Origin of the sequence: Streptomyces sp. NPDC002138 (assembly GCF_040296485.1) — a bacterium.
GTDB lineage: Bacteria > Actinomycetota > Actinomycetes > Streptomycetales > Streptomycetaceae > Streptomyces.
This window is the reverse complement of the sequence record NZ_JBEOXE010000017.1, coordinates 55664-111367: the sequence shown is the minus strand read 5'-3', so window position 1 is coordinate 111367 and position 55704 is coordinate 55664. Positions and strand designations below refer to the sequence as shown.

The window sequence follows — 55704 nt, the reverse complement described above, 5'->3', positions numbered from 1 at the left end:
GCCGGTTGCCGACGCGCCGCAGGCGGGCACGGCGGGCGGTGCGTCCGCATCGGAGGCGGAGGGGTTCGGCGGTCGTCGTACGGGCCGGGCGGACCGGTCCAGCGCTCAGCCCTTCGCCGCCGCCGCGGCGGCGAACGATCGCGGACCGAGGTGGTCGGCGGGGTCGTACGAGGAGGATCACGGCTTCGCCGGGGAGGTGGACGGCCCGCCCCCGGGGCGGGGCGTGGAGCAGTCCGCTTCACGGACCGGGGGGCACGCCTTCGCGGGTGAGCCCGGGGCCGTCGGCGGCGTACCCGCGCCGGAGGCGGACGGTCCCGTACAGGCGGGCGAGGCCGACAGCCGGGTCTCCGCGTCGGAGACGGACGGTCGCGTGGCCGCGGGTGACCCGGGGCGCGACCGGGCCGAGGCGATCACGGCCGTGGCGGCCGGGGGCGCGGCCCGGGGCGAGGTGCCTGCCGCGCGCGGCGGGACCGGTACCGAATCCGGGACGGAATACGAGGCGGGGTGCGAGGGCGGGTGCGAGGCGGGAAGCAACGCGTCCCCCGCGATGCGCGCGGCCGGTACGGACATGGCCTCGGCGATGGCCGGAGCCGGAGCCGGAGCCGGAGCCGGAGCCGGAGTTGGGCTCGACGCGTCTCCAGCGCGGCTGGATGCGGCGGCGGACCCGGGTCACGGGAGGTTCGGCGGCGGGGTGGACGCGGGCCGGACACGGCTCGGCCCCCGTGCCGACGCGGCGGCACCGACGCGGGCCGGAGCGGGGCTCGGTGCCGGGGATGACCCCGCGCCCCCACGGGCCGGGAGCGGAGGTGCCGCGAACCTCCTGGGCCGGGACGGCGCCGAGCTGTGGCCGCCCGCTCCCGGTCGCGGGGTGCCCGGGCCCGGGGTCGCGCATGTGGTCGCGCAGGCCGTCGCCCGGGGCATCGAGGACGACACCATGGACCTGCCCCGGGTGACCCTCCCGGCACCCGGGCCGGGATCCTCGGCGACCGAGGTGCCGACGCTGCCCTTCCCCGGACCGGGGCCGGCAGCCACCGAAACGACCACCGGGCTGCCCTCCCAGAGCGAGGGCCACACGGCCACCGACGGACTGCCGGAGCCGGCCTTCTCGGCCCCGGCGTCCGCGGCCGACATGCCGACGGGTTCGCCCACCCAGGGCCAGCGGCCCGCGCCCGCCGCGCCGTCCTCCGAGGGCGAAGGGTCCGAAGGCACCGGCAGGTCGGCGGGTCCGGTCACCCGTGGCCCGTGGCCCGCCTCCGCCGATGCGCCCGCCGCCCTGGACCCCTCCCGGGGTGAGGGGGGCGAAGCCCCCGGGATGTCCGCGGGTTCGCCCGCCCGGGACCTCTGGCCCGACGCCGCCGACGCACACGCCGTCCCGCCCGCCCAGGGCCCCTGGCCCGAGGCGGCCGACGGACCCGCCGCCCAGGGCCCCTGGCCCGGGGCCGCCGACGCGCCCGACGGGCTGCGCTCCCGGGGCCCGTGGCCCGCCTCCGCCGACGCGGCCACCGCCCTGGACCCCTCCCGCGACCCGTGGCACGCGGCCGCCCACCTGCCCGCCGGACCGCCGTCCCAGGCCGGCCGGGCCGCGGCCGCGGGCCCGGGGTTCGCCGGACCGCCCTCCCAGGCCAACCGGGACACCGCCCAGGGCCCGGCCCCCGTCACCCCCCGCTGGGCCAACGGGGCCACCGCCCAGGGCCCGGCCCCCGCCGCCCCGCGCTCCCGGGGCAACCAGGCCGCGCCCCATCGCCCCGGGTCCGCCGGCCCCCGCCCCCAGGCCGGCCAGGCCACCCACCGCCCCCGTGGCACGAAGGCCGGGCCGGGGGCTGGGCCCGGGCGGCGGGTGCCCCGGGGGGACGAGCGGTTGCGGGAGCGGCGCGGGCCCGTGCTGCCCGGGTCCGTCGGGCTGCTCGTCGGCGGGCTCGCCCTCGCCGGGTGCGCGGCCGTGCTCTGGCGGGCCGGGGCGCTGCCCGCCGCACTGGTGGAGGGTTTCGGCGCGACGCCCCGCGCGTACCAGGGGCTGCGCGCCTACCAGTGGCCCCCGCTCGCCTTCCTCGGCGTCGTCGCCCTGTTCGCGCTCGGCGGCCTCGGCCGGGGCCGGGCCGGGCACGCCTGGGTGCTGACCCTGTTCGGCCGCTATCGCGGGACCGTCCGCCGGACCGGTCTGCTCTGGGTCAGCCCGCTGCTCCTGCGCCGCCGGGTCGACGTACGCCTGCGGCACTGGCGCAGCGAACCGCTGCCCGCCGTCGACTCGGGCGGTCTCGCCCTCCAGGTCGTCGTGCAGGTGGTCTGGCAGATCAAGGACACCGCCCGGGCCGCGCTGGCCGTCGAGGACCACATCGACTACCTCGCCGAGCAGGTCGAGGCCGCCATGGCCCGGGTGCTCTCGCAGCTCCCGGCCGACGCCTTCCACGAGGACGCCCCGACCCTGCGGGACGCGGAGGCGGTCGGGGACGCGCTGACCCGGATGCTGGCGGCCGAGACCGAGGCCGTGGGCATCGAGGTGTACTCGGCCCAGCCGACCCGGATCGAGTACGCCCCGGAGGTCGCCGCCGCGATGCGCCGCCGCCGGGTCGCGGCGATCGACGCGAAGCACCGGGACAGCGTGCTGACGTCGGTGGTGGACGCGGTCGACGACACCGTCAACCGGCTGACCTCGCGCGGGCTCGTCGAGCTGGACGACTACGAGCGCAAGGCGCTCGTGAAGGACCTGACGGTGGCCTTCTACACGGGCCGCCCGGAGTAGCGCCGGGGAGTGGCGCCGGGTCTCACCCAGACCCCGAAGGGGCGGCCGGAACCACCGGCCGCCCCTTCCGCACGCCCGCCCCTTCCCCACGCCCGCCCCTTCCCCACGCCCGCCCCTTTCCCCACGCCCGCCCACGGCACCCGCCCACCACGCCGCCCACATTGCGGGACGCTCGTTCGCCGATTGGTCTGGACATGGCCAACTCCCGTCAATAATCTGGAACTTGGTCTAGACCTGAATTCCGGTACCGCAGTCCCCACCGCGTGCGCACGCTCACCGAACTCCCCCCACGTTCAAGGAGCATCATGCGTAAGACCCGCATGCCCGTCCGCATGCCCAGACGGGCCGGCGCCGCCGCGCTCGGCCTCGGCGTGATCCTCGGAGTCTCCGTCCTCAGCGCCCCCACCGCGAGCAGCCACGGGTACACCGACACCCCGATCAGCCGGCAGAAACTCTGCGCCAACAAGACCGTCGCCGACTGCGGACCCATCCAGTGGGAGCCGCAGAGCGTCGAGGGCCTCAAGGGCTTCCCGGCGGCCGGTCCCGCCGACGGCCGGATATGTTCCGGCAACCACACCGAGTTCGCGCAGCTCGACGACCCGCGCGGCGGCACCTGGCCGACCACCAAGATCACCAGCGGCGCGCCCTACGACTTCCGGTGGCAGTTCACGGCGAACCACTCCACCACGGACTTCCGCTACTACGTCACCAAGAACGGATGGGACCCGACCAAGCCCCTCACCCGGGCCTCGCTCGACCCGCAGCCCTTCCTCACGGTCACCTACAACGGCGCCCGGCCCGACATGACCACCATCCACCACGGCACGCTGCCGAGCGGCAAGACCGGGCGGCACATGATCCTGGCGGTGTGGACCGTCAACGACACCGCCAACGCCTTCTACTCCTGCTCCGACGTTCAGTTCTGACGTAGCGTCAGCTATTCTCCGGCGGCATGCGGACGACGACACCCGAGACCGTGGCGCAGCTCATCACCCGCCAATGGGGCGATCACCGGCCCGGGCTGAGGTACGGCGGGACCGTCCTCAGCCACCACCGGACCGCCCGGGAGAGTGCCGCGCGCGCCGCGCTGCTCGTCGATCTGCTGCCCCCGGGGGCGCCGCCGCACGTGGGGGTGCTCCTCGACAACACCCCCGAGTTCCCGTTCTGGCTCGGCGCGGCGGCCCTGGCCGGGGCCGCCGTCGCCGGGATCAACCCGACCCGGCGCGGCCCCGAGCTGGCCCGCGACATCCTGCACACCGACTGCCGGGTCCTGGTCACCGAACGCGCCCACCTGCCGCTCCTCGACGGCCTCGACCTGCCCGGCGTACGGATCCTGGTGACCGACGACGACGGCGCGTACGCCGACCTGCTCGCCCCCTACGCGGGCGCGAAGCCGGGCGAGGCCGCGCTGCGGCCCGCCGGTCCCGGTCCCGGCGACCGGCTGCTCCTCTACTTCACCTCCGGCTCCACCGGCGCCCCCAAGGCCGCCATCTGCACCCAGGGGCGGCTCGCGGCCGCCGGAGCGGCCCTCGCGCGGCAGTTCTCGGTCACCGGGGACGACGTCCACTACATCTGCATGCCGATGTTCCACGGCAACGCCGTCATCGCCGACTGGCTCCCGGCGCTGGCCGGGGGCGCCTCGGTGGCGCTGCGCCGGCGCTTCTCGGCCTCCGCGTTCCTGGACGACGTACGGGCGTACGGGGCGACCTACTTCACCTACGTCGGGAGGGCCGTCCAGTACCTCCTGGCCACCGAGCCGCGCCCCGACGACCGGGACCATCCGCTGCGGCTCGGCTTCGGCACCGAGGCCGGGGCGGTGGACGCGGCCCGCTTCGCCGAGCGCTTCGGGGTCCGGCTCGTCGAGGGGTACGGCGCCACCGAGGGCGGCGCCTCCGTGCAGCGCACCCCGGACACCCCGCCGGGCGCCCTGGGCCGGGCGGGCTCGGGGGACGACCTGGCGGTCGTCGACCCGGAGACGGGCGCGCCGTGCCCGCCCGCCGCCTTCGACGCCGGGGGCCGCCTGACGAACGGCGACGAGGCCATCGGGGAGCTGGTCAACCGGGGCCGCAGCCTCTTCGAGGGGTACTGGCGCAATCCGGACGCGGAGGCGGCCCGCACCCGCGACGGCTGGTACTGGACGGGTGACCTCTTCTTCCGCGACGCCGAGGGCTTCCTCTACTTCGCGGGGCGCGGCGACGACCGGCTGCGGGTCGACAGCGAGAACCTGGCCGCCGCGATGATCGAGAACATCCTGGCCCGCTGGGAGCCGGCGGCCGCGGTCGCCGTGTACGCCGTGCCGGACGAGGTCGCCGGGGACCAGGTGATGGCGGCCCTCGCCCTGCGGCCGGGGGCGGTCTTCGATCCGGAGGCGTTCGAGGCGTTCCTCGCCGCGCAGCCGGATCTGGGCACGAAGATGGCGCCGCGCTACGTGCGGCTGGTTCCGGCCATGCCCGTGACGGCGACGAACAAGGTCCACAGGGTGGGCCTGCGGCGCGCCGGGTTCCGCACGACGGACCCGGTCTGGTGGCGTCCGGCGTCCGCCGCGGCCTACCGGCCGCTGGCTCCGGGGGACCTGGCCGCCCTCCTGGCGGCGTACGCGGCCCAGTCCCGCGCGGACCTGCTGGACCGCTGACCGGGCTCCGCCGGACCCGGGAAGAAGGTGGTCGCGAGCACCCCCGGGGACCGGGTAATATTTTCTCCTGTGAGGCGCCGCTAGCTCAGTTGGTTAGAGCAGCTGACTCTTAATCAGCGGGTCCGGGGTTCGAGTCCCTGGCGGCGCACCTCTGCTTCGGGCGGTTTCCGGTTCACCGGGAACCGCCCGAAGTGCTTTCCGGCCCGCGACCGCGCCCGTACCCCCGCCCGTACCCCCGCCCGCGGCCGCGCCCCCGGCTCACAGCGTGAGCGACAGCAGGAGCGGCGCGGCCTTCCGGTTCAGCGCGTCCGCCGCGGCCCGCAGCCGGTGCGCGTGTTCCACCGGCATCGACAGCGCCAGGCATCCCACGGCCGATCCCGCGGTGATCGGGACCGCCGCGCACACCGTGCCCACGGCGTATTCCTGCAGGTCCAGCATGGGAACGGTGGCCGGCTGGCTGTCCAGCTTCGAGAACAGGATCCGCTCGTTCGTGATCGTCTTCGACGTCAGCCGGGCGATCTTGTGGCGCGACAGGTGGTCGCGCCGGCCGTTCTGGTCGAGCTGCGTGAGCAGGCACTTGCCGACCGCGCTGGCGTGCGCGGCGGAGCGGAAGTCGACCCACTCGTGCACCTTCGGCGTGCGGGGACTGTCCGCGAACTGCGTGATCCTGACTTCCCCGTCCACGTACCGGCTGATGTAGACCGCCGCCCCCACCGAGTCGCGCAGGCGGTCCAGGGTCTCCTGGAGCTTGTCCTGCAACGCCTGCTGCCGGTCGATGCCGGAGCCCAGGAGGACGAGCGAGTCGCCTATCGCGTAGGCGCCGTCGGACACCTGCAGTACGTACCCCTCGCGGCGGAGCATGAGGAGCATCGGGGTGAGATGGGCCGCGGGCAGCCCCGTCTCACGGGCGATCTGGACGTCGGTCACACCACCGGTGTGCCGTGCGATCGTTTCGAGTACGCGGAGTGCGTACTGCACCGAGTGGAACGGCGCGGTCGGCTCGGGCTTCAGCGCCACGGTTTCCCCCTAGCAGGTTGTTACCGCTTGCTCTCACACGATAGCCATCAAGAGGCCCACGCGGACCGCCTGTTGAAGAGATTGATGGCTCAATTATGCCCTTCGGCCAGTGGCTACTCCGATGGCATATGCCAAGGTCATGACCCGTGTCCCGGTGTGCCGGGAATGCCCCGGGCCCGGCCGCTGTTCGATCCCTTCGTACGGCCACATCACGGACGGATCACGACAGAGGAGCGAAGATGGCTGACACGGGGGACGCGGTGGGCGCGGCGGACGCGATCCACGGAACCGTCCACGGCTCGGCGCCGGTACCGCTGTCCGTACTGGATCTGGTCACCGTCGGCGCGGGCAGCACGGCCCACGCCTCGCTGCGGACCAGCGTGGACATCGCCAGACTCGCCGAAGCGCGCGGCTACCACCGCCACTGGGTGGCCGAGCACCACTCGATGCCCGGGGTCGCCAGCTCCTCCCCGGCCGTGATCCTGGCGCATCTGGCGGCCCACACCTCCCGGATCCGGCTCGGCTCCGGCGGGGTCATGCTCCCCAACCACGCCCCGCTCGCGATCGCCGAGCAGTTCGGCACCCTGGAGGCGCTCGCGCCCGGGCGGATCGACCTGGGCCTCGGCCGCGCGCCCGGCACCGACGGGCGCACCGCCACGGCGCTGCGCGGCGGGGGCAGGCTCGACGAGGGCGCCGAGGACTTCCCGCGCCAGCTCGCGGAGCTGACCCGCTTCCTCGACGACGACTTCCCCGACGGGCACCCCTACGCCCGGGTGCACGCCGTACCCGGGCCGGTGCAGGGTCCGGCCGCGCGGCCGCCGCTGTGGCTGCTCGGCTCCTCCGGTTTCAGCGCGAGCCTCGCAGGCCAGCTGGGTCTGCCCTTCGCCTACGCCCACCACTTCTCGGCGGCGGGCACGCTGCCCGCGCTCGAGCTGTACCGGCGCAGCTTCCGGCCCTCGGCGGTGCTGGCCGAGCCCTACGCCCTGATCGGGGTGTCCGCGCTGGCCGCCGACACCGACGAGGCCGCCCGGGCGCAGGTGCTCACCGGGGCGCTGTCGATGCTGCGGCTGCGCAGCGGGCGCCCGGGGCTGGTGCCGACGCCGGAGGAGGCGGCGGCGTACTCCTTCAGCTCCCTGGAGCGGGAGTTCGTCGACAACTGGCTCGCGAACGTCGTGTACGGCACCCCCGACGCGGTGCGGGACGGGCTGGACGCCCTGGTGAAACTGACGGGCGCGGACGAGCTGATGCTGACCGCGACCGGGCACAGCGGCGCCGCCCGGCTGCGCTCGTACGGGCTCGTCGCAGATGCGTACGGGATGCCCGCGGAGGACGTCCGACCTGCCTGAGTGCGCACGGACGGGGTTTGGTTGGTTTGTTGCCAAAACCTTGCAGGGACATGGCCTAAGGGGGCCTTAAACCGCTCGTCACCGGGGTGACGGGCGGTTTCTGTTGTGCGGTCAGGTCTCTGACGAGGGCGTTTGTCGTCCAAGTGGTCTAGTCCTTGTTTGGTCCAAACCATTGACGCGGCGCTGGCGTGATCGCTATCACTTCTCTCACCCGCAACGTTCTGCCCTCCCACCCGCCCCCGGAGGCCCCCCATGCACATCCGTAAACCGCTCATAGCCGCGGCCACCACGGCCGCCCTCGCCGCCGGGGTGCTCGCCACCTTCGCCGGCCTCGGCACCGCGCAGGCCGCGGACGCCACCACCGCCGCCGCCGCGGCCGGTGGTGGCGTCAAGATCGCCTACTACGACCAGTGGAGCGTGTACGGGAACGCCTTCTACCCGAAGCAGCTCGACACCCGGGGGATCGCGAGCAAGCTGGACGTCCTCAACTACTCGTTCGGCAACATCCACCCCACCAACCTCACCTGCTTCGAGGCCAACAAGGCGGCGGGCGACGACAACAACGCCAGTGCCGGTGACGGCGCGGGGGACTCCTACGCCGATTACCAGAAGTCCTTCAGCGCGGCCGACAGCGTCAGCGGCGTCGCGGACAAGTGGGACCAGCCCATCGTGGGCGTGATGAACCAGTTCAAGCAGCTGAAGGCGAAGTACCCGCACCTCAAGATCAATATCTCGATCGGCGGCTGGACCTACTCCAAGTACTTCCACGACGCGGCGCTCACCGACGCCAGCCGGAAGAAGTTCGTCTCCTCCTGCATCGACCAGTACATCAAGGGCAACCTGCCGGTCGACGGGGGCTACGGCGGCGCGGGCAGCGCGGCCGGGATCTTCGACGGCATCGACATCGACTGGGAGTACCCCGGCTCCACCGGCGGCCACCTGGGCAACCACACCGGCCCCGAGGACAAGGCCAACTACACGCTCCTGCTCAAGGAGTTCCGCGCGCAGCTCGACGCCTACGGCGCGGCCAACGGCGGCAAGAAGTACCTGCTGACCTCGGCCCTCCCGGCCGGCCAGGACAAGATCAAGTACATCGAGACGGACAAGATCGGCGCGTACCTCGACTACGCGAACATCATGACCTACGACATGCACGGCGCCTGGGACGCCGACGGCCCGACCTACCACCAGTCCCCGCTGCTGAACTCGGCCGCCGACCCGACCGACCCGATCGCGCCGGGCACCCAGAAGTACGGCATCAAGAACGCCATCGACTCCTGGCTCGACGGCAACGCGGCCTACGGCATCGCGGGCGGCTTCCCGGCCAACAAGCTGACCCTGGGCTACGAGTTCTACTACCGCGGCTGGAAGGGCGTCCCGGCCGGCACCACCAACGGCCTCGCCCAGAGCGCGACCGGCCCCTCGGCCGCCCGGCCCACCAGCCAGCAGGCGGGCATCGCCAACTACAAGGAGCTGGGCGGGATCGTCGACAACCCGGCCACCACCTTCTGGGACGACCAGGCCAAGGCCTCGTACTTCTACAAGGACGGCGAGTTCTTCACCGGCCTGAACCAGAAGTCCATCCAGGCCCGGGTCGACTACGGCAAGCAGCGCGGCCTGGCCGGCGCGATGATGTACTCCCTGCTCGGCCTGGACGACAAGACCACCCTGCTGAACCAGATCTCGGACGCCCTCGGCGGCACCACGCAGCCGCCGACCACCCCGCCGACGACGCCTCCCACGACCCCGCCGACCACGCCCCCGACCACCCCGCCGACCACGCCTCCCACCACCCCGCCCGCGGGCTGCGCAGGAGTCGCGGCCTACGTCGGCGGCACCGTCTACACGGGCGGCAGCCAGGTCTCCTACGGCGGCCACAAGTGGCAGGCTCAGTGGTGGACGCAGAACGAGGTGCCCGGCACCACCGGCGAGTGGGGTGTCTGGAAGGACCTCGGCGCCTGCTGATCCCCCCACCCCGCGCCGAGCGAGCGCCGCCCCCGCCCTCTCCAGGGGCGGGGGCGGCGGTGTTCAGCGGGCGAGGTTCTCCGGGCGGGCGCTGATCATCTCGGCGATCCGCTCGGGGGCCACCGCGCGGGAGTACAGCCAGCCCTGGCCGGTGTCACACCCCACCCGGCGCAGCCGGGCCGCCTGGCCCGCGGTCTCCACGCACTCGGCGGTCACCGTCAGGCCCAGCCGGTGCGCGAGCTGCACCAGGGCCTCCACGATGGTCTCGTCGGCCGGGTTCGGGTGCGAGCCCTCCTCGTAACGGAAGCCGCGCACGAAGGAGCCGTCCAGCTTGAGCACCGAGACCGGTAGCCGGGACAGGTAGGCCAGGTTCGAATAGCCGGTGCCGAAGTCGTCGATGGCGATCCGCACCCCCATGTCGCTGAGCGCCTGCAGGGCCTGGAGCGGCCGCCCCGCCGAGCCCATCACCGCCGACTCCGTCAGCTCCAGCTGGAGCAGCTGCGGCGCGAGCCCGGTCTCCGCCAGGATCTCCGCCACGTCGCCGACGAGGTCGGAGTCCCACACCTGGCGCACCGCGACGTTCACCGACACGAAGACCGGTGCGTCACTGGGGTGTTCGATCTGCCAGCGGCGCGCCTGGCGGCAGGCGGTCCGCAGCACCCACTGCCCCAACTGGACGATGGAGCCGTCCTCTTCGGCGATCCCGATGAACCGATTCGGCGTGAGCGTCCCGAACTGCGGGTGGTTCCAGCGCACCAGGGCCTCCACGCCCCGCACCACCCCGCTCTCCAGGTCCACCAGCGGCTGGTACTCCAGCATGAACTCGTCGCGCTCGACCGCCGGACGCAGCGTCGAGGACAGGGCCTGGCGGGTCATCCGGTGGGCGTTGCGCTCCGGGTCGAAGAGGGTCCAGCGGGCCTTGCCGTCCTCCTTCGCCCAGTACAGCGTGGTGTCGGCGGCCTGCATGAGGGCCGTCGCCGAGGTCCCGGCCGTCACCCGCTCCACCACGCCGATGGACGCCGACACCGACAGCCGCTGTCCGGCCAGGTCGAACGGCTCCTGTACGGCGGCCAGCACCGAGCGGGCCAGGTCCGCGAGCTGCTCGGTCCCGGTGGAGTCCTCGACGAGCAGGGCGAATTCGTCGCCCCCGAGCCGCGCGACCAGGTGGCCGCCGGTACGCCCGTAACCGGACTGGTCCGCGCACTGGGTGAGCCGGGCCGCGACGGCGGTCAGCAGCCGGTCGCCCACCCGGTGGCCCAGGGTGTCGTTGACCGCCTTGAACCCGTCGAGGTCGAGGTAGCACAGGCCGATCCGGCCCGTCCCGCCCTTCTCGTAGGACGGGGTCTCCAGGGCGGCCGACAACCGCTCGAAGAACAGGGCCCGGTTGGGCAGCCGGGTCACCGGGTCGTGCATCTGCAGGTGGCGCAGCCGGGCCTGGAGGTCGCGCCGGTCGCTGATGTCGGCGACCGACAGCAGGACGTCACCGGTCCCGGGCACCGGCCCCAGCGTGACCTCGGTCCAGAGCGAGTGCCCGTCCGGGTGCTTGAGCCGGCGAGTGCAGCGCAGCCGGGCCTGACGCCCGCGCAGCACCTCGCGGTAGGCCTGCCAGGTGCGGGGCTCGGCCGCCAGGTCGACCAGGTCGGCGGCGCTCTGCCCGTCGAGGGCGTGCGGCTCACTGCCGAGCAGCCCGGCGAGGGCCGCGTTGGCGGCGACGACGAAGCCGTCGCGGTCGACGACGGCCATCGCGAGGTGGGCCGCGTTGAACGCGGCCCGGAAGTCGCGCCGTTCGGCCTCGGCCGTCGGGCGTCCCGTCGGCCGGTCCGGCGCCGCCGGGACCGTCGTGGCCCGTTCCGCCGTGGCCTGAACCGTCGTGGTCCGGGCCGTCGCGGACCGGACCGCCGTGGTCCGGCCGGAGGGGCCCGAGGGCGCGGCCGACGCCGCCGGAACGGCCGGGTGACGCTCCGTAGTGGCCGGGCGGATGCTGTCGGCCGCCGAACCGGTTCCTTCTGAGGTTCCGCTCACCGTTCGCTCCCGCAGTGCTCGTGGTGTCCGTGCAGGAAAGTGTGCCGATCATAGAGGCTGCCGGGAGGCCCTATCCAGCGGCGTCGCCGTGCGGAGGCCATGGGTTCACCGAGCTGACGGTTCGTTGGCCATTCCTCGCCCGACCGTTTCTGCGCGGCTGTGAGCACGCGACGTCCGTGCGTGATCTCAGGTGATCGCTCGTGACGATCCGTAGGCACAGCTGGATATGCCCGTACAGCCCCAGGGTCACCAGGATGCCGGATCCCTCACTCGTGTGGGGCACCGGAACAGGACATTAGTAAGACAATCGCCGCAAGGTGAGTGGGATGTTACGAAATCCACCACCGGAGGTCGATGTGCCGCGACAGCAGACACCCGGGGGAGTGGAGCGCTACCGCGTGCGCAGCGCCGCGGCCGCCCTCACCTCCCTCGCGGCCATCGCCGCCATCTCGCTCGTCGCGGGTCCGGCGGTGGCCGATCCGGGGGCCGGGCCGTGCGCGCTGACCCGCACTCAGGCGCACCACTCGCTGGGCCTGGACACCTGGAACGGCGCCTACCCCAAGCCGGAACGTTCCCTCAACGCCCTGATGGTCTTCCTGTCCTTCCCGGACTCCCGGCCGCTCACCACCCCCGAGCAGCTGACCGGCGACTACTTCCCCGCCACCAGCGACTTCTTCGAGCGGGCCTCGTACGGCCGCTTCCGGCTGGTCCCGCATCCCCAGCGGCAGTGGATGCGGATGCCGAAGCCGTCCACCGCCTACGGGATACGGCGTGACTGGGCCCCCGAGGCGCGGGCGGCCTATCTGCGTGACGCGGTCGCCACCGCGGACCCCGAGGTCGACTTCAGCCGGTACGACATCGTGTACTTCGTCGCCGACCCGGACGCGCCCGGGGTGGACTCCGACGCCACCAAGGTCGTCAACTTCGACCGTCCCATCCGGGCCGACGGCACCGATCTGCGGCGGATCGTCACCGTCTTCGAGAAGCACCCGCCGGACCGCAACGTGCTGGCGCACGAGACCGGGCACGTCTTCGACCTGCCCGACCTCTACCACCGGCCCACCGACGGCAAGGGGGACTGGGACACCTACGTCGGGGACTGGGACGTGATGGGCAGCCAGTTCGGGATGGCCCCGGACCTGTTCGCCTGGCACAAGTGGAAGCTGGGCTGGATCGGCCCCGGCCAGGTGGACTGCGTGCGCGGCGGCACCTCCCTGCACACCCTCCAGCCGCTGGGCCAGGCCCCGCAGCGCGGCGGCTCGGTCGGGACCCGGCTCGCGGTCGTCCGTACGGGCCCCGGCAGCGCGATCGCCATCGAGGCCCGGGGTTCGGCGGGCAACGACGGGGACACCTGCACCGAGGGCGTCCTGGTCTACCGGGTGCGCAACGAGCCCGCGTCCGGCGGCGGTCCGATCGAGGTGCTGGACGGACACCCGGACACCGAGGCCTGCTGGGGGCGCTCGGTCTACCCGCCGCTCGCGGACGCGCCGCTGGAGGTCGGGGAGACCTTCACCGTGCCGGGGGAGCGGATCACCATCGAGGTGGCCGACCGCACCCAGTCCGGCGCGTACACGGTGAAGATCACCAGCTAGAGACTCCGTGCGGCGGCGCACGAAAAAGGCCCCCACTCGCGTGGGGGCCTTTCCCCGTCTGTGCGCCGCCAGGGACTCGAACCCCGGACCCGCTGATTAAGAGTCAGCTGCTCTAACCAACTGAGCTAGCGGCGCCTGCTGACGTCGTAGACATTAGCATCCGGATCCGCCGAAGGAAAAATCGATATCCGCAGGTCCGCGGGAGCGGGAGCGGGGGCGGGAGCGGGGGCGGGGGCGGTGTCGGGCGAGGCGGCGCCGCGGGCCGCCCGGACGCAGGCCCACAGCAGGGCCTCCGGCCCCGGGAGCCACGGCAGCCGGGTGTCCGGCGCCACCAGCCAGCGGGAATGCCCGGGCGCGGCGCCGGGGGCGGGGGTGAGCGCCGGCACGGTCACGGCGTCGCCCCGGCCGTGGCAGAGCGGGGCGGGCAGCGGCCCCGAGGCCGCGCCGTGGGCCTCGCCCCACTCCTCCCAGGCGAGCAGCGCGGGCAGCCGCTGGGCGGTGCCGGGGGCGGTGAACAGCAGCATCCGGCCGCGGTGCACGGCCACCGGGCCGGAGCCCGGCCCCTCGGCCCACAGCAGGTCCAGCATCCGGCGCCCGAGGACCACGGGGACGTTGACCACGTCGAAGGCCGTACCGCACGGCAGCACCGCGGGGGCGGTGGGCCGGCTCCGCCACAGCGTGAGGGTGCTGTGCGGGTAGGGCGAGGAGGAGGCGAGCCACGCGGCGCCCTGCGGGGTGACGTGGGTGGCGGGTCCGTGGGAGGCGGGGTAGCCGGTAGCCGTCGTCATGGTGGTCATGGGGCAGGTCTACCGGCCGTAGCGAGCTGATTCCCCGGAGTTACGGGAAACCCGGACAGCGTGGTGCGTGCTGGGGTATCTTGCGCTGCGCATATGCCAGAACGGGTGTACGGGCGACCGCTTCAGCGGTCCTCGGCGCTGCCCCGCAGCAGCCCCTCGCCGAAGTCGATCATCTTCTCGGCGTAGTCCTCGGACCACTGCGCCCGCGCGCCGATCGCCGCCGCCGTCAGCCGGTCGAAGCGGCGCGGGTCCGCAAGCTGGGCGGCCGCCATGGCCTGGAACTCGACCGCCCGGTCCTGCGCCGCCCGGAAGGCGAGCGCGAGTTCGGTGGCGCGGGCCAGCAGTTCGCGCGGGTCCTCGATGGATTCGAGATCGAAGAAGTGCTCCGGATCCGTGGCGGCTTCCGAGGGCTCGAAGAGCAGCGGCGCGGGCCGCAGCCTCCGCTCGGTGCGCTCGGGCTCTGCCATGCGTGTCCTCCTGCTTCGCGGACGAATTCCTTCCGGGCCACCGTCCATTGTCCAGCGCCGCGCAAGCCCACCCCAAGGGGGCCCGTCGGCGCGGGAACGCGCGTACGGCCGGGCTACGGCTTCCAGCTCACCCGGTGTTCCTCGAGGTGGGCCAGGACCGAGTGGTTCGCCTCCCAGCCGTCCGGGAACTTCATCGTCACGCCCAGCTGGACCGGTTCCGTCGAGGGATGGTCGTCCAGGAGGCGCGCTATCCCCGCCCGGGCCACCACCACGCAGGCGTGGCGGTGGCGGGAGGCCAGGACGCACAGGCGGCCCGTCTCCAGGTGGAAGGCCGTCGTGTCGGGGCGCCCGGACAGCGGGTGCAGGACCACCGTGAGGTCGTACTCGCGGCCCTGGAGCCGGTTCGCGGTGTCGACGGTCACCCCCGTGACCCCCTGCGCGGCCAGGGCGGCGCGGACCGCCGAGGCCTGGTCGCGGTGGGCCGTACCGACCGCGATCCGGTCCGCGGTCAGCGGCGCGGGCGCAGGGCTCCGCTCGTCGGAGGTCACCGCGCCCCGGTCCAGCGCCCGCCGGACCACCAGGGCCACCGCGCCCACCGCCTCCGGGTCGGTGCGCGGGGTGTGCCGGGCGGGCAGCTCCAGCAGGCCCCACCCGGCCTCGGCCGCCTCGTCCAGGACCCGGTCCGGGCCCGAGCCGTCCGAGGGCACGCCGTACGCGAGCCGCCGCTCGCCCGGGCCCGTACCGCTGCGGAACCGGGCATACGGATAGAACGCCCGCGAGACCAGCGGCGCGGCCGAGGCCGGGAGCCGCCAGGACACCGGGAGCCGGTGCTGCGGCAGCTGCGGATTGTGCGCCAGCAGCGTGGAGACCGCCGAGGCGGACGGGTCGTAGGACAGCCCGGCCCACTGCTCGGCGCCGACCACGCTGAACGGGTCCAGCTGGCCCGGATCGCCCACGAACAGGGCCCGCTCGAACAGGCCCGCCACGGCCAGCAGCGCGTCGGAGCGCATCTGGTACGCCTCGTCCACGATGGCGTGCTCCCACGCCTCCACGCCCTGCGTGTGCGCCCACTTCGCCGCCGTCGAGATGACGACCGGGAGTTCGGCGAGGTCGGCCGCCTTCGCGGACAGCGTCACCGAGGGCAGCTCCAGCAGCGCCTTGTCGTAGGCATCGCCGTCACTGCTGTGCAGCCGCCCCACCCGCAGCTCCGGGTCCTTCTCCGCGAGCCGCAGCACCAGGTCGTCGACCTGCGCGTTGGTCTGCGCCACGATCATCATCCGGCGCCCGGCGGCGGCCAGTTCCCGCGCCGCCCGCACCACCAGCGTGGACTTCCCGGCCCCGGGCGGGGAGTCGACGACCACGCCCCGCTCGGTGCCGTGCAGGGTGTCGCGCAGGATCGCCTCGGTGGCCCGCGCGGCGGCGGCGCCCGGGTCGGACCCGGACTCGGGCGCGGACAGGGTCGCGGTCACAGGATGTCCTCGTCGGTCACGGCGTCGGGCGACGGCACGGCGGCGGGGGCCGCGGATCCGGGCGGGCCGCCGTGCGTCCACGGCGTGTGCTCGGGGTCGGGCAGCTTCGGCCCGCCCCGCGCGTCGTGTTCGAAGAGCGTCCAGCACACCCGGTCGCCCTTGCCCGGCACCGAGCCCGCGTCCGGCTCCTTGCCGCGGCCCATCTTGTCCAGCAGCCGCAGCACCAGCAGCCCGTCCCGCGGGGGACCGGCGTAGCCGACGAACTCGGCCGACTGCGGGCGCCCGTCCAGCGCGCGGTACACCTTCACCCGGCCGCCGTCCTCGGGCAGCTGCGGCCGGTCCTCCGTCGCCACCGTCACCAGGGGGCGGGGGCTGGGCCGCTTGGACTGCGTCCACTCCATGACCACCTCGGTGACCTCGCCCGCGAAGGCCTCGCCCGCGAGCCGCCGGCCCGCCATCACCAGCGGGTCGTCCAGGGCCTCCTGGGCCTCCACCCGGACCTGCTCGGTCTCACGGGTGGCCAGCTTCTGCGCCGCCGTCACCGCGTCGTCACGGCGCGGCTGCGGCGGCTCGCCCGCCCGGACGCGGTCCCGGTGTCCGGTGTACGACCAGCGGTCCCGGGTCCAGCGCTGCTCGACGTACGCCCCTTCGGGCAGCGCGCGCATCAGGTCCAGGGCCCGCCACACCGCGTCCCAGGTCGGCCGCAGCTGCGACTCGGCCAGCCGCCGCACCTCGCCCGCGGCCCGCTCCACCGCCGCCTCCACGCGGGGGTCGGCGCCGCGGGCCGCGTCGTAACGGGCCATCGCCGGGGCCAGCAGCCGGTTGTCGAAGGCCGGGTCGGTGGCCGGACCGGCCGGCGGGACGAGCAGCTGCCCGTCCCGGTCCCGGCCCAGCTCCGCGCGCAGCGCCGCCTCCGCGCCCGACTCGCCCTCCGGCGGGTCCAGCCAGGCCAGCAGCGCGCCCAGGTGCTGGTCCTCCAGATTGCTCTGCCCACTCGCCCAGTGCCGGGCCAGCAGCTCCGTCGCCGACAGCAGCATCGAGGAGCCGGGCACCCGGGAACGCTCACCGAGATGGGTGAACCAGCGGCCCAGCAGCGGCACCCGCGGGGGCGCCGGGTAGGGGGTGTCCGGGTCCTCCTCGGCCGTCCGCCGGAACCGCATCGACCGCCCGAGCAGCCGGACGTACTCGACGCCCGCGCGGCTCGGCACGATCAGCTGCGGCGCGTCGGCGCACAGCTCCGTGACCACCTTGACCTTCTTGCCGCTCTCCGGATCCGTCTCGGTCCGCTCGGCGGCCTCGACCTCCTCCGCGTACCCGTCGAGGTACGGCAGCACCTCGTCCGCCAGCGCCGCCAGGAACGCCCAGCGCAGGTCCCGGTCGCGCGGCTGGGTGACGACCAGCAGCCGCGGCTCCGCGCGGTCCGTGCCCACCAGCGCGCCGAGCGGGGCCCCCGCCTCACCGGCCGTGGTCAGCGGGACGAACACCAGCGGACGCTCGCCCAGGTGCCGGTGCCGGACGGTCGCCAGCGGCTGCGCCCGCCCCGCGCGGACGGCCTGCAGCCGGGCCAGGGTGTTCAGCAGGGGCATGCGAGGTCCTCCGGAAGCGGGTCCGCGCGGACGGCGGAGAATTCCAGGGCTTCGGCGCGCAGCCGGGCCGCCCGGTGCAGGGCCGCGGAGGTCGGGTCGTCCGGATCGCCCGCCCCGGCGGCGGCCTCCAGCGCCGCGCCGACGGTGGTCAGCGCGCCCAGTTCGCCCCGGACGGAGCGGCCGAGCGCGGTCACCGCATCGGCGGCCCGGGACCGCTCCCGGCAGTGGAACGCCAGCTCGCAGGAGGCCAGGCACTCCGGCGCGTAGGCCGCGTCGACCGCCTCCACCGCCTCGGTCAGCTCCCCGGCGGGCCGGGCCGGATCGAAGCTCAGCCCCTCGGGCAGCGCGGCGGCCAGCTCCTCGACCCGGGTGAGCCGGGCCAGCTGGCGCGCGGTCACCGAGCGCTGCTTGCGGATGTCGACGACGGCCGCGGTGGGCAGGTTGGAGAAGTCCTTGGGGCAGACCAGGAGGGCCGAATGCCCGACGGTGGCGCCCGCCAGCACGGCGGCGATCCGCTCCAGGGCCAGGACGTAGACGGCGGACTGGCGGGCCGCGGCGCCCGCCTTCGCGGCGTCCGCGGTCCCGTCGATCACGGGGAAGGACTTGATCTCGACGACCGTCCAGCGGCCGTCGGGATGCACCACGACGGCGTCCGGCTCCAAGTACGCCGGGGAGCCGGCGACCTCCAGCGCGAGCATCGGATGGTCGAGCAGGGTCCAGGTGGCGGCCGCCGTCGCCTCGCGCAGGGCCAGCGCGGTCCGGGCGGCGCGGCCCTCGGGGCCGGCGGCGGTCAGGTCGGGGACGAGGGCCCGCCGGGTCGGCGGCTCCGCCCCGGCGCCGAGGTGCTCGTACACCAGGCGCAGCAGCTCGGCGCCGCCGTCGCCCTTGACCTTCGCCTCGAAGGAATTGCCGCGGATCATCGCGAACTGCGACTGCCCGAAGGCGGCCGGGGAGCCCAGCGCCGAGGCCAGCTCCTTCTTGTCCACTCCGGCGCCGTCCAGCAGGGCCCGTCTGCCGCAGCCGGGGTTGGCGGCGAGGGCCGCCAGCGCCCGGGCGTCGAGCGGGCGGGGCGGCACGGCGGGGCCGCGCAGATCAGCGAGCCGTTGCCGGAGCGTCGTCGTCTGCGGGGGGCCGCTGGGCGGGAAGGAGCTCACCCGCGGAAGTCTCCCATCCGCCACTGACAATCGTGGACTTACGGCGGAAACCGGCGCTCGACGCAGCGGTGGAGGTGGCGGCGGGGGCGGAAGGGACGCCGGCCCGGCGCGCGGCGAGCCGCTCCAGCCCCAGCGCGATCAGGAAACCGGCGCCCATGACGGCCGCCCCGGCGGCGGCGTCCAGGAAGTAGTGGTTGGCGGTGCCCATCACCACGAGGGTGGTGACGAGCGGGTACAGCGCGCCCAGCGCCCGCAGCAGCGGGTGGCGCCCGTACCTCCACAGCAGCACCCCGCACCACAGCGCCCAGCCGACGTGCAGGCTCGGCATCGCGGCGTACTGGTTGGTGAAGGAGCCGAGCCCGCGCGGCGCGCTGGCCTCGGCGCCCCACCAGCCGTACGAGCTGTACTGGGCCATGGTGTCGTTGAACCCGTGGGCCAGGTGGAGCAGCCGCGGCGGGCAGGTCGGCAGCAGGGCGAAGCCGATGAGGCCGAGGAGGGTGGAGGAGACCAGCCAGGTCCGGGCGGTGCGGTAGCGCTCGGGGCGCCGGTGGTAGATCCAGATCAGCACGGCCGGTGTGATCAGGTAGTGCAGGGAGGCGTAGACGAAATCGGCGGGTATGCCGAGCCAGGCGTGCCGGGTGAAGAGCCGGTTGAGCGGGCTCTCGAAGTCGATGGCCAGGATCCGCTCGAACCGCAGGATCGCGAGACCGTGGTCGACGGCGAGCTGCACGTCCCCGCGGGCCAGGAGCCGGCCACCCGAATAGGCGCCGTAGACGAGGCCCAGGAGCAGCAGTTCGGCCCACCATCGGGTGGGCCGTCGCCAATTAGTCATACGGTGTAAGACGCAGATGAGCGCCAGGAGGTTGCCTGGAGTTCGTGTGATGGATGATGAGCTGACGACAGAACCATATGATCCGCAGCATAGGCATCACAATGCTGGTGAACTCTGATGGACCGGGAGATACAGACATGGCCCCCCGCATCCTGCTGGCCCGTCACGGACAGACCGCGTGGTCGCTGTCCGGCAAGCACACGGGACGTACGGACATCCCGCTGCTGGAAGAGGGGAAGCGGGGCGCGAGGCTGCTCGGCGAGCGCCTGGCCCGCGACCCGTGGGCGGGCCTGCCGGGGATCGAGGTCCGCACCAGCCCGCTGATCCGCGCGAGCGAGAGCTGTGACCTGGCTGGCTTCGGCCTTCAGGCGCAGCCCTGGGACACGCTCATGGAGTGGGACTACGGCGACTACGAGGGCATGACCCCGGCCGAGATCCACGCGATCCAGCCCGGCTGGCTCATCTGGCGCGACGGGGCGCGCGGCGGCGAGACGCTCGCCGACGTCTCGGCGCGGGCGGACGAGGTGGTCACCTGGGCCCGCTCGTCCGAGCGCGACGTGCTGATCTTCGCCCACGGCCACATCCTGCGCGCCCTCGCCGCCCGCTGGCTCGGGCTGGAGATCGGCTTCGGGGCCCGGATCAAGCTGGACCCCACCTCCCTGTCGGTCCTCGGCTGGTCCTACGGCGCCCCGGCGCTGGAGCGCTGGAACGACACCGGGCACCTGGACACGTAGGTCCTGTCGTCACGGTGGGGTCAGGCCGAGGCGTGGCGGTTCAGGCCGAGGCGTGGCGGCTCAGGAATTCGCCGACGCGCGGCGAGCGCTGGTGCGGGACCAGCGCCCGCGCCGTGCCCGACAGCCTCGACTCGACCCGGGTGGACTGCACCTCGGCCAGCAGGTCCAGGACCCGGTGGCCCGCCCAGGCCGCCTCGTCCGGGGCGCCCGCGCGGGCCAGGTCGTCGGCCAGCTCCGAGGTGTAGAGGGCGACGTTCCGGGCGAAGTGCGGGTCCTGGAGGTCGGCGGCCCGCCGGGCGTGCCGGGCGGCGCGGGAGTACTCGCCCAGCGCCGCCCAGCAGCGGGCCTCCAGGAACTCCAGCTCGGCCTCGCCGAAGAACGACATCCACTCCGGGTCGGCCGCGGCCGGGCCGCGGGAGAAGTGGGTGTGGGCGCGGGTCAGCGCGTCCTCGCAGGACGTGCGGTCCGCCATCCCGGCCCAGCCGCCCGCCTCGCGCAGCGCCAGCAGGGACAGCAGCCGGGGGGAGCCCAGGTTGCGGGCCGCCCGGGCGCCGGCCTGGGCCGCGCGGACGGACTCGCGGGGGCGCCCGCAGTCCCCGGCGAGGAAGGCCGTGTTGCTGAAGGCGTGCGCCTCCAGGCCCGGATCCCCCGAGACCCTGGCGGTGGCCAGGGCCTCCGCGTAGTGCGAGCGGGCGTCCTCGAACCGGCCCGAGTCGTGGGCCAGCCAGCCCACCGAGATGGCCAGTTCGCCCGCGCCCGCCTGCAGCCGGTCCTCGGTGGACTGGCGGGTGGCCCCGGCGTCGAGCAGCGCGTAGGCGGTGCGCAGCGGTCCGGCGGCCTTGCGGTAGAGGGCGTCCGCGCCGTGCCGGTCGTCCAGCAGCCGGATCTGGCGCACGGCGTCCTCGACGGCCTCCGCCTCGGACTCACCGGCGCGGGCGGGGATCCGGCGGTTGTCGCCGAGCAGGGCCAGGTTCAGCGTCGCGGCCGCAGCAACGGTCGCGGAGCCGCCCGCCATGAATGCGCGACGCAACACGTCGCTCTCCTTGGAGAAATTCGTGAAACCCGAGAACAGGGACAGGGGTGGGGAGGGGAGCCGGGGCGTGGGGATCCGGTGCGCGGACCGGCCGCGTACCGCCTCGCGGGGGGAGAAACCGAGATCGGTGAGCGTGTGCCCGGGGAACATGTGCAGAAACACGCGCTCGTAGGCGTAGTTGGGACAGCGGATCTCCCCCGACTCGACCCGGCCGACGTAGCGGGCGTCGCAGGAAACCGTTTCTCCGATCTCTTTCGCCGCCCGGCGCACCATGCCCGCGAACTCGGCGGGGGAACGCTGCCCGCGGAGGCGTCGGAACGATGAGTTGGGTGAGTGGGGGGACGCCGCCATGGACGTGGCCTCTCTGGCGAGGGACGCTGCCGGTGATCTGGAGGCCCGGCGCGCATGAACGTACCGCCAGGGAGGGTGGGTTCACACGGTGTTTGCCTACAAAACGGATATCTCACCCGCGATCCGCCATGAACTGCCATCCTTTGCGGCGTCCTGTCGCCGCACCCGTTGACGACTCCGTGCGTTGAACCATGCGGACCGGGAGGAGACTCCCGGCCGGCACGCGCATCGAGGAGGGGTTCCCTTGTTGGAGGGCGGCATGGAGAGCAGTGGAACGAGCACCGCGCCCGAGCCGGGTGCGGCCCCGGCCGGAGCCCCGGCGGACACCCCGGCCCCGGACCTGGTGACCGTGCCGACGCGGCAGGGGCTGGAGGCCGTGGACATCATCCGCCGCGCCGCCGCCCGGGACGCCGGAGTGGGCCCGGTGCTGCACGACGGGTCCGGCGCCACCCTCGGATTTCTGGTACCGCCCGGCACCGCCGACGCCTGGGACATGCCCGGCAGCGCGTGTACGCAGACGAACGGGCGCGGCATCCGGCTCTTCGGCGAGTCCCCCACGGCGGGCGGCACCGGCTGGCTGCTGCCCCCGGACTCCACCGGACCGGTCACCGACCCCGCGGTGCTGCGCGCCGCCCTCGGCGAGGCGGCCCGGCTGATCGAGGCCGCCGACAACTGCCGCTGAGGGGGCGCCGAGGCCTCGGGGCGGGCCCGTGAGCTGGGACGACGTCATACTGGGGGCATGGCTAAGGGCAGGCAGCGCGGCGAACGGGGCAGCGGCGGCGGACGGTCGGCGGCTGCCGAGCCCGTCGTCGGGCAGGTCGACGGCGGCACGGCGGAGCTGGAGCCGGACCGCGAGCGCGGCAACGCCTGGACCCTCCTGCTCGACGGCGCCCCGCAGTCCCATGTCGACCTGGACGATCCGGGGTACCTGGACTTCTCCTACCAGCGCCGGATCGGGCACCTCATCGACCTGGCCGCCCCCGCCCGCCAGCCGCTCAACGTGCTGCACCTGGGCGGCGGGGCCTTCACCCTGGCCCGCTACACGGCGGCCACCCGCCCCCGCTCCAGCCAGCAGATCGTGGAGATCGACGCGGGCCTGGTGTCCTTCGTACGGACCCACCTCCCGCTGGACCCGCAGGCGCGGGTCCGGGTCCGGGCCACCGACGCGCGGGCCGGGCTCGGCAAGCTCCCGGACGGCTGGGCGGACCTGGTGATCGCCGACGTGTTCAGCGGCGCGCGCACCCCCGCGCACCTGACCAGCGCCGAGTTCCTGGACGACGTACGCCGGGTGCTGAACCCCGCCGGGTGGTACGTCGCCAACCTCGCGGACGGTCCGCCGCTGGCGCACCTGCGCGGGCAGATCGCCACCGCCGCCTCCCGGTTCGGGCAGCTGGCGATGGCCGCGGACCCGGTGGTGTGGCGGGGAAAACGATTCGGCAACGCGGTGCTCGTCGCGGCGGACCGCGAGCTCCCGCTGGCCGAGTTCACCCGGCGCGTCGCGAGCGACCCGCACCCGGGGCGGGTCGAGCACGGCCGGGAACTGGCCGCCTTCGCGGGCGGCGCGGCCCCGGTGGCCGACGCCTCGGCGGTCGCCTCCCCGGCCCCGCCGCCGTCGGTGTTCCGCTGAGGGGCGCGCCGGCCCACCCCCTAAGCCGTCCGGCCGGGCCCTTGGCGTGGGCCGCGGCCGAGGGCGCGGCGCAGGACGCGGACGCGGAGCGACCAGCGGGCCGGGTGGGGCAGCCGGCCGGTCGTCGCGCGCTGGACGTTGTCGAACGCGTCGTGGAGCAGGGCCTCGTGCAGCCAGCGGATCACCAGCGGCCACATCAGACGCATCCTGCCCTCCATGCGCCCTTCCGCGGTGTGGGTGATCCGGCAGCGCTCCGGTCCGTCGGGGGTGATCAGGAACTCGTGGTACCCGTGCATGCCGAGCCCGGGAGCGAAGGCGAACCGTACGCGCCGGCCCGGTTCGTACGCCGTCACCGCGTAGCCGATCCGGCCGTGCCCGCCGCGCGAGCCGACCGCGAGGCCCGCGTCGAGGACCAGCCGCGGCCAGTCCTGAGCGGGCCAGACCCGGTCCCGCGGGCCGCCCAGGAGGTCGAGGAGGGCGCCCACCTCGGTGGCGGAGGCATCGATGGTGCGCTCTTGGATGTTGTGCACGTCGTCTCCCTGCAGGTCCCTGCCCACGTCTCCATACGGAGGCGTATGGAGGCGACCGTACGGTAGCGTATGGACGTGGAACAAGGGCGACGACGGCTTACCGCGGACGACTGGGCGGCAGCGGCGCTCGACGCGATCGGCGAGCGCGGGCTCGCCGGGGTCGCCGTCGAGCCGCTCGCGACGCGGCTGGGCACGACCAAGGGCAGCTTCTACTGGCACTTCACCCACCGCGACGCCCTCATCGAGGCGGCCCTCGCGCTGTGGGAGCGCCGGTTCACCGAGGCGACCATCGCGGACCTGGCAGCCGAGACCGATCCGCGCGCACGGCTGAGGCTCCTGCTCACCCAGGTCGCCGACCACGCGGGACGGCGCGGCGCGGCGGCCGCCAATCTGCTGGCTTCGGCCGACCACGAGCTGGTGGCGCCCGTCGTGCGCCGGGTGGTGCGGAGGCGGCTCGACTACATGATCGAGCTGTTCCAGGAGATCGGCTTCCCGCCGGAGACCGCCGAGCGGCGCGCCCTGCTGGGCTACGCCGCGTACGTCGGCCACGACGAGCTGGAGACCAGACTGCCGGGCGTGCTCGCGCTGGGCGGCGACACCGGCCGTGACGACGGGCGGCTGGCCGCCTACGTCGACTCGGTCCTCGAACTCCTGCTGCACGGCGCCCCGGCGCGCCCCTAGCGGGCTGTGGGCCCGCAGCGCGGCTCGTCGGCCCTGCCTCGTGCCGCCGCCACGCCGGTCGGGCCGTCGCCCACGGTCACCGTGTTCGTCGCGCGGGCCGTCGAGGTGTCGATGACCGACAGGGTGTCCGACTCGAAGTTGCTGACGTAGACCCGGGAGCCGTCCGGGCCGACAGCGAGGCCGTTGGGGCCGTCTCCCACGGCGACGGTGTCGGTGACGGCACGGACGCGGGTGCTGATCACGGACACGCTGTCGGACCCGATGTCGGCGACGTAGACCTGGCGGCCGTCCGGTCGCACCCCGATCCCCGCGGGCTGGTCCCCGACCGGGATGCGGTCCGATTCCGCGCCCTCGTGAACGTCGACCACCGACACGTCGTCGGAGGTCAGGTTGGACACGTACAGGTGCCGGCCGTCGGGGGTGAGCACCAGGGCGGTCGGTCCGCTGCCGACGGGGATGGTGCCGGTGACCGTTCCGGTGGCGGTCCGGACCACCGAGACGGTGCCGGACGCGGCGTTGGCGACGTACAGGGTGCATCCGTCGGGCGTCACCGCCACGCCCAGCGGGGCACGGCCCACCGCGATGGTGTCCGTCACGGCGCGGGTGCGGGCGCTGATCACCGACACGTTGTCCGACCCGACGTTGGCGACGTAGACCCTCTGGTTGTCAGGGGAGACGGTCACCCTGCTCGGTTCGTCCCCGACGGCGATGGTGGCGATGACCGTCCGGGTGCGGGTGTCGATCACCGACACGGTGTCCGACGCGGAATTGGTGACGTAGGCGCGGGCGCCGTCCGGGCTGACGCTCACGGCGTCCGGTCCGTGCCCGACGGGAACGCCGGCCACGACCGCGCCGGTGCCGGTGTCGACGACCGACACCGTGTCGGAGTGCAGGTCGGCGACGTAGACGAGGGCATCGGGCCGCGGGGCCGGCCCGGCTCCCGGCGTCCAGGCGGCCGCGCCGGCCGGGCTTGCCGGTCCCACCAGCGCCGCTGCCGCACAGAGCGCCACGGCCGCTCGCCGCCCCATGTCCTGATTCCTCGTCATGGGGTCACGCTAGGGCTCCGGAACGGAAAGGCGCGGGAGGCTCACGCCCGGCCGCCCGAAGGGGCGATCTAGGGGGTGTCTGACGGATGTCCGCGGCGTCGCGGCGCCCGGCACGCGCTCTCGCCGCACCGACCGAAAACCCGAGTACGTCCAGTACACGGGCCTCCGGTCGGCGCACCGAGAGCACGCACCGGACACCCCTCCTTCCCCACGCACATCCGTCAGACACCCCCTAGCCGTCGACGACCTCGACCACGGGGGGATGGCCGTTCCAGGTGCAGAAGACGGACACCACGCGGTTGTCCCGGGTGAAGTTCACCCGGATCCACTCCGTCTGCTTCCACACCTGCATCCGCCAGCCGGCGTCCGGGGTCGCCGAGACCAGCTGGGCCGAGGAGCCGCCGAGGTCGAAGACCACCCGGCCGCCCGAGGCCGCGTAGCTCTTGACGTTCCCGGTGTCCCCGCCGGAAGGCCGCCGGTAGGACTGCTCCGGCGGGGCCGACGAGGACGGCCCGGCGGCCGGGGAGGAGGACGCGGGGGACGGGGGAGCGCTGGGCGACGGCGTCGTGGACGCCGTCGCGGAGGCGGAGCCGGAGGGCGCGGGGGCGGGCGGCGACGCGTCGTGCGTCGAGGAGGACCGCGGCAGCGCCGTCAGCGGCACGGCGCGCGGGGGATCGTAGGCCGTACCGGACATGACGGTGTGCACGCCCCACCAGGAGAGCGTCACCGCGGCCCCGGTAGCCAGCGTCCAGGCCAGTGCGTGGACAAGTCCTCGTTGCATCAGAGGACATCCTGCACCACCCGTTCGAGTGGTGGCCCGCGGCCTCCGGGGTCCCCCGAATGGCGTACGGTGCCGCTCATGGCAAGTGTGCTCGTGGTCGAGGACGACCAGTTCGTACGTTCCGCCCTCATCCGGCACCTGACCGAGGCCGCCCACACCGTGCGGAGCGTCGGCACGGCCCTGGAGGCGCTGCGCGAGGTCGCGCACCACCCCTTCGACGTGGTCATCCTGGACCTCGGCCTGCCCGACCTGGACGGCTCGGAGGCGCTCAAGATGCTGCGCGGGCTCACCGACGTACCGGTGATCATCGCGACCGCGCGCGACGACGAGGCGGAGATCGTCCGGCTGCTCAACGACGGGGCCGACGACTACCTCGTCAAGCCGTTCTCCGTGGAGCACCTGTCCGCCCGGATGGCCGCCGTGCTGCGCCGTTCGCGCGCCACCGTCGGGGGCGAACCGCCCTCGCGGGTGCTGCGCGTGGGCGGACTGGCCATCGATCCGCTGCGGCGGCAGGCCGAGCTGGACGGGACGGTGCTGGACCTGACCCGGCGCGAGTTCGACCTGCTGACCTTCCTGGCCGGGCGGCCCGGCGTGGTCGTGGCGCGGCGCGAGCTGCTGGCCGAGGTGTGGCAGCAGTCGTACGGCGACGACCAGACGATCGACGTCCACCTGTCCTGGCTGCGCCGCAAGCTCGGCGAGACCGCCGCCAGCCCGCGCTACCTGCACACGCTGCGGGGTGTGGGCGTCAAGCTGGAGCCGCCCCTGTGAGCGGCGCGCGCACCTGCGGCGGGCGGTACGGAGCGGGCGGCCGGCGATGAGGTGGGCGCTGGTCAAGGTGTGCCTCGCGGTCACCGTCATGGTCGTCGCGGCCTTCGCCATTCCGCTCGGGCTGGTCGTCCGGGAGATGGCCAGCGACCGGGCGTTCTCCAATGCCGAGCGGCAGGCGGCCACGATCGGTCCGACCCTCTCCATCACCACCGACCCGCTCCAGCTGCGCAAGGCCGTCGAGTCCACGCAGATGGGCGCGGCCCGGCGGATGGCCGTGCACGTCCCGGCCGTCGGCGGGAGCGCGGCCGTGGACATCGGCGGACCGGGAGAGAGCGGCGCGGGCTGGGCGGGAGCGCGGGCGGTCGCCGAAACCCGGAGCTACGGGCGGGGGATGACCACGTCGGTGGCGGGCGGGGGGTCGGCGCTGCTCCAGCCCACCGCCCTCGGCTCCGGCGACATCGCGGTGATCGAGATCTACGTGCCCGAGAGCGAGGTCAGCAATGGGGTCACCACCGCCTGGCTGATCCTCGCGGGCGTCGCCCTCGCGCTGATCGTGGGCTCGGTGGCGGTCGCGGACCGGCTCGGCGCCCGCCTGGTGCGCCCGGCCGAGCGACTCGCGGACGCCGCCCACCGGCTGGGCGAGGGGAAACTGGGCGCGCGGGTGCCGGAGGACGGGCCCAAGGAACTCCGCTCGGCCGCCGTCGCGTTCAACTCCATGGCGGACCAGGTCGTCGAACTCCTCGCCAGCGAGCGGGAGCTGGCCGCCGACCTCTCGCACCGGCTGCGGACGCCGCTGACGGTGCTGCGGCTCAACGCGGCCTCGCTCGGGGACGGTCCGGCGGCCGAGCAGACCCGCGCCGCCGTCGAGCAGCTGGAGCGCGAGGTGGACACGATCATCCGGACCGCGCGCGAGCAGCGGCCGACCGCCGCGCAGGGGTTCTCGGGCGCCGGGTGCGACGCCTCGGAGGTGATCCGGGAGCGGATGGACTTCTGGTCGGCGCTGGCGGAGGACGAGGGCCGCGAGGTGCGGCTGGCGGGCGTGGACCGGGTGGTACGGATCCCCGTGGCCCGGCCGGAGCTGGCTGCGGCGCTGGACGCGATGCTCGGCAACGTCTTCCGGCACACCCCCGAGGGCACCCCCTTCGCGGTGGACGTGCACGACGCGGGGGACGCGGTGATCGTGCTGGTCTCGGACGCGGGGCCGGGGATCGCCGACCCGGACGCGGCGCTGCGGCGCGGGAACGACGGGGGCCGGGACGGGTCGACGGGGCTGGGCCTGGACATCGTGCGCCGCGTCGCGGAGTCGACGGGGGGCGACGTACGGCTGGGGCGGTCGGTGCTCGGCGGGACCGAGGTACGGGTGTGGATCGCGCTGGACGGGCGGACCCGCGGCGACGTGGTCGGGGCGCGCGGGCGCCGCGGCCGGCGCAAGCGGGGCAAGTGACGTAACCGCAGGCGGGCGGGGGCGCGCCTCGTGGGGGGGTGCGGCGGCCGGTCGGTACGGTCCGGCGCATGGACACCCTTATCTTCGGCGGTCTCCTCGCCACCATGATCGCGATGTACCGGGACGCGTCCCGGGCGCTCGTGCTCGCGGCCTGGTGGATCATGCTGCTCGCCGTGATCCTGCTGATGGCGCACCACATCACCAGCGGCCTCGCCCTGAAGCTGAGTTACTGACCGTGGCCGCGATGCGCAGCATCATGTCCGAGGCGCCGCTCGCGGGCGGTCTGCTGGGGCGGGTCCAGTACTGGTTCGCCTGCGTCTTCGCCATCGGCTGGACGGGCGTCGTCTGCGGGGGTCTCTTCTTCCAGTTCGGGCTCTGGGAGTACCCGTGCCCGCTCTGCATCGTGCAGCGGATGTTCATGCTGCTGGCCGCGCTCGGGGCGGCGTACATCATCCGTACGGGGCTCACCACGGGGGCGGTGACCGGCCGCGACTACATGATGGGCTGGGGGCTGGCCCTGGTCGCGGTGGTCGCCGGGTCCTTCGCCTCGTGGCGGCAGACGATGCTGCACGTCCTGCCGGGTGACAAGGGGTTCGGGAGCGAGGTCCTCGGCCTGCACCTGTACGTGTGGGCGTGGGTGCTCTTCCAGGCCTCCGTGGTCGCGATCGGGATCGTGCTGGCCTTCGCGCACTCCACGGCGGACCGCGCGGTGCCGGAGGACGGGCCGTACCGGTCGGTGGGGCTCTTCGCGCTGTGGTTCCTCGGCGCGGTGATCGCGGTGAACGTGGTGGCCGTCTTCTTCGAGGAGGGGTTCCACTGGTTCCTCCCGGACGACCCGACGCAGTACCGGCTGCCGTACGACATCGGCCTCCTCGACTGACGGACGCGGGCATCCTTGCTGGTGCCGTGGCCCGGCGAACCCTTACGGTCAGCGGCACAAGGGCCACAACTCGCCTTCCACGAAGGGAAGTCCGCAATGCGCTACGCAGTCCTCGGTACCGGGATCGTCGGCCGCACGCTCGCGGGGAAGCTCGTCTCCGTCGGCCACGACGTGGTGATCGGCACCCGGGACCCGGTCGCCACGCTCGCGCACACGAGCGACGACCCCGCCGCCCCGTCCTACGCCGACTGGCAGGCGGGCAACCCCGAGGTGGGGCTGGCCGCCTTCGCGCAGGCCGCGGAAGGGGCAGACGTGCTCGTCAACGCGACGGGCGGCCGGGCCAGCCTGTCGGCGCTGGCCACGGTGGACCCCGCCCACCTGGACGGGAAGGTGCTGATCGACATCGCCAACCCGCTCGACTTCTCCCGGGGGTTCCCGCCCGGGCTCGACCCGGTCGACAGCGACAGCCTCGGCGAGCAGATCCAGCGCGCGCACCCGGCGCTGCGCGTGGTCAAGACCCTCAACACCATGCAGTGCGCGGTGATGGTGGACCCGGCCCGGGTCGCCGGGGAGCACCACGTCTTCCTGTCCGGGGACGACGGGGACGCGAAGAAGGAGGTGCGCGAGCTGCTGCACTCCTTCGGCTGGCCGGAGGCGAGCGTGCTCGACCTCGGCGGGATCGAGACCGCGCGCGGCACCGAGATGCTGCTGCCGATCTGGCTGCGGCTGATGGGGTCGCTCGGGCACGCCGACTTCAACTTCCACATCCAGGGGGCGGGGCCGGTCGGCTCCGGGCGCCCCTGACGGATGCGCGATGGCACCGTGGCGATCCGGCGATCCGGCGATCCGGCGAAGGGGCTGGAGGGGCTGGAGGCGCTGAAGGCGGCGGCCGGCTGAGTGGACGGTGGCCGGGCGGCGGCGGTCAGTCCGTTGGTTCGGCGGCCGGGCCCGCGGCCAGGCGGCGGGCTTGCGCGCGGCCGACTTCGGCGGCGCGGTGCAGGTAGTCGGCGATGACGGCGAGCTCGGCGTCCGAATAGCCCGCCAGTACTTCTCCGAAGGCGCGGCCCGGGGTCTCCCAGGCCGCGCCGATCCGCGCGCGGGCCTCGGGAGCGAGGGCGACGAGGGAGCGGCGGCGGTCATGGGGGTCGACCTGCCGCTCGACGATGCCCGCCTTGACCATGCGGTCCACGAGGCGGGTGGCCGAGCCCGAGGTCAGGCCGGTGAGCCGGGCGATGTCGCCGGTACTGACGGGGCCGGGCTCGATGTCGAGGAGCGCGATGCACTGCAGGTCCGTGGGGTGCAGGCCGATGTGGTCGGCCAGGGCCTGGCTGAAGAGTGAGTAATCGGCGTAGTGCCGCTGGCTCTCGCTGACGACCCGCGCGAGCAGCTCGGCCCGGCTCCAGGGCTGGGAATCACCCGAAGGAAGTGAATCGGTTGACATCGGCTTCTCCATGCTCCAAATTTATCTGTGTGACGCAGAGGATGTGTCGCACAGAATCTGCGCCATGTAGTTCATCTTAGCCGGGCGCACCACGGAACACGAAGGGACCCACTGACATGACGATCCTCGTCACCGGCGGTCGCGGAGCCATCGCCCGGGGCCTCGCGGCCCTCCTCGCCGAGCGCGACATCCCGTTCCGGCTCGCCTCCCGCGAGCCCGGGACCCCGGACGCGGCTCCGGGCGCCGTCCACTGCGACCTGACCGACCCCGCGACCTTCCCGGCCGCCCTGGCCGGCGTGCGTGCCGTCTTCCTGTACGCCGCCGCCGAGGGCATCGACGACTTCGTCAAGGAAGCCGTCCGCGCCGGAGTGGAGCACATCGTGCTCCTGTCCTCCTCCAGCGTTCTGGACCCCGATGCCCGCGAGAGCGCCCTGGCCGCGTCCCATCTCGCCGTGGAGGAGGCCCTGCTGGCCGCTCCGCTGCGGACCACCCTGCTGCGCCCCGGATCCTTCGCGAGCAATGCGGGCCAGTGGGCCTGGTCCATACGCTCCGGTGAGCCGGTGCGGCTGCCTTACCCCGGCGCGCACAGTGACCCGGTCCATGAGGCGGACCTCGCCGAGGCGGCCTTCGCCGTCCTCACGGACCCGGGCCTGGGCGGCCGGGCCTACACCCTCACGGGGCCCCGGTCGCTGACCTTCGCCGAGCAGCTGGAGGTGCTCTCCCGGGTGCTGGACCGGCCGGTCGCCTTCGAGACGCTCACCCCGCAGGCGTGGAAGGACTCCGTCGCCGCGTATGTGCCCGGTCCCTACGCCGATGCCCTGCTGGCCTACTGGGCCGCGGGGGTCGGGGTCCCGGTGGAGATAACCGGCTCCGTCGAGCTCCTCACCGGGCACCCGGCCCGCTCCTTCGCCGACTGGGCCGAGGACCACGCCGCGGAGTTCGCGGGGTAGGCCGCGACCGTCTCCTTCCAGGCGCGAACCGTCCGGGAAACGCGAAGGGCCCCGGTCCGCTCGCGCGAACCGGGGCCCTCCATCAGGGTGAGTGACGGGACTTGAACCCGCGGCCACCTGGACCACAACCAGGTGCTCTACCAACTGAGCTACACCCACCATGCCCGGCGGGAATCCCGACCGGCCGATTAAAAGGGTACAGGGTCCGAGAGGGTGCTCGCTCCCACCTTTTTCCCGGCCCGCAGGGGCCCCTCCGGCAGGCCGCTACTCGGCGGGGACGACGTACTTCGCGGCGATGGTCCGCGCGGTGTCCGAGTCCGGGCCGGGCTGCGGGACGAAGACCGCTTCCCGGTAGTAGCGCAGCTCGGCGATGGACTCCTTGATGTCCGCGAGCGCCCGGTGGTTCCCGCTCTTGGGCGGACTGTTGAAGTAGGCCCGCGGGTACCAGCGGCGCGCCAGCTCCTTGACCGAGGACACGTCCACGATCCGATAGTGCATGTAGGCCTCGAGCGTGCCCATGTCGCGCAGCAGGAAGCCGCGGTCGGTGCCGACCGAGTTCCCGCACAGCGGGGCCTTGCCCGGTTCCTTGACGTGTTCCCGTACGTAGGCCAGGACCTGGGCCTCGGCGTCCGCGAGGGTGGTCCCGCCGGCCAGTTCGTCGAGCAGGCCGGATGAGGTGTGCATCTCGCGCACCACGTCGGGCATGGTCACCAGGGCGGCGTCCGGCGGGCGGATCACGATGTCCACGCCTTCGCCGAGCACGTTGAGCTCCGAGTCGGTGACCAGTGCGGCCACCTCGATAAGTGCGTCGTCCGCCAACGAGAGCCCGGTCATCTCGCAGTCGATCCACACCATGCGATCGTTCATGCGTCCCACCTTATGCGGAGCTTCCGTTTCTACGAGCCTCCCGGCGGGCCCGGGGTGTGGGCCTCCCGGTACGCGCAGGTCCCCCCGGCCCCGATGAAGGGCCGGAGGGACCTGCCGTGCGGCGGTGTCCGCCCGGGGCGGGGACTACGCGTGTTCGCGCAGGACCCGGCCGGGGGAGTACAGCTCGGTCACCGACGGTCCGGTGGCCGCCAGCGCGGCCGCGGCCCGCTGGGGCTGCGGAGTGCGCTGGTGCGGAACCGGCCCGTCCAGCTGTGCCACCTGCGATACGTCGGCCTGCGGCCGGCGCGCCCGGTAGGCGGAGCGGTAGGCGGCGGGGGAGGACCCCAGCTGCCGCCGGAAGTGCCCGCGCAGCGCGACCGGCGAGCGGAACCCGCAACGCCCGGCGACCTCGTCGACCGAATAGTCGGAGGTCTCCAGCAGCCGCTGTGCCTGGAGCACCCGCTGGGTGATCAGCCACTGCAGCGGCGCGCTGCCGGTCAGCGAGCGGAACCGCCGGTCGAAGGTGCGCCTGCTCATGTAGGCGCGGGCCGCCAGCGTCTCCACGTCGAACTGCTCGTGGAGGTGTTCCAGCGCCCAGGCGACGACCTCGGCCAGCGGGTCGGCGCCGATCTCCTCCGGCAGCGACCGGTCGAGATAGCGCTCCTGGCCCCCGGTGCGGCGCGGCGGCACGACGAGCCGGCGGGCCAGTGCCCCGGCCGCCTCGCTGCCGTGGTCCGTGCGCACGATGTGGAGGCACAGGTCGATTCCGGCCGCGGTGCCCGCGGACGTCAGTACGTCGCCGTCGTCCACGAACAGTTCGCGCGGATCGACATGGACGGACGGGTACCGCTTGGCCAGCGTCGGCGCGTACATCCAGTGCGTCGTCGCGGGCCGCCCGTCGAGCAGACCGGCGGCGGCGAGCACGAAGGCTCCCGTGCACAGTCCGACGATCCGGGCCCCCTCCTCGTGCGCCAGACGCAGTGCGTCGAGCGCCTCCGGAGGCGGTGGCGAAGTGATGGAGCGCCAAGCGGGCACGACGACCGTGCCTGCCCGGGCGATCGCCTCCAACCCGTATGGCGCGGTCAGTTCGAGTCCGCCGGTGGTCCGCAGCGGACCGTCCTCCCCGGCGCACACGAGCAGTCGATAGCGTGGAACTCCCGCGTCCTGCCGGTCAATGCCGAACACGGAGAGTGGAATGGAACTCTCGAAGATCGGACCGCCGCTGAAGAGCAGCACCGCAACAATTTCCCTGCGGCGGCGCCCTGCGAGCTTCCGGCCGGCGTCCGCGACGACGGCGGTGGAATCCTGGCTCATGGCGCTAAGCCCCCCTTGGGTGTCGCGACTCCTTGGTCTGGTCGCACCTGCACGTTTCCCCTCGGCCTTGCACGTGATCCCCCGCCGTAAATACATGATCGAATCTACTGCGTCCCGTGGTGTCGGCGTGACAAGTTCAGCACGCAGCGCTATGTCGACTTGGCAACTTGGCGAAAAGCATTCGATCAGGAACCCTTCCACTCCGCCAGGCGGGTGGGAAGCGCGCCGTTGGCCGCTGGCCAGTACGCATAGGGTCAGAGCCTTCCTCCGGCTCCGTCGTCCCTGGTGGTGGGGGGGTTGGGCAGGCCTTCCGGCAAGGGTGGAGTCCGGAAGGGAAGTTGGCTGAAAACATGCGGGCGCGGGTGTACGAATCAGTCATTCGTGGGTGGAGATCCCGCCGCCGGAGCCCTGGCAGCCACGATGGGTTCCGGCCCCCGGACGGGAGTGCCGGCCGCGGGGTGCGGCCCCCGGGGGGAGCGCCACCGGGACCCGGACGGCGGCCCGCTGGGTCTTCTCCGAGTGGCGCAGCATCACCCGGCACGCCGCCGTGACCGTCATCAGGCCCAGGGTCGCGACCGCGGCCCCGCCGAAGGAGGTCCCGTAGACGACGAGGACCACGGGGACGAGCAGGCAGCTGAAGGCGGCCCAGCGGACCACGTCACCCGCCGGATCGTCGCCGGGGTGCCGAGCGGAGCGCACGGACGGGTGAACGGACGGGTGAACGGACGCGTGGTGGGCGCGCGGGCGCGGTGGGGCGGACTGTGCCGGCGGAGCTGGCTGGACGGGGTGGACCGGATGACCGGGCACGGCGTACTCCCTGCGGGCTCTTCCTGGACGGTCGGACCCTTGTCCAACGCCGCGCGGCAGGGCTCGGTCACTGCGCGCACGGGTGGCTCGTCACTGCCTGTAGGGGGCAGCGGCCATTGCCAAGGCGGCCGCGCTCCGGCATGCTCCCTTCGACGCTCTCCAAGGGCGGCAAGCCCTGTGCACGACAGGAGTGTCGCCGTACCCTGGGGGTAAGGGCTTGGGAAGATGGTTTCCCGGACAGACCCCCGTCACCCTGAGTCGCCGATTCCGCGCGACCCTTATCCCGAGGACCTTTCGCCGAGACGCCCATGGCCGGTCACGAATTCTCCGAACCCGCGGACCGCAAGCGCAAACCCCTCGCCGACTCCGTGTCGGCCGACCTGCGCGCGGTGGAACAGACACGTCTCGCCTGCGACCCGGCCTTCCGGCACGGGGTCGTGGTGGGATTCGACGGCTCGACGTCCAGCGAGCGCGCGCTCGCGTACGCGATCGGGATGGCCCGTCGCTCCGGCTCCGGTCTGATCATCGTCCATGTGGCCAACCGGCTGCCCACCACGGTGTGGGCCGGCTGCGAGCCGCCCGTCTTCGTGGACGTCCCGGACCACCGCACCGAGGTGCTCGGGCTGGAGCTGGCCTGCGCCGACTATCTGACCGAGGTCCCGTGGATCCTGGTCGAGCGGGGCGGGGACATCTGCCACGAGCTGGAGGAGGTCGGCCGCGAGTATGCGGCCGACGCCATCGTGGTCGGCTCCACCCAGGGCTTCGTGGGGCGGCTCTTCGGCTCGGTGGCCGGGCGCCTCGCCAAGCGGGCCCAGCGGCCGGTTGTCGTCATCCCGTAACCGGGCGACTCCGTCCCGTGACCCACCCGTGACCCACGGTCTGGTGGATTGCTCCCTTGTGAAGGGTAGATAAAAGTCGCTGGGACACAGCACAAAACTGCAGATCGAAGGGAGCCCGCCGTGGACAACGACGTCTCTGCGGGAAGCACGGCCACGACTTCGACCCTGGGGCACCTGGCCCTGGGTCTGACCCTTCTCGCGTTCGGAATCGGCCACACCGGCATCATCAGCGGGGTGTCGGCGGCGGATTCCGTCTCGCTCGCCATGTACATCGGCGGTCTCGCCCTGTTCGTCCTCGGGGTCCTCGAATTCCGCGGCGGCAACGGCTTCAACGGTACGGCGTTCGCCGGGCTCGGCGCCTTCTGGTTCACCTGGGCCAGTGGGGCGGGCGACAAGGTGTCCGCCCACGCAGGCGGAACGTTTCTCGTGCTCTTCGCCCTGCTGGCACTGACCCTCACGGTCGGCGCCGCGAGCGGGCTGTTCGGCCAGGTCATGTACGGCCTGCTGTTCCTCTCCCTGGTGCTGCTCGCCATATCCGCCTTCGCGGACAGCGGCTCGCTGGCCAAGGCGGCGGGCTGGGTCGCGGCGGTCTCCGGACTGCTGGGCTGGTACGGAGCCACGGCGGCGCTCGCCAAGTGGCCGATGGCGGTCGGCGGGAGCTCCCGCGGGGCCGTCGCCGCGAGCTGAACCGGGAGCGGAACAGCGAACTGCCCCCCGTGCGCGAGGCACGGGGGGCAGTTCGTCGTCCGTCGCCGGCCGCCGGCCGACGGGCGGAGCGACTATTCGACGGTGACCGACTTGGCCAGGTTGCGCGGCTTGTCGATGTCCCGGCCCAGGGACAGGGCCGTGTGGTACGCCAGCAGCTGGAGCGGGATCCCCATCAGGATCGGGTCCAGCTCGTCCTCGTTCTTCGGCACCACAATGGTGTGGTCGGCCTTTTCCTGCTCGCGGTGGGCCACCGCGAGGATCCGGCCGCTGCGGGCCTTGATCTCCTCGAGCGCCGCGCGGTTCTTCTCCAGCAGGTCGTCGTCCGGCACGATCGCGACGGTGGGCATCGCGGGCTCGATCAGGGCGAGCGGGCCGTGCTTCAGCTCGGAGGCCGGGTAGGCCTCGGCGTGGATGTAGGAGATCTCCTTGAGCTTGAGCGAGGCCTCCAGCGCCACCGGGTAACCGCGCACCCGGCCGATGAACATCATCGACTTGGCCTCGGCGTACTCGGCGGCCAGCTTCTTGATGTCCTCCTCGCCCTCCAGGATCTCCTGGATCTGGGCGGGCAGCTTGCGCAGGCCCTCGATGATCCGCTTGCCGTCGGTGACGGACAGGTCGCGGATGCGGCCGAGGTGGACGGCGAGCAGCGCGAAGGCGACCACCGTGTTGGTGAAGCACTTGGTGGAGACGACGCAGACCTCGGGGCCCGCGTGCACGTACACGCCGCCGTCGGCCTCGCGGGCGATGGCCGAACCGACCACGTTGACCACGCCGAGGACGCGGGCGCCCTTGCGCTTGAGCTCCTGCACCGCCGCGAGCACGTCGTACGTTTCACCGGACTGCGACACCGCGATGTAGAGGGTGTCGGGGTCCACCACCGGGTTGCGGTAGCGGAATTCGGACGCCGGCTCGGCGTCGGCGGGGATCCGCGCGAGGCTCTCGATGAGGCCCGCGCCGATGAGGCCCGCGTGGTAGGAGGTGCCGCAGCCCAGGATCTTGACGCGGCGGATGCCGCGCGCCTCGCGCGGGTCCAGGTTCAGGCCGCCGAGGTGCACGGTGGAGAACCGGTCGTCGATCCGGCCGCGCAGCGCGCGGTCGACCGCGTCGGGCTGCTCGGAGATCTCCTTGTGCATGTAGGTGTCGTGGCCGCCCATGTCGTAGGAGGCGGCCTCCCACTCCACGGTCTCGGGGGTGGCGGTGGTCGTCGTCCCGCTCGTCGTGTAGGTGCGGAAGTCGTCGGCCTTGAGGGTGGCCATCTCGCCGTCGTTGAGGGTCACGACCTGGCGGGTGTGGGCGATGAGCGCGGCGACGTCGGAGGCGACGAGCATCTCCTTCTCGCCGATGCCGAGGATGACGGGCGAGCCGTTGCGGGCGACGACGATGCGGTCGGCGAAGTCGGCGTGCATCACGGCGATGCCGTAGGTGCCCTCGATGACCTTGAGCGCCTCGCGGACCTTCTCCTCCAGGGTGTTCGCCTGGGCGCGGGCGATCAGGTGGACGATCACCTCGGTGTCGGTCTCGGAGGCGAAGACGACCCCGTCGGCCTCGAGCTTGGCGCGCAGCTCGGAGGCGTTGTCGACGATGCCGTTGTGGACGACGGCGACCTTGTTCTCGGGGTCCAGGTGCGGGTGGGAGTTGTGGTCGCTCGGGGCGCCGTGGGTGGCCCAGCGGGTGTGGGCGATGCCGGTGGTGCCGGTGAAGCGCTTGGGGACCTTCGCCTCCAGGTCGCGGACTCGGCCCTTGGCCTTGACCATCTTCAGCGCGGGGGACTTCGGGGTGTTGACGACCATGCCGGCCGAGTCGTAACCGCGGTACTCCAGTCGCGCGAGTCCCTCCAGCAGCAGCGGTGCCACGTCACGCTTGCCGATGTAACCCACAATTCCGCACATACGGTGATGCCCCTCCTGAAGTTCGATACATGTGCCCGGCGGCGGCCCGGTGGCCGCGCGGCCGGTTCAGCCGTAGACGATGCGGCGCAGCTGCCGCAGCGAGAGCTCCGGCGGCGCCACGGCGCGGTGCGGCAGCTCGGCCGCGATGCGCTCGAAGATGTCCGCGTTCACCGCGCCGCCGGACTGCAGCTCGCGGTGGCGGCGCCGGACGAATTCCTCGGTCGTCTCGTCGAAGTACGCGAGGACGTCGAGCACGACCCGGGCGGCCTCACCGCGCTGGAGCGCGGTGCTGCGGACCAGGTGGTCGACGAGGTCGTCATGCGACGCGAGGCGATCGGGCACCCGTAGATACTGACCGCCGATCGCCCGGAACGCAAAAATCCTGCCCGGAATCGGGCAGGATTAAGCTGGTACGGACCAACGGAAGAGAATAATCCGGTCCGGGTCGGTCAGAAACGACGCAAAACGGCCTGCTTCGCCACCGAGAATTCCTCCGCCGTGAGCACCCCGCCCTGGTGCAGCTCGGCCAGCTCGCGCAGCCGCCGCAGCAGCACGTCGTGATCCTCCGCCGGGGCCTCCCCGGCGGGCGTGGCCGCGGCGGGCAGCTCCTTCTTCGCCCACCCCGCCGCAACGGCGTCCCGGGGAGCGGCCGGATGCGGCATCCGCGCCAGCACCGCCGCCGCGACCAAAGCCATCAGCGGGTCCTTCCTGAAGCCGAACAGCTCCACCGCGTACGGGTCGTACTTCGGAGCGGGCGCGGGCGGCGCGCCCCTCAGGGCGAAACGGAGGTAGCCGTTCTCGATCCCCGCCGCCGGGAACCACTCCACCGACCGCAGGTCACCCGCACGGAAATCCCGGGGTCCGGCGGACCGCTTCGACTCCTCCGTCTTCCAGTTCCACTCCAGCGCGACCCGGTCCCCGTCGAAGGACACCGTCCCGTCCCCCGCGCCCACCGTGATCGGCACCACGGGTCCCGGGAGCAGGTACGCGTCCACCGGGCCCGGATCCACCCGCTCCAGCAGCAGGGCGCGGCGCACCTCGTCCACGAAGTACTCCGCGACGCCCGCGCGGTCCGCGTGCACCGTCAGCACGTACGGATCGGACGCCTCCGGCAGCTGCCCGCCCGTCACCTGGAGCAGCGAATCGGCCCCGTCCCGCAGGCGCAGCCGCAACCGGCCCGCCCTGCGCCCCGGTTCGAAGGAGATCCCCGCCAGCGCGCGCAGCGGCACGACCACCTCGCCGAGGGTCCGGCGCAGCAGCCCCACCCCCTTGTCGTGGCCCGGCACGATGCGCACCGCGTCCCCGTCGAACGTCCAATTGCCATCCTTCTGGATGATTTCCGCCATGCCCGGATTCTCGCACCGTGCGCGGGGCCGCTCCTGGCCTATACCTGGGCTCATGAGAGTCCCGCGCACCTTCGCCGCCCTGCTGGTCCTCATGGCGGCGGTCTCCTGCACCGCGGCCCAGGGCGATGACGGGAAACCGGGCGCCCCGGCGCCCGCGCTCCCCGCCTACCAACGGCTGCTCCCGGCGCCCGCGCAGGCGAGAGCCGCCGCCCCGGGCACCGGTTACGTCCTCGGTCCGGGCACGGTGATCCGCGCCGACCCGGCCTCCCCGGACACCCGGGAGGCCGCCGAACGGCTCGCGGAGCGGCTGCGCGCCTCCAGCGGCCTGTCCCTGATGGTCGTGGACAGCGCCGAGGCGGACGGAATCCTGCTGCGGATCGACGAGGGGGCCGAGGAGCTCGGCGCGGAGGGGTACAAGCTGACCTCCGACGCGACCGCCGTCACCCTCACCGCCCACACCCCGGCCGGGCTCTTCTACGCGGTGCAGACCCTGCGCCAGCTGGCCCCCGCGGCGGGCGGCGGCCTGATCCAGGGCGGCACGATCACCGACCGGCCGCGCTTCGCCTACCGGGGCGCCATGCTCGACATCGCCCGCCACCACTTCCCCGTCGGCCAGGCGAAGCGGTACGTCGACCAGCTCGCCCAGTACAAGGTCAACACGCTGCACGTGCACCTGAGCGACGACCAGGGCTGGCGCCTCGCCATCGACTCCTGGCCGCGGCTGGCGGAGTACGGGGGCGCCACCGAGGTCGGCTCCGGGCCCGGCGGGTCCTGGAGCAAGGAGGAGTACCGCTCGCTGGTGGAGTACGCGAAGGAGCGGTACGTCGAGGTGGTGCCCGAGATCGACATGCCGGGGCACACGAACGCGGCGCTGGCCTCCTACGCCGAACTGAACTGCGACGGCAAGGCGCCCAAGCGCTACACGGGGATCAAGGTCGGCTTCAGCTCGCTGTGCGTGGGCAAGGACGTCACGTACCGCTTCATCGACGAGGTGCTCGGCGAACTGGCCGAGCTGACCCCGGGCCGCTACCTGCACATCGGCGGCGACGAGGCGCACAGCACGAAGGCCGAGGACTACGCGGCGTTCATGGAGCGGGCGCAGCAGTCGGTGGCGAAGTACGGGAAGAAGGCCGTGGCCTGGCACCAGCTGGCGGCGGCCCGCCCGGCGGACGGGACGGTGCTCCAGTACTGGGGGACCGCGACCACCTCGGCCGCGGAGAAGGCGAAGGTGGCGGACGCCGCGAAGAGCGGGCACCCGCTGATCCTGTCCCCGGCGGACCGGCTCTACCTCGACATGAAGTACGACCTGACGACGAAGCCGGGCCTGATCTGGGCCGGTTTCGTGCCGGTGAAGCGGGCGTACGACTGGGACCCGGGGACGTACCTGAGCGGGTCCGGGGTGCCGGAGTCCGCGGTGCTGGGGGTGGAGGCCCCGCTCTGGACCGAGACCATCGGGACCCGCGCCGACCTGGAGTTCATGGCCTTCCCACGGGTCCTGGGGCTCGCGGAGCTGGGCTGGGCGCCGAAGAGCGCGCACGACTGGACGGCGTACGCGCAACGCCTCGCGGAGCAGGGCCCGCGCCTCGACGAGCAGGGCGTGACCTTCTACCGGGCACCGGACGTCCCCTGGTCCTGACCCGTGGGGCCGGGCGGGGACGAGGTCGGGACCAGGGGCCGCGAGGGCCGGGTGCGCGCCGCGAGGGACCGTATCGGAGCGCGCGCCCGGCCTCCGGTCACCGCCGCGCGAAGGGCGCGACGGGGTTCTTGAGGGTGCCGATCAGCTGGAGCGCGCCGGCCGGATCGGCGAGGTCGACCATCTGCTTGTTGTCGCGCAGCTGGAGCCGGTTCAGGCAGGACAGCTGGAACTCCTCGGCGAAGAGGTCGTAGCGCTCGAACCGCTCCGCGAGCTGCGGCATCGAGTCCTGGTAGGCGTGTCCGCACTCGGCCACCGCCCGCCAGAAGGTGGTCTCGTCGCAGATGCCCTCCGACTCCAGGATCGAGCCCAGGAAGCGGAAGAAGCAGTCGAAGACGTCCGTGAAGACGGACAGGAGCTTCATGTCCTCCGGGATGTCCGCCCGGACCCGCTCGACCGCGGGCGGCAGCACCGCGTCCGGGTCCATGACGACGATCTCCTCGGCGATGTCCTTGAAGACCGCCCGCTTCACCACGCCGCCCTCGATGACGAGGATGGTGTTCTCGCCGTGCGGCATGTAGGCGAGGTCGTACTGGTAGAAGCAGTGCAGCAGCGGCACCAGGTAGGCGCGCAGGTACGAGCGCAGCCACTCGGCCGGAGCCAGCCCCGACTCCTCGATCAGGGCGCCCACGAAGGACTTCCCCTCGGAGTCGACGTGCAGCAGCGAGGCCATCGTGGCCAGCCGCTCCCCCTCGCGCAGGGACGCCACCGGGGACTCGCGCCACAGCGCGGCGAGCATCTTGCGGTACGGCGAGTACCGGTCGGTGGCGCGCTCGTACTGGCGGTGGTGGTAGCCGATGGCCGCCCGCTCGCGGATGATCGAGAAATCGACCGAGCGCAGGGTCTCGTCGCCCTGGATCAGCTGGTGCAGCCAGTCGTTGATGGCCGGGGTGGCCTCCATGTAGGCGGCGGAGAGGCCGCGCATGAAGCCCATGTTGAGGACCGAGATCGCCGTCTTGACGTAGTGCTTCTCCGGCGCGCTCCGGTTGAAGAACGTCCGGATCGACTGCTGCGCGAGGTAGGCGTCCTCGCCCTCGCCCAGCAGCACGAGGCGCCGGCTCGCGATCTCGGCCGCGAAGGTGACCGAGGTCTTGTTCCACCACTGCCAGGGGTGGACCGGCAGCAGGTGGTAGTCCGCGAGGTCCAGGCCCTGCTCCGCGAGGCGCGCCGCGAAGCCCGCGACGGCGCGCTCGCCCAGCTCGGCGCGGAGGAAGGAGTCGTGGTCCAGCCCGGCGCCCGCGGTGAAGGTGGAGACGTCCTTGCGCGCCGCGACCCACACGAGGTGGACGGGGCTCGCGGCCTCCGGGGCGTAGGAGAGGAACTCGTGGACGCCGAAGCCGAGGCGGCCGTTGTTGGCCACGAAGCAGGGGTGGCCCTCGGTCATGCCCGTCTCGATGTCCTGGAAGGAGGACTTCGCGAGGACCGCGGCCGGGGTCTGCTCCTTGGTGTACTTGAACGCGGTCCCGGCGAGGGTGGAGGAGATCTCCTCCAGGTACACCGGGAGCACCTCGGGGCTCAGCCCCAGCGTCTCGCGCAGCTCGATGTGGAAGTCGAGCGCGTCGAGGGGGAGTTCTCGGCCGTCCTGGTGACGGGTGACCGAGGGCTCCTCGACCGCCCAGTGGTCCAGGGCGTGGCGGCGCGCGGTGAAGCGGTATTCCACGCTCCCGTCGTCGCTGCGGACGGCGTAGCGGTCCTCGCCGAGCGGCTCGGGGGTCAGCAGGCGCTCGTGCGAGAACTCCGCGAGGCCCTTGCGGACCAGGGCGCGGTTGGCGCGCTCCCACAGTGCGGGGGAGAGGTGGGCGACGGCGTCGGCGAGGTTCATGCCAAGGCTCCCTGCGCGGCCGTGGCCGCCTGGAACCGGGCGCGGGTGCAGAAGCTCAGCAGGGCTTCCTTCTCGGGCTTGGTGACCGGGCCGTCGGGCTCGAAGCCGACCGCCGCGTTCAGGGCCTGCACGGCGGTGTTGTGCAGGTCCGGCTCGACGACCACGCGGAGGGTCGCCGGGTCGTCGAACAGGGCCGCCATGACCGTGGTGAGGACGGCGAGGGTGAACCCGTGCACCGGCCGGTCGCTGGGGGCGACCAGGAAGTGCATGCCGACGTCCCCCGGCCGGGCGTCGTACAGACCGACCAGCTCCAGCTCGCTCGGGTCGTAGCGCTCCATCAGGAAGGCCGGGCGGCCGTCGTGCAGTCCGATGAACGCGTCGTGGTGCTCGGCCGCGGCGATCTTCATGTACTCGCGCTCGACGTCCGGCAGCGAGGCGCCCTGCATCAGGTAGAACGCGGCCTTCGGGTGGGTGACCCAGCCGTGCAGCAGCTCCGCGTCGGCGAAGGGGTCCAGCGGCCGCAGGGCGAAGGTGCCCAGCGCCGGGTCGGTGCGGGTGAAGAGGACGTCGGTGGTGCTCATGCCAGGGTGCCTTCCGGGGCGGCGAACTGCTGGAACGCGATGGACTTCTCGACCTTGTAGTACGCGCGGCCGAGCAGTTCCCCGACGATGTACGCGTTGCGGTACGCGGCCATGCCCAGGTCGGGCGAGGTGATCGAGTGGTTGTGGACCGTCCCGTTCTGCAGGAACACGCCACGGCCGGTGATGTCGATGCTGTAGTTGCGGGCCGCGTCGGGGCGCCCGTGGCCGTCGAAGTTCAGCCGGTCGCGGACCGGGTCCAGGAACTCCGGGACGCTGTACTTGTAGCCGGTGGCGAGCACCAGGCCCTCGGTGGTGAGGGTGAAGTCGCGCTCCTGCTCCTCCTGGCGCAGCCCCAGGGTGTAGGTGCCCGTGGTGGTGTCGTACGCCGCGGAGTTCAGCGCGGTGTTGGTCAGCAGGGTGGTCGGGACCGGGCCCGGCGAGGAGACCTTCTTCTGGTAGAGCAGGTCGAAGACGGCGTTGATCAGCTCGCCGTCGATGCCCTTGAAGAGGTTCTTCTGCGAGGTCTCCAGGCGGTAGCGGGTCTCCTCCGGCAGCGCGTGGAAGTAGTCCACGTACTCGGGGGAGGTCATCTCCAGCGTCAGTTTGGTGTACTCCAGCGGGAAGAACCGCGGGGAGCGGGTGACCCAGTTGAGCTGGTAGCCGTGTACGTCGATCTCGGAGAGGAGGTCGTAGTAGATCTCGGCGGCGCTCTGGCCCGAGCCGACCAGGGTGATCGACTTCTTCTTCTGCAGCTCCGCCTTGTGCCGCGTGTACGCGGAGTTGTGCGTGACGTCGCCCCCCAGGCCCGCGCAGGCCGGCGGGACGAAGGGCGGGGTGCCGGTGCCGAGGACCAGGCGGCGGGCGCGGTGCACGGAGCCCCGGTCGGTGTGGACCTCGTACAGCCCGGCGGCCTCGTCGTAGGTGACCTCGGTGACGGAGGTCGAGTACAGGACGTTGTCGAGGCGGTCGGCGGCCCAGCGGCAGTAGTCGTTGTACTCGGTCCGCAGCGGGTAGAAGTTCTCCCGGATGTAGAAGGAGTACAGCCGGTCCTTGTCCTTCAGGTAGTTCAGGAAGGAGAAGGGCGAGGTCGGGTCGGCCAGCGTGACCAGGTCCGACAGGAACGGCGTCTGCAGGTGCGCGCCGTCCAGGAACATCCCGGCGTGCCATTCGAAGTGCGGCTTCGACTCGATGAACAGACCGTCGAGCTCGTCGATCGGCGCCGTCAGGCAGGCCAGTCCCAGGTTGAAGGGACCGAGTCCGATGGCGATGAAGTCGTGCGGCCCGCGGGGCTCACGGAGGTCACGAGGCGTGGACAAGGGATTCTCCCAGGTACTGCTCGGCGTGCGCGGCGAGCAGGTCGAGGACGGCCGCGATGTCGGACGTCGTGGTCTGCGGGTTGAGGAGGGTGAACTTCAGGTACTGGTCGCCGTCCACCTTGGTGCCGGCGACGACCGCCTCGCCCGACGCGAACAGGGCCTTGCGGGCGTGCAGGTTGGCCTCGTCGACCAGGTCGGCGCGGATCTCGCCCGCGTCCGGGCCGGGGACGAAGCGGAAGACCAGGGTGGAGATCTGCGGCTCGACGACGACCTCGAAGCGGGGGTCGGAGTCGATCAGCTTCCAGCCCTCGGCGGCCAGGTCGACGACCTCGTCGAAGAGCGAGCCGATGCCGTCCGCGCCCATCACGCGCATGGTCATCCAGAGCTTGAGGGCGTCGAAGCGGCGCGTGGTCTGGATCGACTTGTCGACTTGGTTGGGGATCTTCCCCCAGCTACCGCTGGGAGGAGCCCCCGGCTCGTCCATCTGGCGCGGGTTGAGGTAGTCCGCGTGGTACGTGGCGTGCCGGAGGGTGTCGCGGTCGCGGACCAGCATCGCGCTGGAGGAGACGGGCTGGAAGAACGACTTGTGGTAGTCGACCGTGACCGAGTCGGCGCGCTCGATGCCGTCGAGGAGGTGCCGGCGGGTGGGGGAGACCAGCAGGCCACAGCCGTAGGCGGCGTCCACGTGCATCCACGCGGAGTGCTCGGCGGCGAGGTCGGCGATCTCCTGGAGCGGGTCGATGGACCCGAAGTCGGTGGTGCCCGCCGTGGCGACGACGGCCATCGGGAAGAGGCCTTCGCGGACGCAGGTCTCCAGCTCGAGGGCCAGGAGCGAGGTGTCCATCCGGCGGTTGGCGTCGCAGGGGACGGAGATGACCGCTTCGTAGCCGAGGCCGAGCATGGCGGCCGACTTCTGCACGCTGAAGTGGCTGCACTCGGAGGTGAAGATGCGCAGCTTCGGCAGCACCTGCGATTTGGGCAGGACGGCCGCGCTGTTCCGCATGATCGCGCGGCAGGCCTCGTCACGGGCGAGGAGCAGCGCGTGGAAGTTCGACTGGCTGCCGCCGGAGGTGAAGATGCCGTCCGCGGCGGGGCCGAGGCCGATGCGCCGGGCGGTCCAGTCGACCAGGCGGCGCTCGATGAGCGTGCCGCCGATGGACTGGTCCCAGGTGTCGAGCGAGGAGTTGACGGCCGAGAGGACCGCCTCGCCGAGCACCGCCGGTATGACGACCGGGCAGTTGAGGTGACCGAGGTAGCGCGGGTGGTGGAAGTACACCGCGTCGCGCAGGTAGACCTCTTCCAGCTCGTCCAGGACGAGGGCAGGGTCCACCAGCGGCTGGTCCAGGTCGATCCCGTCGATGACCGGGGTGAGTTCGTCGACGGACATGCCGGTGTGGGGCCGTTCCGTGGTGGCGATCTTGGCCGCAACGCGTGCGACGCCCTCGGTGACGGAACGCCGGTAGAGGTCCGCGGTCGTCTCGTTGAGCAGATGCTGACGCATCAACTGGTTCCTCCGGGCAGGGAAGAGAGGGAGTGGGGCTGGTGTTACTTAGGTTAGCCTAACCTAAGTAACACCAGCAAATAGAGATGGGCCCCGGCCGGAAGCCGGGGCCCTTCTCATGTCACCTGCTAGAGCGCGGAGTCGGGCTCCTCGCTGGGGGACTCGCCCGCGTACGCCTCGGCGAGCAGCTGCTCCTCGGTCCTGCCGAGCCGCCAGTAGCCGGTGAAGCGCACCGCGCGCCGGTCGACGGAACGTTCCCGCACGAGGTGGCGGCGGACCGCGCGCACGGTGCCGGCCTCGCCCGCGATCCAGGCGTACGGGGCCTCGGCGCCCGGGAGTCCGGCCGCCCGCAGCACGTCCAGCACCCGGTCGGTGCGCCCGGGCCCCGGATCCGCGCGGACGATCCAGGTGATGTCGGCGTCCGCCAGGGTCGGCAGCACGATCCGGTCGTCCTCGTGCGGCACTTCGAACCAGGCCTTCACCCGGGCGCCGTCCGGCAGCCGGTCCAGGATCGCCGCGGCCGCCGGCAGCGCGGTCTCGTCGGCGTACATCAGGATCGCGTCGGTGCCCGGGGGCGGCTGGAACCGGACGGACTTGTTCTCCGCGACGGCCGGACCGATCGCCAGGATCCTGCGGCCCGACACCGCCCTGCCCGCCCAGGAAGAGGCCGGGCTGCCCTCGCCGTGCAGGACGAAGTCGATGTCGACCTCGTCCGCGCCCTCCGGTGTACGCCGTTGCTCGCGCACGGTGTACGAGCGCATCACCGGACGCTCCTCGTCCGGCATCGCGCGCCAGGCGCCGAACCAGGTCTCCTCGTCCGTGGACGGGAGCGTGGTGTGGTCCTGGTGGGGCTGCGGGAGGAAGAGCGAGAGGCTCTGGTCGTAGCCCCCGGAGCGGAAGTCCGCGAGGGACTCGCCGCCGAAGGTGACGCGCAGGAACGAGTGGCCGAGGCGCCGGGTGCGCAGCACTTCCAGCGCGAAGAACCGGAAGTGGGCGACGGCGGCGGCCGGGGCCTGGGCCTGGGCCTGGGCCGGTGCGGTGGCGGTCATGCGGTGGGTCCCCCCTGGGAGTCGGTGCGTACGGCGGTCGGGGTCCGGCGGTCGGGCGGCCCCGGTGGTCCGGGCTCAGCCCAGCTTCTTGGCCTTCTCGATGGAGGCGGCGAGGTCCTCGACGAGCTTGGCGGCCTTGTCGTACGAGTAGATCGGCTCGGTGACACGCGGGATGACCTGGCCCGCCTTGACGGCCGGCAGCTCGTTCCAGGTCGGCTTCGCCTTGAGGGCGTCCGGCTGGAGGGTGGCGCTGCGGTTGTCGAGCATGATCACGTCGGCCTTGTACTTGCCGGCGTTCTCCCAGCTGAGGCTCTCGAAGAAGCCGCCCGCGTCCAGCTTCTCGGGGTTGACGAACTCGACGCCCAGCTCCTCGAAGAACCTGAGGTCGGCCGAGGTCTTCGCGGTGGAGACGTAGAACATCTGATCGGCGCCCGAGCCGACGAGCACCTTGACGCCCGGGTTGGCCTTGGTGGCCGCGCGCAGCTTGGCGGAGGCCGCCTCGAAGCGGGCCTTCGCGTCGACGACGTTCTTGGCGTTCATGTCGGCGCCCAGGGACTTGGCCAGCTCGGCCATCCGCTCCAGCGGCTTGGTGAGGCTGACGTCACCGCCCACGGAGATCGCGGCGGCCGGGGCCAGCTTCAGGATCTTGTCCTTGGAGGCCTCGGGGACGTACCAGTACGTGCCGTCCCAGGTGTTGGTGAGGAGCAGGTCGGGCTGCAGGGACGCGTACTTCTCGACGTTGAACTGGTCGTAGACGTTGCCGAGGACCTCGACCTTGGAGACGTCCATCGAACCGGCCTGCACGTCCGGCTTGCCGTCCGGCAGGGTCGTCGGGCCGAACACGCCCTTGACCGGGATGCCGTAGTCGTGGAGCGCGGCGGCCGTGCCGGTGAAGGCGACGATGTTCTTCGGCCTGGCCTTCAGGGAGACGGTCTTGCCGAGGTCGTCCTTGAACGTCCAGGCGCCCTGGGCGGCCCCCGCCTTGTCCGTGTCGCCCTTCTCCGCTTTCGCGTCGGAACCGCCGCACGCGGTGAGCGCGGCGACCAGGCCGAGGGCGCCACCCGCGGCGATCAGGCCACGACGGGTCAGGAGGGAGGATCGGGACTTGGGCATGTGGGTGTCCGCTTTCGTGCGTCGCAGGGGCCCCTCTGGGCCGTTCGCAACGAAGGTTAGCCTAACCTCACTCCCTCCGGGTAAGGGGGTCCTAAGCAGGCCGCCGGAACGCGGTCCGGCGCCCGCCGCGGGTGCGACGGACGCCGGTGAGCGGGGGCGCGAACGCGCCGGTCGGGTGCGGTCAGCCGGAGAAGCCCAGCTCACGGGCGATCAGCATGCGCTGGACCTCGCTGGTGCCCTCGCCGATCTCCAGGATCTTGGAGTCCCGCCACATCCGGGCCACGGGGTACTCGTTCATGAATCCGTATCCACCGTGGATCTGGGTGGCCTCGCGGGCGTTGTCGACGGCGACCGTCGAGGAGTACAGCTTCGCGAGCGCCGCCTCCTTCTTGAACGGCTCCCCGTGCACCAGCCGGGACGCCGCGTCGCGCCAGCCGAGGCGGGCCATGTGGGCGCGCATCTCCATGTCCGCCAGCTTGAACTGGATGGCCTGGTTGTCGCCGATCGCGCGGCCGAAGGCGTGCCGCTCCTTGGCGTACTTCACCGACTCGTCCACGCAGCCCTGGGCCAGGCCCGTCGCGAGCGCGGAGATGGCGATCCGGCCCTCGTCGAGGATGCGCAGGAACTGGGCGTAGCCGCGGCCCTCGGCGCCCACCAGGTTCGTGAGCGGCACCCGCACGTCGGCGAAGGACAGTTCGCGGGTGTCGGAGGAGTTCCAGCCGACCTTGGAGTACGGCGCCGCCACCGTGAACCCGGGGGTTCCCGACGGCACGATGATCGAGGAGATCTCGGGGCGGCCGTCGGGCTTGCGCCCGGTGACGGCGGTGACCGTCACCAGGCCGGTGATGTCGGTGCCGGAGTTGGTGATGAAGCACTTCGACCCGTTGATCACCCACTCGTCGCCGTCGCGGACGGCCGTGGTGCGGGTGCCGCCCGCGTCCGAGCCGCCGTCCGGCTCGGTCAGGCCGAAGGCGCCGAGGATCTCGCCGGAGCACATCCGCGGCAGCCACTCCCGCTTCTGCTCCTCGGTGCCGAACAGGTGGATCGGCATGGCGCCGAGCGAGACACCCGCCTCCAGGGTGATGGCGACGGAGGAGTCGACGCGGGCCAGCTCCTCCAGGGCGATGCCGAGGGCGAGGTAGTCGCCGCCCATGCCGCCGTACTCCTCCGGGAAGGGCAGCCCGAACAGGCCCATCCGGCCCATCTCGCGGACGATCTCGTACGGGAACTCGTGGCGCTCGTAGAGGTCGCCGATCTTCGGGGCGACCACGTCGTGCGCGAACGCCTCGACGGTGCGCCGCAGTTCCTCGTGCTCGGGGGTGAGCCGGTGGTCGAGGGCCATGGTTCTACTGCTCCTTGTGGGAGAGGGCTTTGACGGTGCGGGAAGGGCTGGGCCGGCCCAGCTGTTCGGCCATCCACACGCTCGTGGCGGTGAGGGCGGCCAGATCGACCCCGGTCTCGATGCCGAGGCCGTCGAGCATCCACACGAGGTCCTCGGTGGCGAGGTTCCCGGTGGCGCTCTTCGCGTACGGGCATCCGCCGAGGCCGCCCGCGGAGGCGTCGACGGTGGCGACGCCGTGCTGGAGCGCGGCGAGGGTGTTGGACAGGGCCTGTCCGTAGGTGTCGTGGAAGTGGACCCCGATCCGGTCGGTGCCCACGCCCTCCTCGTTCAGTGCGGACAGCAGGGCCTGGACGTGGCCGGGGGTCGCGACGCCGATGGTGTCGCCGAGGCTCAGCTCGTCGCAGCCCAGGTCGAGCAGGGCCTTGGCCACCTTGACGACCTGGTGGACCGGGACCGCCCCCTCCCACGGGTCGCCGAAGCACATCGAGAGGTAGCCCCGGACGTGCGCCCCTTCCGCCGTGGCGCGGGCGACGACCGGCTCGAACATGGCGAGGGACTCGGCCACGGTCCGGTTGAGGTTGCGGGCGGCGAAGGTCTCCGTCGCGGAGCCGAAGACGGCGATCCGCCGCGCGCCGAGGGCGAGGGCCCGGTCCAGGCCGCGCTCGTTGGGCACGAGGACGGGCAGCGCGGCGTCGACGTCGGACAGCAGCGGGAACAGGTCCTCGGCGTCGGCCAGCTGGGGCACCCACGTGGGGTGGACGAAGCTGGTCGCCTCGATCGTGGTCAGGCCCGCCGCGGCGAGGCGGTGGATGAACTCCGCCTTCACCGCGGTGGGGACGGCGGTCTTCTCGTTCTGCAGGCCGTCGCGGGCGCCGACCTCGTGGATGCGGACCCGCGCGGGGAGGCCGGCGGCGGGAACGGCCATCGGGAGCCCGTTCACTTGGTCTCCTCCTGTGCGGCGGGGGTGACCACGGCCAGGATCTGGTCCATGGCGACGGTGGTGCCGGGGATGACGTCGAGTTCGGTCACGGTGCCGGCGTGGGGTGCGGAGATGACGTGCTCCATCTTCATCGCCTCGACGACCAGGAGGCTCTGGCCCGCGACGACTTCGTCCCCGACGGCCACCTTCACGACGGTGACCGTGCCGGGCATGGGGGCGGCCAGGGTGTCGGCGCCGGAGCGGCCGCGGCCGGTGAGGGAGGCGGTGACGGGGTCGTGACGCTGGACGTGCCAGGTGTCGCCGTCGCGGCCGATCCAGGTCCCCTCCGGGGAGGTGGCGTGGGTGAAGCGGTGGGTGACGCCGTCGAGTTCGAGGGTGACGGTGTCGTGGGTGCGGGTGATGGTCCGGCCGCGGGCCGGTGCGCTGGGGCTCCGCCCCAGACCCCGCGCCTCAAACGCCGGCGGGGCTGAGTTCGGCTCCGGGTCGGCGATGAGTAGCTCTGTGCCGGTGGACGAGGGGCGGGTGCGAACCTCTACCGGGTCCTGGCCGGGGAGGCGGAAGTGGTGGATCGTCCAGGCCGGAGTGCCCCCCAGGCGCCAGCCGTTGGGGATGTCGAAGGGATCCACCCACGCTTTCAGCCCGTCCGGCGATTGAGGACCGGGGTCCGGGGCGGAGCCCCGGTTCAACAGCGCGGCTGCCGCGTAGACCTCGTCCGGGACCCCCTCCGGGAGGAGCTCGGCGAGGTCCCGCTCGACCAGCCCGGTGTCCAGGTCGCCCGACACCACGTCCGGGTGCGCCAGCAGGCGGCGCAGGAACCCGGTGTTGGTCTGGACGCCCAGGATCACCGTGTCCGCGAGCGCCGCCCGCAGGGTGCGCAGGGCACTGGCCCGGTCCGGCCCGTAGGCGATGACCTTCGACAGCATCGGGTCGTAGGTGCTGCCGACCGGCACCCCGGCGGTCAGCCCGGAGTCGGTGCGCACCGCGCCGCCGTCCGGCTCGGACAGGGCGAGCACGGTGCCGCCCGAGGGCAGGAACCCGCGCGCCGGGTCCTCCGCGCAGACGCGGGCCTCGATCGCGTGCCCGGTGAGGGTGACGTCCTCCTGGGTGAAGCCCAGCGGCTCGCCGGAGGCGACCCGCAGCTGCCACTCCACCAGGTCCAGGCCCGTCACCAGCTCGGTGACCGGGTGCTCGACCTGGAGGCGGGTGTTCATCTCCATGAAGTAGTACGAGGACGGGTCCCCGCCCGGCACGATGAACTCCACGGTGCCCGCGCCGACGTACCCGCACGAGCGGGCCGCCGAAGTGGCCGCCGCGCCCATCGCCTCGCGCAGCTCGGGGGTCAGCAGGACGCTCGGGGCCTCCTCGATGACCTTCTGGTGGCGCCGCTGGAGCGAGCATTCGCGCTCGCCGAGGTGCACGACGTTGCCGTGGGCGTCCGCCAGTACCTGGATCTCGATGTGCCGCGGGCGGTCGACCCAGCGCTCCACGAGCAGGGTGTCGTCGCCGAAGGAGGAGCGGGCCTCGCGCCGCGCGGCCGCGATCTCCTCGCCCAGCAGCGCCTCGTCGCGCACCAGGCGCATGCCCTTGCCGCCGCCGCCCGCCGAGGGCTTGAGCAGGACCGGCATGCCGATCTCGCGGGACGCGGCGGTCAGCTCGGCGTCGGTGAGCCCGCTGCCGGAGGAGCCGGGGACCACCGGGACGCCCGCCGCCCGTACGGTCTGCTTCGCGCGGATCTTGTCGCCCATCAGGGCGATGGCGGTGGCGGGCGGGCCGATGAAGGCGAGGCCCGCCTCGGCGCAGGCCGCGGCGAAGGCGGCGTTCTCGGCGAGGAAGCCGTACCCGGGGTGGACGGCCTCGGCGCCGGTGCGGCGGGCGGCGTCGATCAGCCGCTCCACCGACAGGTAGCTCTCGGCGGCCGCCGCCGGGCCGATCCGGACGGCCGTGTCGGCCTCCCGTACGTGCCGGGCGTCGGCGTCCGCGTCGCTGAACACGGCGACCGAGCGCACGCCCAGCTCCCGGAGGGTGCGGATGACCCGGACCGCGATCTCGCCCCGGTTGGCCACCAGAACAGTGCTGAACATCGAAGAGGTCCTCACGTCACACATCACATCCGGAAGATGCCGAAAGCCGAGTCGGCCAGGGGCGCGTTGGCACAGGCGGTCAGGGCGAGACCGAGCACCTGCCGGGTCTCCAGCGGGTCGATGACCCCGTCGTCCCACAGCCGCGCGGTGGCGTAGTAGGCGTTGCCCTGCTCCTCGTACTGCGCGCGGATCGGGGCCTTGAAGGCGTCCTCGTCGTCGGCGGGCCACTCCTGGCCCGCGCCCTCGATCTGGTCGCGCTTGACGGTCGCCAGCACCGAGGCGGCCTGCTCGCCGCCCATGACCGAGATCTTGGCGTTGGGCCACATCCACAGGAAGCGGGGGCTGTAGGCCCGGCCGCACATCGAGTAGTTGCCCGCGCCGTACGAGCCGCCGACGACCACGGTCAGCTTGGGGACCCGGGTGCAGGCGACGGCCGTGACCATCTTCGCGCCGTGCTTGGCGATGCCGCCCGCCTCGTAGTCCCGGCCGACCATGAAGCCCGAGATGTTCTGGAGGAAGAGGAGCGGGATCCCGCGCTGGTCGCACAGCTCGATGAAGTGCGCGCCCTTCTGGGCGGATTCGGAGAACAGGATGCCGTTGTTGGCGACGATGCCGACGGGGTGGCCGTGGATCCGGGCGAAGCCGGTGACCAGGGTCTGCCCGAACTCGGCCTTGAACTCCTGGAAGCGGGAGCCGTCCACGACGCGGGCGATGATCTCGCGGGCGTCGTACGGCGTGCGGGAGTCGACGGGGACCGCGCCGTACAGGCCGTACGGATCCACCTTCGGCTCCTCGGGAGCCTCCACCGACCACGGCGGCGCGGCCTTCTGCGGGAGCGTGGCCACGATGTTGCGGACGATCCGCAGCGCGTGCGCGTCGTCCTCGGCCAGGTGGTCGGTGACGCCGGAGATCCGCGAGTGGACCTCGCCGCCGCCCAGCTCCTCGGCCGTGACGACCTCGCCGGTGGCGGCCTTCACCAGCGGCGGGCCGCCGAGGAAGATGGTGCCCTGGCCGCGCACGATGACGGCCTCGTCGCTCATCGCGGGTACGTACGCCCCGCCCGCGGTGCAGGAGCCGAGGACGGCGGCGATCTGCGGGATGCCGGCGCCCGACATGCGCGCCTGGTTGTAGAAGATCCGGCCGAAGTGCTCGCGGTCGGGGAAGACCTCGTCCTGCATGGGCAGGAAGGCGCCGCCGGAGTCGACCAGGTAGAGGCAGGGGAGACGGTTCTCCAGGGCCACCTCCTGGGCGCGCAGGTGCTTCTTGACGGTCATCGGGTAGTACGTGCCGCCCTTGACGGTGGCGTCGTTCGCCACGATCACGCACTCGCGGCCGCTGACCCGGCCGATGCCCGCGATCACCCCGGCGGCGGGCGCGGCGCCCCCGTACATGTCCTCGGCGGCCAGCGGGGCCAGCTCCAGGAACGGCGAACCGGGGTCGAGGAGCGCGTCCACCCGCTCGCGCGGCAGGAGCTTCCCGCGGGCGGTGTGGCGGGCGCGGGCCTTCTCACCGCCGCCGAGGCGGGCGGCGTCGAGCCGGGCCCGCAGCCCCTCGGTCAGCTCGTGGTGGGCGGCCTCGTTGGTCCGCCAGGCCTCGGACGCCGGATCGGCGGCGGTCGTCAGCACTGGTGCCTGCTGCATCGCTCGAGCTCCCTTGCTCGGTTAATGAGCGTTAACGCCTTACGCGCCATAGGTTAACGACCGCTAACGGCCCTGTCTAGAATGGATTCCCATGAGCACCAGAGCGGCCGCCCCCACCCGTCGCGAGCAGATCCTCAACGAGGCCGCTCGTCTTTTCGCCGAGCGTGGATTCCACGGGGTCGGCGTGGATGAGATAGGGGCCGCGGTGGGCATCAGCGGCCCCGGCCTGTACCGGCACTTCGCGGGCAAGGACGCCATGCTCGCCGAGCTGCTCGTCGGGATCAGCGAGCGGCTGCTGACCGGCGGCCGCCGCCGGGTGGCGGAGGCCGAGGCCGGCGACCCCGGCTCCGTGCTGGCCTCGCTGATCGACGGGCACATCGACTTCGCCCTCGACGACCGCGCGCTGATCACCGTCCACGACCGCGAGCTGGACAGGCTGCGGGAGGCCGACCGCAAGCTCGTGCGCCAGCTCCAGCGGCAGTACGTGGAGCTGTGGGTCGAGGTCGTACGGGAACTGCACCCCCTGGTGCCGCAGACGGAGGTGCGGATCTGCGTCCACGCCGTCTTCGGACTGCTGAACTCGACCCCGCACCTGGGGCCGCTGGGCCGCGAGGCCACCGAGTCGCTGCTGCGGCGGGTGGCGCACGGGGCGTTCGGGGCGCTGTCGGGGTGAGCGGGTGGGCCGCGCCGAAGTGGGTGCGCAGAGTTCGCTGGGCGGGACGGAACGGACGCGTCCGGTCCTCCGGCGGCAGAATGGCCCCCATGCCGATAGAGACGTCCGTACCCAGTCGCGCCGAACTCATCGATCACCTGGTCCGTACACGGATCGCGGGACAGGTCGCCACGCCGCGCGAGAACAACCTTTCCCACTACCGCAAGCTCGCCAACGGCGACCGCCACTTCTGGCTGGGCCTGGAGCTGGGCGACCGCTGGACGGACGAACAGGACGTCCTCGCGGTGATGGCCGAGCG

General features: G+C 72.8%; 50 protein-coding genes and 3 tRNA genes (2 of these 53 only partly in view). 22 read left to right on the top strand and 31 right to left on the bottom strand.

All coding sequences use genetic code 11. The features are described from left to right. From ABT084_RS14170 to ABT084_RS14155, 4 genes are all read left to right on the top strand, one after another. Positions 1-2740 carry the 3' portion of an SPFH domain-containing protein gene (locus ABT084_RS14170; protein ID WP_351042482.1) on the top strand. 1055 nt of this gene lie to the left of the window's left edge, so 2740 of the gene's 3795 nt are visible here — the last part of the coding sequence; its start codon lies beyond the left edge, outside the window; it ends in the stop codon at positions 2738-2740. A 332-nt stretch (positions 2741-3072) separates the two neighbouring features. Beyond that, positions 3073-3666 carry a lytic polysaccharide monooxygenase auxiliary activity family 9 protein gene (locus tag ABT084_RS14165; protein ID WP_351042523.1) on the top strand — a complete coding sequence of 198 codons (594 nt, stop codon included), beginning with the start codon at positions 3073-3075 and terminating at the stop codon, positions 3664-3666. Positions 3667-3692: 26 nt separating this feature from the next. Further along, positions 3693-5372, top strand: coding sequence for an AMP-binding protein (locus tag ABT084_RS14160; protein WP_351042480.1), 1680 nt, complete (start codon positions 3693-3695; stop codon positions 5370-5372). Positions 5373-5446: 74 nt separating this feature from the next. Then, positions 5447-5520, top strand: a tRNA-Lys gene (locus tag ABT084_RS14155). 110 nt (positions 5521-5630) lie between these two features. On the opposite strand, the gene ABT084_RS14150 is transcribed toward ABT084_RS14155, so the two are convergent. Next, positions 5631-6389 carry an IclR family transcriptional regulator gene (locus ABT084_RS14150; RefSeq protein ID WP_351042478.1) on the bottom strand — a complete coding sequence of 253 codons (759 nt, stop codon included), beginning with the start codon at positions 6387-6389 and terminating at the stop codon, positions 5631-5633. 239 nt (positions 6390-6628) lie between these two features. Between ABT084_RS14150 and ABT084_RS14145 the strand changes: the two genes are divergently transcribed. Beyond that, positions 6629-7735, top strand: a complete 1107-nt coding sequence (locus ABT084_RS14145) for an LLM class flavin-dependent oxidoreductase (protein WP_351042475.1) — start codon at positions 6629-6631, stop codon at positions 7733-7735. Positions 7736-7987: 252 nt separating this feature from the next. Beyond that, on the top strand, positions 7988-9700 hold the full coding sequence (locus ABT084_RS14140; RefSeq protein ID WP_351042472.1) for a glycosyl hydrolase family 18 protein: 1713 nt from the start codon (positions 7988-7990) through the stop codon (positions 9698-9700). A 63-nt stretch (positions 9701-9763) separates the two neighbouring features. Here the strand turns inward: ABT084_RS14140 and ABT084_RS14135 are convergent, their stop codons facing one another. Further along, positions 9764-11722 carry a putative bifunctional diguanylate cyclase/phosphodiesterase gene (locus ABT084_RS14135; RefSeq protein WP_351042469.1) on the bottom strand — a complete coding sequence of 653 codons (1959 nt, stop codon included), beginning with the start codon at positions 11720-11722 and terminating at the stop codon, positions 9764-9766. Positions 11723-12048: 326 nt separating this feature from the next. Between ABT084_RS14135 and ABT084_RS14130 the strand changes: the two genes are divergently transcribed. Continuing rightward, positions 12049-13314 (top strand): M6 family metalloprotease domain-containing protein, encoded by a 1266-nt coding sequence (locus ABT084_RS14130; protein ID WP_502968931.1) that lies wholly within the window; start codon positions 12049-12051, stop codon positions 13312-13314. A gap of 61 nt (positions 13315-13375) precedes the next feature. On the opposite strand, the gene ABT084_RS14125 is transcribed toward ABT084_RS14130, so the two are convergent. The 7 genes from ABT084_RS14125 to ABT084_RS14095 form a co-directional block, all read right to left on the bottom strand. Next, a tRNA-Lys gene (locus ABT084_RS14125) sits at positions 13376-13449 on the bottom strand. Further along, complete coding sequence (locus tag ABT084_RS14120) at positions 13440-14111, bottom strand: bifunctional DNA primase/polymerase (RefSeq protein WP_351042465.1); 672 nt, start codon at positions 14109-14111, stop codon at positions 13440-13442. The genes ABT084_RS14125 and ABT084_RS14120 overlap by 10 nt, the downstream gene beginning before the upstream one ends. Before the next feature lie 122 nt (positions 14112-14233). After that, entirely contained in the window at positions 14234-14578 is a 345-nt protein-coding gene (locus ABT084_RS14115) for a DUF8844 domain-containing protein (protein ID WP_351042463.1), read from the bottom strand. A 113-nt stretch (positions 14579-14691) separates the two neighbouring features. Beyond that, complete coding sequence (locus ABT084_RS14110) at positions 14692-16047, bottom strand: AAA domain-containing protein (protein ID WP_351042460.1); 1356 nt, start codon at positions 16045-16047, stop codon at positions 14692-14694. Further along, positions 16044-17633, bottom strand: coding sequence for a hypothetical protein (locus ABT084_RS14105; protein WP_351042458.1), 1590 nt, complete (start codon positions 17631-17633; stop codon positions 16044-16046). Before ABT084_RS14105 ends, ABT084_RS14110 begins: the two co-directional genes overlap by 4 nt. Further along, positions 17621-18787: a hypothetical protein gene (locus ABT084_RS14100; protein ID WP_351042455.1), complete on the bottom strand. Its 1167-nt coding sequence runs from the start codon at positions 18785-18787 to the stop codon at positions 17621-17623. Before ABT084_RS14100 ends, ABT084_RS14105 begins: the two co-directional genes overlap by 13 nt. Continuing rightward, positions 18726-19619: a phosphatase PAP2 family protein gene (locus ABT084_RS14095; protein ID WP_351042454.1), complete on the bottom strand. Its 894-nt coding sequence runs from the start codon at positions 19617-19619 to the stop codon at positions 18726-18728. The genes ABT084_RS14100 and ABT084_RS14095 overlap by 62 nt, the downstream gene beginning before the upstream one ends. 137 nt (positions 19620-19756) lie before the next feature. On the opposite strand from ABT084_RS14095, the gene ABT084_RS14090 reads away from it, so the two are divergent. Then, on the top strand, positions 19757-20353 hold the full coding sequence (locus ABT084_RS14090; RefSeq protein ID WP_351042452.1) for a histidine phosphatase family protein: 597 nt from the start codon (positions 19757-19759) through the stop codon (positions 20351-20353). Positions 20354-20393: 40 nt separating this feature from the next. Here the strand turns inward: ABT084_RS14090 and ABT084_RS14085 are convergent, their stop codons facing one another. Further along, a complete protein-coding gene (locus ABT084_RS14085; RefSeq protein WP_351042449.1) occupies positions 20394-21737 on the bottom strand; it encodes an NsdA family TPR-like regulatory protein in 1344 nt (447 codons plus the stop codon). A 259-nt stretch (positions 21738-21996) separates the two neighbouring features. On the opposite strand from ABT084_RS14085, the gene ABT084_RS14080 reads away from it, so the two are divergent. Both ABT084_RS14080 and ABT084_RS14075 read left to right on the top strand, forming a co-directional pair. Next, complete coding sequence (locus ABT084_RS14080) at positions 21997-22419, top strand: hypothetical protein (protein WP_351042446.1); 423 nt, start codon at positions 21997-21999, stop codon at positions 22417-22419. Between the two features lie 57 nt (positions 22420-22476). After that, positions 22477-23364 (top strand): spermidine synthase, encoded by an 888-nt coding sequence (locus tag ABT084_RS14075; protein ID WP_351042444.1) that lies wholly within the window; start codon positions 22477-22479, stop codon positions 23362-23364. 20 nt (positions 23365-23384) lie between these two features. Here the strand turns inward: ABT084_RS14075 and ABT084_RS14070 are convergent, their stop codons facing one another. Beyond that, positions 23385-23894, bottom strand: a complete 510-nt coding sequence (locus ABT084_RS14070) for an SRPBCC family protein (RefSeq protein ID WP_351042442.1) — start codon at positions 23892-23894, stop codon at positions 23385-23387. A gap of 75 nt (positions 23895-23969) precedes the next feature. On the opposite strand from ABT084_RS14070, the gene ABT084_RS14065 reads away from it, so the two are divergent. Further along, positions 23970-24575 (top strand): TetR/AcrR family transcriptional regulator, encoded by a 606-nt coding sequence (locus ABT084_RS14065; RefSeq protein ID WP_351042439.1) that lies wholly within the window; start codon positions 23970-23972, stop codon positions 24573-24575. On the opposite strand, the gene ABT084_RS14060 is transcribed toward ABT084_RS14065, so the two are convergent. Beyond that, a complete protein-coding gene (locus tag ABT084_RS14060) occupies positions 24572-25621 on the bottom strand; it encodes a YVTN family beta-propeller repeat protein (protein WP_351042437.1) in 1050 nt (349 codons plus the stop codon). The two genes, ABT084_RS14065 and ABT084_RS14060, sit on opposite strands and share 4 nt — an antisense overlap. 232 nt (positions 25622-25853) lie before the next feature. Then, positions 25854-26402, bottom strand: coding sequence for a hypothetical protein (locus ABT084_RS14055; protein WP_351042434.1), 549 nt, complete (start codon positions 26400-26402; stop codon positions 25854-25856). A gap of 78 nt (positions 26403-26480) precedes the next feature. On the opposite strand from ABT084_RS14055, the gene ABT084_RS14050 reads away from it, so the two are divergent. The 5 genes from ABT084_RS14050 to ABT084_RS14030 all read left to right on the top strand — a co-directional run bounded on the left by ABT084_RS14050 (position 26481) and on the right by ABT084_RS14030 (position 30298). Further along, positions 26481-27170, top strand: a complete 690-nt coding sequence (locus ABT084_RS14050; protein WP_351042431.1) for a response regulator transcription factor — start codon at positions 26481-26483, stop codon at positions 27168-27170. Positions 27171-27216: 46 nt separating this feature from the next. Next, positions 27217-28614: a sensor histidine kinase gene (locus tag ABT084_RS14045; RefSeq protein ID WP_351042429.1), complete on the top strand. Its 1398-nt coding sequence runs from the start codon at positions 27217-27219 to the stop codon at positions 28612-28614. Positions 28615-28682: 68 nt separating this feature from the next. Next, entirely contained in the window at positions 28683-28847 is a 165-nt protein-coding gene (locus ABT084_RS14040) for a DUF5993 family protein (protein WP_351042426.1), read from the top strand. 11 nt (positions 28848-28858) lie between these two features. Continuing rightward, positions 28859-29494 carry a disulfide bond formation protein B gene (locus ABT084_RS14035; protein WP_351042423.1) on the top strand — a complete coding sequence of 212 codons (636 nt, stop codon included), beginning with the start codon at positions 28859-28861 and terminating at the stop codon, positions 29492-29494. A gap of 96 nt (positions 29495-29590) precedes the next feature. Continuing rightward, a complete protein-coding gene (locus ABT084_RS14030) occupies positions 29591-30298 on the top strand; it encodes an NADPH-dependent F420 reductase (protein WP_351042420.1) in 708 nt (235 codons plus the stop codon). A 118-nt stretch (positions 30299-30416) separates the two neighbouring features. On the opposite strand, the gene ABT084_RS14025 is transcribed toward ABT084_RS14030, so the two are convergent. Beyond that, positions 30417-30935 carry a MarR family winged helix-turn-helix transcriptional regulator gene (locus ABT084_RS14025; RefSeq protein WP_351042418.1) on the bottom strand — a complete coding sequence of 173 codons (519 nt, stop codon included), beginning with the start codon at positions 30933-30935 and terminating at the stop codon, positions 30417-30419. Positions 30936-31051: 116 nt separating this feature from the next. Here ABT084_RS14025 and ABT084_RS14020 point away from each other — a divergent pair, with 116 nt between their 5' ends. Then, entirely contained in the window at positions 31052-31885 is an 834-nt protein-coding gene (locus ABT084_RS14020) for an NAD(P)H-binding protein (protein WP_351042415.1), read from the top strand. An 86-nt stretch (positions 31886-31971) separates the two neighbouring features. On the opposite strand, the gene ABT084_RS14015 is transcribed toward ABT084_RS14020, so the two are convergent. The 4 genes from ABT084_RS14015 to ABT084_RS14000 form a co-directional block, all read right to left on the bottom strand. Continuing rightward, positions 31972-32044 (bottom strand) — tRNA-His (locus ABT084_RS14015). 105 nt (positions 32045-32149) lie between these two features. Beyond that, positions 32150-32752 (bottom strand): oligoribonuclease, encoded by a 603-nt coding sequence (orn, locus tag ABT084_RS14010; RefSeq protein ID WP_351042412.1) that lies wholly within the window; start codon positions 32750-32752, stop codon positions 32150-32152. Between the two features lie 144 nt (positions 32753-32896). Beyond that, positions 32897-34066: a helix-turn-helix domain-containing protein gene (locus ABT084_RS14005; RefSeq protein WP_351042409.1), complete on the bottom strand. Its 1170-nt coding sequence runs from the start codon at positions 34064-34066 to the stop codon at positions 32897-32899. A gap of 375 nt (positions 34067-34441) precedes the next feature. Further along, positions 34442-34765 carry a hypothetical protein gene (locus tag ABT084_RS14000; RefSeq protein WP_351042407.1) on the bottom strand — a complete coding sequence of 108 codons (324 nt, stop codon included), beginning with the start codon at positions 34763-34765 and terminating at the stop codon, positions 34442-34444. A 416-nt stretch (positions 34766-35181) separates the two neighbouring features. Between ABT084_RS14000 and ABT084_RS13995 the strand changes: the two genes are divergently transcribed. Together ABT084_RS13995 and ABT084_RS13990 are read left to right on the top strand one after the other, a co-directional pair. After that, positions 35182-35712 (top strand): universal stress protein, encoded by a 531-nt coding sequence (locus ABT084_RS13995; RefSeq protein ID WP_351042404.1) that lies wholly within the window; start codon positions 35182-35184, stop codon positions 35710-35712. Positions 35713-35832: 120 nt separating this feature from the next. Continuing rightward, positions 35833-36399 carry a GPR1/FUN34/YaaH family transporter gene (locus ABT084_RS13990; RefSeq protein ID WP_351042401.1) on the top strand — a complete coding sequence of 189 codons (567 nt, stop codon included), beginning with the start codon at positions 35833-35835 and terminating at the stop codon, positions 36397-36399. A gap of 92 nt (positions 36400-36491) precedes the next feature. On the opposite strand, the gene glmS is transcribed toward ABT084_RS13990, so the two are convergent. The 3 genes from glmS to ABT084_RS13975 form a co-directional block, all read right to left on the bottom strand. Next, positions 36492-38309 (bottom strand): glutamine--fructose-6-phosphate transaminase (isomerizing), encoded by a 1818-nt coding sequence (glmS, locus tag ABT084_RS13985; protein WP_351042398.1) that lies wholly within the window; start codon positions 38307-38309, stop codon positions 36492-36494. 66 nt (positions 38310-38375) lie between these two features. After that, complete coding sequence (locus ABT084_RS13980) at positions 38376-38651, bottom strand: hypothetical protein (RefSeq protein ID WP_351042396.1); 276 nt, start codon at positions 38649-38651, stop codon at positions 38376-38378. 107 nt (positions 38652-38758) lie between these two features. Beyond that, on the bottom strand, positions 38759-39655 hold the full coding sequence (locus ABT084_RS13975) for a DUF4429 domain-containing protein (protein ID WP_351042393.1): 897 nt from the start codon (positions 39653-39655) through the stop codon (positions 38759-38761). Between the two features lie 52 nt (positions 39656-39707). On the opposite strand from ABT084_RS13975, the gene ABT084_RS13970 reads away from it, so the two are divergent. After that, positions 39708-41291: a beta-N-acetylhexosaminidase gene (locus ABT084_RS13970; RefSeq protein ID WP_351042390.1), complete on the top strand. Its 1584-nt coding sequence runs from the start codon at positions 39708-39710 to the stop codon at positions 41289-41291. A 97-nt stretch (positions 41292-41388) separates the two neighbouring features. Here the strand turns inward: ABT084_RS13970 and ABT084_RS13965 are convergent, their stop codons facing one another. From ABT084_RS13965 to ABT084_RS13920, 10 genes are all read right to left on the bottom strand, one after another. Beyond that, on the bottom strand, positions 41389-43170 hold the full coding sequence (locus tag ABT084_RS13965; protein ID WP_351042387.1) for an IucA/IucC family protein: 1782 nt from the start codon (positions 43168-43170) through the stop codon (positions 41389-41391). Beyond that, positions 43167-43751 carry a GNAT family N-acetyltransferase gene (locus tag ABT084_RS13960; RefSeq protein WP_351042383.1) on the bottom strand — a complete coding sequence of 195 codons (585 nt, stop codon included), beginning with the start codon at positions 43749-43751 and terminating at the stop codon, positions 43167-43169. The genes ABT084_RS13965 and ABT084_RS13960 overlap by 4 nt, the downstream gene beginning before the upstream one ends. Next, positions 43748-45067, bottom strand: a complete 1320-nt coding sequence (locus ABT084_RS13955; protein ID WP_351042380.1) for a lysine N(6)-hydroxylase/L-ornithine N(5)-oxygenase family protein — start codon at positions 45065-45067, stop codon at positions 43748-43750. The genes ABT084_RS13960 and ABT084_RS13955 overlap by 4 nt, the downstream gene beginning before the upstream one ends. Continuing rightward, positions 45051-46568: a pyridoxal phosphate-dependent decarboxylase family protein gene (locus ABT084_RS13950; protein ID WP_351042377.1), complete on the bottom strand. Its 1518-nt coding sequence runs from the start codon at positions 46566-46568 to the stop codon at positions 45051-45053. The genes ABT084_RS13955 and ABT084_RS13950 overlap by 17 nt, the downstream gene beginning before the upstream one ends. A gap of 128 nt (positions 46569-46696) precedes the next feature. Beyond that, positions 46697-47617: a siderophore-interacting protein gene (locus tag ABT084_RS13945; RefSeq protein ID WP_351042375.1), complete on the bottom strand. Its 921-nt coding sequence runs from the start codon at positions 47615-47617 to the stop codon at positions 46697-46699. A 75-nt stretch (positions 47618-47692) separates the two neighbouring features. After that, positions 47693-48730 carry an ABC transporter substrate-binding protein gene (locus tag ABT084_RS13940; protein WP_351042372.1) on the bottom strand — a complete coding sequence of 346 codons (1038 nt, stop codon included), beginning with the start codon at positions 48728-48730 and terminating at the stop codon, positions 47693-47695. 181 nt (positions 48731-48911) lie between these two features. After that, positions 48912-50072, bottom strand: coding sequence for an acyl-CoA dehydrogenase family protein (locus ABT084_RS13935; RefSeq protein WP_351042369.1), 1161 nt, complete (start codon positions 50070-50072; stop codon positions 48912-48914). Positions 50073-50076: 4 nt separating this feature from the next. Then, positions 50077-50997, bottom strand: coding sequence for a hydroxymethylglutaryl-CoA lyase (locus ABT084_RS13930; protein ID WP_351042522.1), 921 nt, complete (start codon positions 50995-50997; stop codon positions 50077-50079). 11 nt (positions 50998-51008) lie between these two features. Next, positions 51009-53093, bottom strand: coding sequence for an ATP-binding protein (locus ABT084_RS13925; protein WP_351042367.1), 2085 nt, complete (start codon positions 53091-53093; stop codon positions 51009-51011). A 23-nt stretch (positions 53094-53116) separates the two neighbouring features. Beyond that, positions 53117-54733, bottom strand: a complete 1617-nt coding sequence (locus ABT084_RS13920; protein ID WP_351042364.1) for a carboxyl transferase domain-containing protein — start codon at positions 54731-54733, stop codon at positions 53117-53119. Between the two features lie 91 nt (positions 54734-54824). Between ABT084_RS13920 and ABT084_RS13915 the strand changes: the two genes are divergently transcribed. Together ABT084_RS13915 and ABT084_RS13910 are read left to right on the top strand one after the other, a co-directional pair. Further along, positions 54825-55406 carry an SACE_7040 family transcriptional regulator gene (locus ABT084_RS13915; RefSeq protein WP_351042361.1) on the top strand — a complete coding sequence of 194 codons (582 nt, stop codon included), beginning with the start codon at positions 54825-54827 and terminating at the stop codon, positions 55404-55406. A gap of 80 nt (positions 55407-55486) precedes the next feature. After that, positions 55487-55704: the 5' portion of a phosphatase gene (locus ABT084_RS13910; protein ID WP_502968930.1), read on the top strand. The gene runs 583 nt beyond the window's last position; the window shows 218 of its 801 coding nt (coding positions 1-218); its start codon is at positions 55487-55489; its stop codon lies beyond the right edge, outside the window.

What these genes read in the sequence shown, in the direction of transcription:
- ABT084_RS14030 (WP_351042420.1), top strand. Translation starts at nt 29,591, where the DNA reads ATGCGCTACGCAGTCCTCGGTACCGGGATCGTCGGCCGCACGCTCGCG.
- ABT084_RS13950 (WP_351042377.1), bottom strand. Translation starts at nt 46,568, where the DNA reads ATGCGTCAGCATCTGCTCAACGAGACGACCGCGGACCTCTACCGGCGT.
- ABT084_RS14095 (WP_351042454.1), bottom strand. Translation starts at nt 19,619, where the DNA reads ATGACTAATTGGCGACGGCCCACCCGATGGTGGGCCGAACTGCTGCTC.
- ABT084_RS14035 (WP_351042423.1), top strand. Translation starts at nt 28,859, where the DNA reads ATGCGCAGCATCATGTCCGAGGCGCCGCTCGCGGGCGGTCTGCTGGGG.
- ABT084_RS13920 (WP_351042364.1), bottom strand. Translation starts at nt 54,733, where the DNA reads ATGCAGCAGGCACCAGTGCTGACGACCGCCGCCGATCCGGCGTCCGAG.
- ABT084_RS13945 (WP_351042375.1), bottom strand. Translation starts at nt 47,617, where the DNA reads ATGACCGCCACCGCACCGGCCCAGGCCCAGGCCCAGGCCCCGGCCGCC.
- ABT084_RS13960 (WP_351042383.1), bottom strand. Translation starts at nt 43,751, where the DNA reads ATGAGCACCACCGACGTCCTCTTCACCCGCACCGACCCGGCGCTGGGC.
- ABT084_RS14025 (WP_351042418.1), bottom strand. Translation starts at nt 30,935, where the DNA reads ATGTCAACCGATTCACTTCCTTCGGGTGATTCCCAGCCCTGGAGCCGG.
- ABT084_RS14105 (WP_351042458.1), bottom strand. Translation starts at nt 17,633, where the DNA reads ATGCCCCTGCTGAACACCCTGGCCCGGCTGCAGGCCGTCCGCGCGGGG.
- ABT084_RS13925 (WP_351042367.1), bottom strand. Translation starts at nt 53,093, where the DNA reads ATGTTCAGCACTGTTCTGGTGGCCAACCGGGGCGAGATCGCGGTCCGG.
- ABT084_RS14045 (WP_351042429.1), top strand. Translation starts at nt 27,217, where the DNA reads ATGAGGTGGGCGCTGGTCAAGGTGTGCCTCGCGGTCACCGTCATGGTC.
- ABT084_RS14130 (WP_502968931.1), top strand. Translation starts at nt 12,049, where the DNA reads ATGTTACGAAATCCACCACCGGAGGTCGATGTGCCGCGACAGCAGACA.
- ABT084_RS13930 (WP_351042522.1), bottom strand. Translation starts at nt 50,997, where the DNA reads ATGGCCGTTCCCGCCGCCGGCCTCCCCGCGCGGGTCCGCATCCACGAG.
- ABT084_RS14075 (WP_351042444.1), top strand. Translation starts at nt 22,477, where the DNA reads ATGGCTAAGGGCAGGCAGCGCGGCGAACGGGGCAGCGGCGGCGGACGG.
- ABT084_RS13970 (WP_351042390.1), top strand. Translation starts at nt 39,708, where the DNA reads ATGAGAGTCCCGCGCACCTTCGCCGCCCTGCTGGTCCTCATGGCGGCG.
- ABT084_RS13965 (WP_351042387.1), bottom strand. Translation starts at nt 43,170, where the DNA reads ATGAACCTCGCCGACGCCGTCGCCCACCTCTCCCCCGCACTGTGGGAG.
- ABT084_RS14160 (WP_351042480.1), top strand. Translation starts at nt 3,693, where the DNA reads ATGCGGACGACGACACCCGAGACCGTGGCGCAGCTCATCACCCGCCAA.
- ABT084_RS14085 (WP_351042449.1), bottom strand. Translation starts at nt 21,737, where the DNA reads ATGGCGGCGTCCCCCCACTCACCCAACTCATCGTTCCGACGCCTCCGC.
- ABT084_RS14080 (WP_351042446.1), top strand. Translation starts at nt 21,997, where the DNA reads ATGGAGAGCAGTGGAACGAGCACCGCGCCCGAGCCGGGTGCGGCCCCG.
- orn (WP_351042412.1), bottom strand. Translation starts at nt 32,752, where the DNA reads ATGAACGATCGCATGGTGTGGATCGACTGCGAGATGACCGGGCTCTCG.
- ABT084_RS13975 (WP_351042393.1), bottom strand. Translation starts at nt 39,655, where the DNA reads ATGGCGGAAATCATCCAGAAGGATGGCAATTGGACGTTCGACGGGGAC.
- ABT084_RS14145 (WP_351042475.1), top strand. Translation starts at nt 6,629, where the DNA reads ATGGCTGACACGGGGGACGCGGTGGGCGCGGCGGACGCGATCCACGGA.
- ABT084_RS14020 (WP_351042415.1), top strand. Translation starts at nt 31,052, where the DNA reads ATGACGATCCTCGTCACCGGCGGTCGCGGAGCCATCGCCCGGGGCCTC.
- ABT084_RS14140 (WP_351042472.1), top strand. Translation starts at nt 7,988, where the DNA reads ATGCACATCCGTAAACCGCTCATAGCCGCGGCCACCACGGCCGCCCTC.
- ABT084_RS13915 (WP_351042361.1), top strand. Translation starts at nt 54,825, where the DNA reads ATGAGCACCAGAGCGGCCGCCCCCACCCGTCGCGAGCAGATCCTCAAC.
- ABT084_RS13940 (WP_351042372.1), bottom strand. Translation starts at nt 48,730, where the DNA reads ATGCCCAAGTCCCGATCCTCCCTCCTGACCCGTCGTGGCCTGATCGCC.
- ABT084_RS14165 (WP_351042523.1), top strand. Translation starts at nt 3,073, where the DNA reads ATGCCCAGACGGGCCGGCGCCGCCGCGCTCGGCCTCGGCGTGATCCTC.
- ABT084_RS14055 (WP_351042434.1), bottom strand. Translation starts at nt 26,402, where the DNA reads ATGCAACGAGGACTTGTCCACGCACTGGCCTGGACGCTGGCTACCGGG.
- ABT084_RS14060 (WP_351042437.1), bottom strand. Translation starts at nt 25,621, where the DNA reads ATGACGAGGAATCAGGACATGGGGCGGCGAGCGGCCGTGGCGCTCTGT.
- glmS (WP_351042398.1), bottom strand. Translation starts at nt 38,309, where the DNA reads ATGTGCGGAATTGTGGGTTACATCGGCAAGCGTGACGTGGCACCGCTG.
- ABT084_RS14090 (WP_351042452.1), top strand. Translation starts at nt 19,757, where the DNA reads ATGGCCCCCCGCATCCTGCTGGCCCGTCACGGACAGACCGCGTGGTCG.
- ABT084_RS14040 (WP_351042426.1), top strand. Translation starts at nt 28,683, where the DNA reads ATGGACACCCTTATCTTCGGCGGTCTCCTCGCCACCATGATCGCGATG.
- ABT084_RS14120 (WP_351042465.1), bottom strand. Translation starts at nt 14,111, where the DNA reads ATGACCACCATGACGACGGCTACCGGCTACCCCGCCTCCCACGGACCC.
- ABT084_RS14115 (WP_351042463.1), bottom strand. Translation starts at nt 14,578, where the DNA reads ATGGCAGAGCCCGAGCGCACCGAGCGGAGGCTGCGGCCCGCGCCGCTG.
- ABT084_RS14005 (WP_351042409.1), bottom strand. Translation starts at nt 34,066, where the DNA reads ATGAGCCAGGATTCCACCGCCGTCGTCGCGGACGCCGGCCGGAAGCTC.
- ABT084_RS14050 (WP_351042431.1), top strand. Translation starts at nt 26,481, where the DNA reads ATGGCAAGTGTGCTCGTGGTCGAGGACGACCAGTTCGTACGTTCCGCC.
- ABT084_RS13995 (WP_351042404.1), top strand. Translation starts at nt 35,182, where the DNA reads ATGGCCGGTCACGAATTCTCCGAACCCGCGGACCGCAAGCGCAAACCC.
- ABT084_RS13935 (WP_351042369.1), bottom strand. Translation starts at nt 50,072, where the DNA reads ATGGCCCTCGACCACCGGCTCACCCCCGAGCACGAGGAACTGCGGCGC.